The sequence below is a fragment of the Vibrio mangrovi genome (assembly GCF_024346955.1).
Lineage (GTDB): Bacteria > Pseudomonadota > Gammaproteobacteria > Enterobacterales > Vibrionaceae > Vibrio > Vibrio mangrovi.
In genome coordinates, this window is the sequence record NZ_AP024883.1 from 2,191,515 (window position 1) to 2,249,185 (window position 57,671).

46 protein-coding genes (2 of these 46 cut by a window edge) are annotated in these 57,671 nt (G+C 43.2%); 19 read left to right on the forward strand and 27 right to left on the reverse strand.

The annotated features are described in order from the left end of the window. Positions 1 to 515: the 5' portion of a fatty acid metabolism transcriptional regulator FadR gene (fadR, locus tag OCU74_RS09830; protein ID WP_087479559.1), read on the reverse strand. 331 nt of this gene lie to the left of the window's left edge; only the first 515 of its 846 coding nucleotides appear in the window; its start codon is at positions 513 to 515; the stop codon falls past the left edge of the window. 635 nt (positions 516 to 1,150) lie between these two features. On the opposite strand from fadR, the gene nhaB reads away from it, so the two are divergent. Further along, positions 1,151 to 2,731 carry a Na(+)/H(+) antiporter NhaB gene (gene nhaB / locus OCU74_RS09835; RefSeq protein ID WP_087479560.1) on the forward strand — a complete coding sequence of 527 codons (1,581 nt, stop codon included), beginning with the start codon at positions 1,151 to 1,153 and terminating at the stop codon, positions 2,729 to 2,731. Between the two features lie 76 nt (positions 2,732 to 2,807). Then, positions 2,808 to 3,341 carry a disulfide bond formation protein DsbB gene (gene dsbB, locus OCU74_RS09840; protein ID WP_087479561.1) on the forward strand — a complete coding sequence of 178 codons (534 nt, stop codon included), beginning with the start codon at positions 2,808 to 2,810 and terminating at the stop codon, positions 3,339 to 3,341. Between the two features lie 69 nt (positions 3,342 to 3,410). Here dsbB and OCU74_RS09845 read toward each other — a convergent pair whose 3' ends face one another. Beyond that, entirely contained in the window at positions 3,411 to 6,155 is a 2,745-nt protein-coding gene (locus tag OCU74_RS09845) for a DNA translocase FtsK (protein ID WP_087479562.1), read from the reverse strand. A 174-nt stretch (positions 6,156 to 6,329) separates the two neighbouring features. Further along, positions 6,330 to 6,824, reverse strand: coding sequence for a leucine-responsive transcriptional regulator Lrp (lrp, locus tag OCU74_RS09850; RefSeq protein ID WP_087480101.1), 495 nt, complete (start codon positions 6,822 to 6,824; stop codon positions 6,330 to 6,332). 152 nt (positions 6,825 to 6,976) lie between these two features. Between lrp and ald the strand changes: the two genes are divergently transcribed. Next, entirely contained in the window at positions 6,977 to 8,104 is a 1,128-nt protein-coding gene (gene ald / locus OCU74_RS09855) for an alanine dehydrogenase (protein ID WP_087479563.1), read from the forward strand. Between the two features lie 15 nt (positions 8,105 to 8,119). On the opposite strand, the gene cysB is transcribed toward ald, so the two are convergent. Beyond that, a complete protein-coding gene (gene cysB, locus OCU74_RS09860) occupies positions 8,120 to 9,094 on the reverse strand; it encodes an HTH-type transcriptional regulator CysB (RefSeq protein WP_087479564.1) in 975 nt (324 codons plus the stop codon). Positions 9,095 to 9,397: 303 nt separating this feature from the next. Here cysB and OCU74_RS09865 point away from each other — a divergent pair, with 303 nt between their 5' ends. Together OCU74_RS09865 and miaE are read left to right on the forward strand one after the other, a co-directional pair. After that, positions 9,398 to 10,153, forward strand: coding sequence for a DNA repair protein (locus OCU74_RS09865; RefSeq protein WP_087479565.1), 756 nt, complete (start codon positions 9,398 to 9,400; stop codon positions 10,151 to 10,153). 79 nt (positions 10,154 to 10,232) lie between these two features. Continuing rightward, positions 10,233 to 11,003: a tRNA isopentenyl-2-thiomethyl-A-37 hydroxylase MiaE gene (gene miaE / locus OCU74_RS09870; protein WP_087479566.1), complete on the forward strand. Its 771-nt coding sequence runs from the start codon at positions 10,233 to 10,235 to the stop codon at positions 11,001 to 11,003. Positions 11,004 to 11,125: 122 nt separating this feature from the next. On the opposite strand, the gene pyrF is transcribed toward miaE, so the two are convergent. The 6 genes from pyrF to cmk form a co-directional block, all read right to left on the reverse strand. Further along, on the reverse strand, positions 11,126 to 11,824 hold the full coding sequence (pyrF, locus tag OCU74_RS09875; protein ID WP_087479567.1) for an orotidine-5'-phosphate decarboxylase: 699 nt from the start codon (positions 11,822 to 11,824) through the stop codon (positions 11,126 to 11,128). A gap of 49 nt (positions 11,825 to 11,873) precedes the next feature. Continuing rightward, entirely contained in the window at positions 11,874 to 13,043 is a 1,170-nt protein-coding gene (gene lapB, locus OCU74_RS09880) for a lipopolysaccharide assembly protein LapB (RefSeq protein WP_087479568.1), read from the reverse strand. Positions 13,044 to 13,052: 9 nt separating this feature from the next. Further along, on the reverse strand, positions 13,053 to 13,337 hold the full coding sequence (locus OCU74_RS09885) for a LapA family protein (RefSeq protein ID WP_087479569.1): 285 nt from the start codon (positions 13,335 to 13,337) through the stop codon (positions 13,053 to 13,055). A 137-nt stretch (positions 13,338 to 13,474) separates the two neighbouring features. After that, on the reverse strand, positions 13,475 to 13,759 hold the full coding sequence (ihfB, locus tag OCU74_RS09890; RefSeq protein ID WP_038178528.1) for an integration host factor subunit beta: 285 nt from the start codon (positions 13,757 to 13,759) through the stop codon (positions 13,475 to 13,477). An 85-nt stretch (positions 13,760 to 13,844) separates the two neighbouring features. Then, the gene (gene rpsA / locus OCU74_RS09895; RefSeq protein WP_087479570.1) at positions 13,845 to 15,515 is read right to left on the reverse strand and encodes a 30S ribosomal protein S1; all 1,671 of its coding nucleotides are present in this window, start codon (positions 15,513 to 15,515) and stop codon (positions 13,845 to 13,847) included. 117 nt (positions 15,516 to 15,632) lie between these two features. Beyond that, on the reverse strand, positions 15,633 to 16,316 hold the full coding sequence (gene cmk / locus OCU74_RS09900; protein ID WP_087479571.1) for a (d)CMP kinase: 684 nt from the start codon (positions 16,314 to 16,316) through the stop codon (positions 15,633 to 15,635). Between the two features lie 569 nt (positions 16,317 to 16,885). Here cmk and OCU74_RS09905 point away from each other — a divergent pair. The 3 genes from OCU74_RS09905 (at position 16,886) to OCU74_RS09915 (ending at position 23,088) form a co-directional block, all read left to right on the forward strand. Then, positions 16,886 to 19,144 carry a hybrid sensor histidine kinase/response regulator gene (locus tag OCU74_RS09905; protein ID WP_159457379.1) on the forward strand — a complete coding sequence of 753 codons (2,259 nt, stop codon included), beginning with the start codon at positions 16,886 to 16,888 and terminating at the stop codon, positions 19,142 to 19,144. Between the two features lie 211 nt (positions 19,145 to 19,355). Further along, positions 19,356 to 20,534 carry an acyl-homoserine-lactone synthase gene (locus OCU74_RS09910; protein ID WP_087479573.1) on the forward strand — a complete coding sequence of 393 codons (1,179 nt, stop codon included), beginning with the start codon at positions 19,356 to 19,358 and terminating at the stop codon, positions 20,532 to 20,534. Beyond that, complete coding sequence (locus OCU74_RS09915) at positions 20,527 to 23,088, forward strand: ATP-binding response regulator (protein ID WP_143693105.1); 2,562 nt, start codon at positions 20,527 to 20,529, stop codon at positions 23,086 to 23,088. The genes OCU74_RS09910 and OCU74_RS09915 overlap by 8 nt, the downstream gene beginning before the upstream one ends. Positions 23,089 to 23,130: 42 nt before the next feature. On the opposite strand, the gene OCU74_RS09920 is transcribed toward OCU74_RS09915, so the two are convergent. From OCU74_RS09920 to tig, 7 genes are all read right to left on the reverse strand, one after another. Beyond that, entirely contained in the window at positions 23,131 to 23,427 is a 297-nt protein-coding gene (locus OCU74_RS09920; RefSeq protein ID WP_087479575.1) for a ComEA family DNA-binding protein, read from the reverse strand. Positions 23,428 to 23,561: 134 nt separating this feature from the next. Beyond that, positions 23,562 to 25,415 carry a peptidylprolyl isomerase gene (gene ppiD / locus OCU74_RS09925; protein WP_087479576.1) on the reverse strand — a complete coding sequence of 618 codons (1,854 nt, stop codon included), beginning with the start codon at positions 25,413 to 25,415 and terminating at the stop codon, positions 23,562 to 23,564. 245 nt (positions 25,416 to 25,660) lie between these two features. Then, positions 25,661 to 25,933, reverse strand: coding sequence for an HU family DNA-binding protein (locus tag OCU74_RS09930; protein ID WP_087479577.1), 273 nt, complete (start codon positions 25,931 to 25,933; stop codon positions 25,661 to 25,663). 192 nt (positions 25,934 to 26,125) lie between these two features. Continuing rightward, positions 26,126 to 28,477 (reverse strand): endopeptidase La, encoded by a 2,352-nt coding sequence (lon, locus tag OCU74_RS09935; RefSeq protein WP_087479578.1) that lies wholly within the window; start codon positions 28,475 to 28,477, stop codon positions 26,126 to 26,128. 116 nt (positions 28,478 to 28,593) lie between these two features. After that, complete coding sequence (clpX, locus tag OCU74_RS09940) at positions 28,594 to 29,868, reverse strand: ATP-dependent protease ATP-binding subunit ClpX (RefSeq protein WP_087479579.1); 1,275 nt, start codon at positions 29,866 to 29,868, stop codon at positions 28,594 to 28,596. Between the two features lie 89 nt (positions 29,869 to 29,957). Next, the gene (clpP, locus tag OCU74_RS09945; RefSeq protein WP_087479580.1) at positions 29,958 to 30,584 is read right to left on the reverse strand and encodes an ATP-dependent Clp endopeptidase proteolytic subunit ClpP; all 627 of its coding nucleotides are present in this window, start codon (positions 30,582 to 30,584) and stop codon (positions 29,958 to 29,960) included. A gap of 106 nt (positions 30,585 to 30,690) precedes the next feature. After that, positions 30,691 to 31,995: a trigger factor gene (tig, locus tag OCU74_RS09950; protein WP_087479581.1), complete on the reverse strand. Its 1,305-nt coding sequence runs from the start codon at positions 31,993 to 31,995 to the stop codon at positions 30,691 to 30,693. Positions 31,996 to 32,494: 499 nt separating this feature from the next. Here tig and OCU74_RS09955 point away from each other — a divergent pair, with 499 nt between their 5' ends. Both OCU74_RS09955 and OCU74_RS09960 read left to right on the forward strand, forming a co-directional pair. Then, positions 32,495 to 34,297 (forward strand): sensor histidine kinase, encoded by a 1,803-nt coding sequence (locus OCU74_RS09955; protein WP_087480102.1) that lies wholly within the window; start codon positions 32,495 to 32,497, stop codon positions 34,295 to 34,297. 9 nt (positions 34,298 to 34,306) lie between these two features. After that, positions 34,307 to 35,650 carry a sigma-54-dependent transcriptional regulator gene (locus OCU74_RS09960; protein ID WP_087479582.1) on the forward strand — a complete coding sequence of 448 codons (1,344 nt, stop codon included), beginning with the start codon at positions 34,307 to 34,309 and terminating at the stop codon, positions 35,648 to 35,650. 162 nt (positions 35,651 to 35,812) lie between these two features. On the opposite strand, the gene OCU74_RS09965 is transcribed toward OCU74_RS09960, so the two are convergent. From OCU74_RS09965 to OCU74_RS09995, 7 genes are all read right to left on the reverse strand, one after another. Further along, positions 35,813 to 36,418, reverse strand: coding sequence for an ATP-dependent Clp protease proteolytic subunit (locus OCU74_RS09965; RefSeq protein ID WP_087479583.1), 606 nt, complete (start codon positions 36,416 to 36,418; stop codon positions 35,813 to 35,815). 212 nt (positions 36,419 to 36,630) lie between these two features. Beyond that, on the reverse strand, positions 36,631 to 37,428 hold the full coding sequence (locus OCU74_RS09970) for a substrate-binding periplasmic protein (RefSeq protein ID WP_087479584.1): 798 nt from the start codon (positions 37,426 to 37,428) through the stop codon (positions 36,631 to 36,633). A 359-nt stretch (positions 37,429 to 37,787) separates the two neighbouring features. Next, positions 37,788 to 39,347: a carboxylesterase/lipase family protein gene (locus OCU74_RS09975; RefSeq protein WP_087479585.1), complete on the reverse strand. Its 1,560-nt coding sequence runs from the start codon at positions 39,345 to 39,347 to the stop codon at positions 37,788 to 37,790. 199 nt (positions 39,348 to 39,546) lie between these two features. After that, positions 39,547 to 40,908, reverse strand: coding sequence for a TRAP transporter large permease (locus OCU74_RS09980; RefSeq protein WP_087479586.1), 1,362 nt, complete (start codon positions 40,906 to 40,908; stop codon positions 39,547 to 39,549). 5 nt (positions 40,909 to 40,913) lie between these two features. Then, the gene (locus tag OCU74_RS09985) at positions 40,914 to 41,585 is read right to left on the reverse strand and encodes a TRAP transporter small permease (RefSeq protein WP_087479587.1); all 672 of its coding nucleotides are present in this window, start codon (positions 41,583 to 41,585) and stop codon (positions 40,914 to 40,916) included. A 98-nt stretch (positions 41,586 to 41,683) separates the two neighbouring features. Further along, complete coding sequence (locus tag OCU74_RS09990; protein ID WP_087479588.1) at positions 41,684 to 42,688, reverse strand: TRAP transporter substrate-binding protein; 1,005 nt, start codon at positions 42,686 to 42,688, stop codon at positions 41,684 to 41,686. A 267-nt stretch (positions 42,689 to 42,955) separates the two neighbouring features. Then, positions 42,956 to 44,455, reverse strand: a complete 1,500-nt coding sequence (locus OCU74_RS09995; RefSeq protein WP_087479589.1) for a protein adenylyltransferase SelO — start codon at positions 44,453 to 44,455, stop codon at positions 42,956 to 42,958. Positions 44,456 to 44,665: 210 nt separating this feature from the next. Here OCU74_RS09995 and OCU74_RS10000 point away from each other — a divergent pair, with 210 nt between their 5' ends. The 3 genes from OCU74_RS10000 to OCU74_RS10010 all read left to right on the forward strand — a co-directional run bounded on the left by OCU74_RS10000 (position 44,666) and on the right by OCU74_RS10010 (position 48,056). Beyond that, the gene (locus OCU74_RS10000; RefSeq protein ID WP_159457381.1) at positions 44,666 to 45,460 is read left to right on the forward strand and encodes a MerR family transcriptional regulator; all 795 of its coding nucleotides are present in this window, start codon (positions 44,666 to 44,668) and stop codon (positions 45,458 to 45,460) included. Positions 45,461 to 45,587: 127 nt separating this feature from the next. Next, positions 45,588 to 46,097, forward strand: a complete 510-nt coding sequence (locus OCU74_RS10005; RefSeq protein WP_234993527.1) for an oxidoreductase — start codon at positions 45,588 to 45,590, stop codon at positions 46,095 to 46,097. An 18-nt stretch (positions 46,098 to 46,115) separates the two neighbouring features. Beyond that, positions 46,116 to 48,056 carry a putative bifunctional diguanylate cyclase/phosphodiesterase gene (locus OCU74_RS10010; RefSeq protein ID WP_087479590.1) on the forward strand — a complete coding sequence of 647 codons (1,941 nt, stop codon included), beginning with the start codon at positions 46,116 to 46,118 and terminating at the stop codon, positions 48,054 to 48,056. Here OCU74_RS10010 and OCU74_RS10015 read toward each other — a convergent pair. Continuing rightward, positions 47,974 to 49,722 (reverse strand): carbamoyltransferase N-terminal domain-containing protein, encoded by a 1,749-nt coding sequence (locus tag OCU74_RS10015; protein ID WP_087479591.1) that lies wholly within the window; start codon positions 49,720 to 49,722, stop codon positions 47,974 to 47,976. The two genes, OCU74_RS10010 and OCU74_RS10015, sit on opposite strands and share 83 nt — an antisense overlap. 199 nt (positions 49,723 to 49,921) lie before the next feature. Continuing rightward, positions 49,922 to 51,412, reverse strand: a complete 1,491-nt coding sequence (gene nagE / locus OCU74_RS10020) for an N-acetylglucosamine-specific PTS transporter subunit IIBC (RefSeq protein ID WP_087479592.1) — start codon at positions 51,410 to 51,412, stop codon at positions 49,922 to 49,924. A gap of 271 nt (positions 51,413 to 51,683) precedes the next feature. Between nagE and nagB the strand changes: the two genes are divergently transcribed. The 6 genes from nagB to OCU74_RS22135 all read left to right on the forward strand — a co-directional run bounded on the left by nagB (position 51,684) and on the right by OCU74_RS22135 (position 57,314). Beyond that, positions 51,684 to 52,496 carry a glucosamine-6-phosphate deaminase gene (gene nagB, locus OCU74_RS10025; RefSeq protein WP_087479593.1) on the forward strand — a complete coding sequence of 271 codons (813 nt, stop codon included), beginning with the start codon at positions 51,684 to 51,686 and terminating at the stop codon, positions 52,494 to 52,496. Then, on the forward strand, positions 52,497 to 53,648 hold the full coding sequence (nagA, locus tag OCU74_RS10030; protein ID WP_087479594.1) for an N-acetylglucosamine-6-phosphate deacetylase: 1,152 nt from the start codon (positions 52,497 to 52,499) through the stop codon (positions 53,646 to 53,648). Next, positions 53,649 to 54,863 carry an ROK family protein gene (locus tag OCU74_RS10035; RefSeq protein ID WP_087479595.1) on the forward strand — a complete coding sequence of 405 codons (1,215 nt, stop codon included), beginning with the start codon at positions 53,649 to 53,651 and terminating at the stop codon, positions 54,861 to 54,863. Positions 54,864 to 54,964: 101 nt separating this feature from the next. Further along, positions 54,965 to 55,585, forward strand: coding sequence for a PGAP1-like alpha/beta domain-containing protein (locus tag OCU74_RS10040; RefSeq protein WP_087480105.1), 621 nt, complete (start codon positions 54,965 to 54,967; stop codon positions 55,583 to 55,585). Continuing rightward, entirely contained in the window at positions 55,560 to 56,144 is a 585-nt protein-coding gene (locus OCU74_RS10045) for an alpha-ketoglutarate-dependent dioxygenase AlkB family protein (RefSeq protein WP_159457382.1), read from the forward strand. The genes OCU74_RS10040 and OCU74_RS10045 overlap by 26 nt, the downstream gene beginning before the upstream one ends. A 102-nt stretch (positions 56,145 to 56,246) precedes the next feature. After that, positions 56,247 to 57,314, forward strand: coding sequence for a bifunctional transcriptional activator/DNA repair enzyme AdaA (locus tag OCU74_RS22135; protein ID WP_087479597.1), 1,068 nt, complete (start codon positions 56,247 to 56,249; stop codon positions 57,312 to 57,314). Positions 57,315 to 57,352: 38 nt separating this feature from the next. On the opposite strand, the gene OCU74_RS10055 is transcribed toward OCU74_RS22135, so the two are convergent. Further along, on the reverse strand, positions 57,353 to 57,671 hold the 3' end of the coding sequence (locus OCU74_RS10055; RefSeq protein ID WP_087479598.1) for a 6-phospho-beta-glucosidase. 995 nt of this gene lie beyond the right edge of the window; the window shows 319 of its 1,314 coding nt (coding positions 996-1,314); the start codon falls outside the window, past its right edge — the gene reads right to left on this strand; its stop codon occupies positions 57,353 to 57,355.

Consider the following 57,671-nt stretch of genomic DNA (forward strand, 5'->3'; position numbering starts at 1 on the left):
CGAGCTTCTTTATCCCCTTCTCCATCATCTTTCACACTCTGTAAAATTTTATCAGAGTAAGGAGAGTCAGCAATAAACTGTTCCCATGAGTCTGCATCCAGCAATGCTTCACATGAGCCGATCACCCGCTTAATCGTTTTCTCGGACTGAGTCTGATTTAATCGAAACGCATAACGCATGAAAATCGGGCTGATGTTGGTCCTTGCCGCAAGCAAATCTTCAACTATACTCGTTGCATTTTCAGCATCTAACGTCATCAAAGTATCGAGGATGTGTAGCCCGGAGGTTTCCATGAACTGATTGACTTTTGTCGGCTTACCATGCTGTATAGTCAGCCAGCCATCCCGAGCCAGACGTTGCAGTACTTCTCGCAGCGTCGTTCTGGTAACACCGATCAGTTCAGACAGTTCTCTTTCGGCAGGAAGAATTGATCCCGGAGCAAACCGCCCATTCCAGATACTTTCAATAATATACTTTTCTGCAAAGCCTGCTGGGCTTTTCGCCTTAATGACCATTCAATACTTTTCCAGTTTTGTTTATCTACAAAGTCAAGTGGCATTCATCATATCACCAGTTAGTACGGTGCGGAAATGCCGGATATTCAACTTGCCACACAGGCCAAATCGTCGTTTCAATGTACAATAAGTATCTTATGTGCTTTTTGATTTAGCTTAAGATTACCATTCTGAAACTTTAATAAAATATAAAGGAAATTTAATACGATGGACAGGTGGAAAACATAAAAAATTTCATAATAAACTTACAGATATGTCATATTATTTCACATCACTGGTATTGATAGGTTTGTTGGTAAAAATATGGTCTCCAACATAATTTCCAAAGATGTGAAGTCGCAATGGTTTTTTATACAAAATGGTTATATTTTGAGATATTTTTATGTAAAAAATTTAAAGGAACTCTCACTAAGAACTTATTGTATTTCATGAAATAATTAACCTAATGTAGAGTCTCAGCAAAACAACCATGTCTATGCATTAATCAGGGAGTAACATTCATTGTGCACGGCTAATGAGCAATGAACAGTTACTAGGATGTATGTAATTTTGAATGGATATCTTTCGTATATTGTTGCGAAAAAGAAATTGATGAACATCAATGTCTGTTCATAACAACTATAGAGTGATCTATCATGCCGATTTCGTTAGGAAACGCGTTTATTAAAAATTTCCTGGGTAAGTCGCCGGACTGGTACAAGCTGGCGATTATTTCTTTTCTTATTGTGAATCCAATCGTCTTTTTTACGATTAATCCCTTTGCTGCGGGTTGGTTACTCGTGGTCGAATTCATATTCACACTTGCGATGGCTCTGAAATGTTACCCTCTTCAACCTGGTGGATTATTAGCAATTGAAGCGATTGCCATAGGCATGACAAGCCCGGAGCAAGTCAAGCATGAATTAGTTGCCAATATAGAAGTATTGCTACTACTGATGTTCATGGTAGCCGGTATCTACTTCATGAAGCAGTTGCTTCTATTCATCTTTACCAAAATTCTTTTAGAAATACGCTCTAAAATCAAACTAGCTCTGGCATTTTGTATTGCAGCTGCATTCCTTTCAGCATTCCTCGACGCTCTGACGGTCATTGCCGTAATCATCAGTGTTGCCGTCGGATTTTATGCTATCTATCATAAAGTTGCTTCCGGACAGGGTGACCATACCCAAGACGAACATTTATCCGATCTGACCAGAGAAGATCTGGAAAACTACCGTGCCTTTCTCCGTTCTTTACTCATGCATGCCGGTGTAGGAACTGCACTTGGTGGAGTGATGACAATGGTCGGTGAGCCACAAAACCTGATTATTGCCGATCAGGCTGGATGGCATTTTGGGGAGTTTCTGATCCGTATGTCTCCGATAACCGTGCCTGTGTTCATCTGTGGCATACTCACCTGTATCATCGTCGAAAGACTGAAACTCTTTGGTTATGGTGTTCAGCTTCCGGAACATGTACGGCAAATTCTGCTTGATTACGATCAGACCCAGAGCCAAAGCAGGACAAACCTTGATGTTGCCAAACTATGGGTTCAGGGGTTGATTGCCGTATGGTTGATTGTCGGGTTGGCACTTCACCTTGCATCGGTGGGGCTTATCGGACTTTCCGTCATCATTCTGGCGACAACATTCAGTGGTATCACCGAAGAACACGCACTTGGAAAAGCATTTGAAGAAGCCCTTCCATTTACAGCCTTACTTGCTGTGTTCTTCTCTATTGTAGCGGTTATCATCGATCAGCAATTGTTTAAACCTGCCATTGATGCTGTCCTACATCTGGAAAATGCAGATCTGCAACTGGCGATGTTCTATGTTGCCAATGGATTACTTTCCATGGTTTCGGATAATGTGTTTGTCGGTACGGTCTACATCAACGAAGTTAAGACAGCACTGGCTGAAGGAATCATTTCACGTGATCAGTTTGATCTGTTAGCTGTTGCGATTAATACCGGTACCAACTTACCTTCAGTCGCAACGCCAAACGGACAAGCTGCATTTCTGTTCCTGCTTACATCCGCACTGGCGCCATTAATCCGCCTTTCCTACGGACGAATGGTATTAATGGCACTACCGTATACTGTTGTCTTAACACTGGTTGGCTTGTTTGGTATTATTTTCTTCCTTGACCCCGCGACTGCAAATTATTATGACCTGGGCTGGTTGTCACACCATATCCCGGAAGCATTAAAACATGCATCCACATCAATTGGTCACTAATAATCTATTGAGTCCAAAACAGTTTCGCGTTAAAAAGCTCTGTAGAACAGAGCTTTTTACTTTATAAGGATATCCCATTGTGATTTTTGCCAAACTTAATCAGTTCTCTCAATCCAGGACATCCTGGATCCTGCTGTTACTATCCATTCTGTTTTTTGAGATGTGCGCTCTCTTTTTCCAGCATGTCCTTATACTGGCACCCTGTGTTATGTGCATTTATGAAAGGGTCGCGATGATGGGTATCGGAGGCTCGGCAATTTTGGGACTCATTGCTCCCCGCGTCACTGCATTCCGCTGGCTGGGTCTGATTTCCTGGGGATATACGTCATACTCTGGGTTACTACTTGCCCGCCAGCATGTCGAATACCAGTTTCATCCATCACCTTTTGCAACCTGTGACGCCTTTGTGCAATTTCCACAATGGGCACCACTGAATCAATGGATGCCCTGGATGTTTGAAGCATATGGTGACTGTAGCAAGATCGTTTGGCAGTTTTTAACATTATCAATGCCACAATGGTTGGTGATTATCTTTGCGATAAACCTGGCTGCTGCTTTTATTTTCTGTATCTCCCAATTCTTCAAACCCAAAAAACGGAATTTATTTTAAGAAAATGATTCTGAAAAAAGTAAAGGGAGACTTAGTCTCCCTTTACTGTAAATTATCTCTCCAGACGCTCTACTCTCTGATTGGTGGTGGAGCCAGAACTTCCCTATTCCCATTATGACCGGGAGCGCTAACAATACCCTGAGCTTCCAACTGCTCTACAATTCTGGCAGCCCGGTTGTACCCAATCTTAAAGCGGCGCTGAACCCCGGAAACTGAGCCCCGCCGGGTTTCAACAATGTGTTCTACAACCTGATCAAACAAAGGGTCGATGTCCTCGTCATCTTCCATTTGTTCACCCGGAAGTAATGCCTCAGGTCCCTGATCCCCATTGGTAATCTCCGAGATATAGTTTGGTTTTCCTCTGGCCTTCCAGTTATTGACAACAGCATGCACATCATCATCAGAAGCAAACGCACCATGAACCCGAATTGTGTGGCTGGAGCCCGGAGGCAGATAAAGCATATCTCCCATACCTAACAGAGATTCTGCACCGCCCTGATCCAGAATCGTCCGTGAATCAGTTTTCGTTGAAACCGTAAATGCAACACGAGTCGGAATATTGGCTTTAATCAAACCGGTAATCACATCGACAGAAGGACGCTGAGTCGCCAGAATCAGATGAATCCCGGCAGCCCTTGCTTTCTGAGCTAAGCGAGCGATTAGCTCTTCCACCTTCTTCCCGACAACCATCATCAAATCGGCAAATTCATCCACAATGACCACAATGAATGGTAATTTTTCTAACAATGGCGGTGTCTCATCCATACTGTCGCCATCTTTCCAGAGTGGATCGTGAATAGGATGTCCGGCCTTTGCAGCCATATCCAGCTTTTCATTAAATCCTTTAATATTCCGGACCCCTAAAACAGACATCAGTTTGTACCGACGCTCCATTTCAGCCACACACCAACGCAGTGCATTGGAAGCATCCTTCATATCAGTCACAACCTCTGATAGTAGATGAGGAATACCTTCATATACTGAAAGCTCCAGCATCTTCGGGTCAATCATGATAAATCTGACCTCTTCCGGTGTCGCTTTATACAGCATACTTAAGATCATCACATTGACACCGACGGACTTCCCGGAACCTGTCGTACCGGCAACGAGTACGTGGGGCATTTTCGCTAAATCTGCAATCACCGCTTCACCAGCAATATCCTGACCCAGAACGACTGTCGTCGGAGATTTCGATCTTTTAAACCTCTCACTGCTGACAACATCTGACAGATAAACTGTCTGGCGACTGAGGTTCGGCAACTCCAGACCAACATAAGGCTTACCCGGAATCACCTCAACAACTCTGACTGCAGCCGCAGATAAGGAACGAGCCAAATCGGTAGATAATCCGGAAATCCGGCTGACTTTCACTCCGGGGGCCAAATCGAGTTCAAACCGAGTAATCACAGGGCCGGGATAAATTCCCACAACACTTGCCTGAATCTTATAGTCCGATAATTTTGCCTCAACCAGCCGAGCCACTTCAGCCAACATCTCCTGATCGATAAAATTTTCTCTTTTCTCGGGGTGATAAAGTAGCTCCAGAGTCGGTAATGGCTCTGTCGGTGTCGGGAGATCCACGCGATGTTGCACAAGAAAAGGATTCTGTTTTGCTACTTCGGTTTTCTTCGCCTCTGCGACCAAATTCTGAAAAGCAACAACATCCTGATCAGACTCATCTTCTATATCGGACTCGTCAGGTTCTTCATCCAACAGATTCAGATCAGAAATTGTTGGTTCACTGTCACTAATTTCAACATCAAAGGATTCAAATGAGTGACTATACGACTCAGCAACATCCGCGTCTTCCTGCATTGAACCATCATCAAGGTTCTCTTCGGCAAAATCATCAGCTTGTTGCGCAACCTTATCCAGCTCTTCTATTGTGGCAGAAAACTGTTTATTCCGTTCAGGTTGGAAACCCTCTTCTTCTGCTACAGAATTCTGGGAATAATCTTTTACCACCTCTTGATCATTCTGAGGCATGTGAATATTAAACCGACGGGATGGCTCATCAGGAGTGAAATCCTCAACTAGCTGAGATGTCCTACCCATTTCATCGTGTTCACTCGCCGGCTCCGAAGTTGGCAGACGTTTTTGTATTTCGTTTTCAAGTAAGGCTGCAGATGATTCAGTCTCCGGAGAGAGAACGACATCCTGGGCATCTTTACGAAACAGAGCCATCATCCTTTGGATTAACTTAATTGCACGATCACCGACCCACTCAACAATCGTCAGCCATGAAATACCCGTCAAAAGAGTAAAACCAGCTCCCCAGAGAAACAGGAAAATCAATGTACTTCCCAGTACATTAAATGTAGGCAGCGCCAGACTACTCAGGACATCACCAACGACACCACCAGAAGAGAAATACCACAGATCATCGAAATTAATATTGGCCAGGCCACAACTCGTCAATAACAGCATGACAAAACCAAGTAATCGCGTTCCCCAAAGCATAAAATCGAAAGGCTCGGCTTCATCGCGGCTCCGGAGAATTCCCCAAGCCATCAGGATAATAACAAGAGGTAATGGGTACGCCAGTGAACCAAAAATAAAGAAAAGTGTATCGGCAATCCAGGCACCGATATATCCTCCGGCGTTATGTAACTCTCCTCCCCAAGCCGTTTGAGACCAGGATGGATCAGCAGGGCTGAACGTAAATAGTGCGACGGAGAAGAAAACGGACAGGAGGACAGCCAAAATCAAAACACTTTCTTTCAGCCTCTGAACACCATTTAAACGAGAAGAAGGAGTTACTTCTGCTCTGGTTTTGATAATGGTTTCGACTTTACTTTTGTTCTCTTTGAACATAACCAACTTTTTGCCTAAACCTCACATCAAGCATCATACTCAACATGAATGAAAATAAAAACAGCCCGAGCGGCCTGGGCCGCTCGGTTTATTTTGTGATTTAACCATAACACCAGTCAAAACCCAATCAACTTAAGTCAGAATACGGAAAGATATTCGAGACTTTCCTTCCGGTTAACGTGTTTTGATAACCAACTGATTGGTTTGTTTCACTTCTTCCATTACAACATAGGTTCGGGTATCGTTCACTCCAGGTAAACGCAACAGCGTATCCCCCAGAAGCTTACGATAAGCCCCCATATCCGATACCCTTGTTTTCAGCAGATAATCGAAATCACCTGAAACAAGATGACACTCCTGGATATCATCCAGCTTCTGTACCGCCGTATTAAATTGCTCAAATACATCCGGAGCACCACGATTCAATGTAATCTCAACAAATACCAGTAACGATGCATCCAGATACTGCGGATTCAGCAGCGCAGTGTACCCGGTAATATAGTTCTGACGCTCAAGTCGTCTCACACGCTCCAGACAGGGCGTTGGAGACAATCCAACACGTTTGGATAATTCCACATTTGAAATCCGGCCATCTTTCTGCAACTCATTCAAAATGTTGCGATCGATCCGGTCTAAATCCTTGGACGGCTTTTTATAGTTGTCTGCCATGTTCATTCCACCTTGTTACTTCCTTGCAAAACATACAACAATTTTTTAACACAAAATATCTCAAGTTACAGGACTATCACTATACTAGTCATATATTCGATATATTATACAAACACCCAGTGAATACAACCAAATACAAACGAGGGTTCAGGATGATTATTGGTATCCCTAAAGAAATCAAAAACCATGAATACCGTGTAGGCATGATTCCATCTAGTGTGAGAGAAGCAATCTCTCAAGGCCACCAAGTCTATGTTGAAACCAACGCCGGTACAGGTATTGGTTTCTCTGACGATGATTACATCGCCGTAGGCGCATCCATTCTTCCTACTGCTGACGATATATTTGCGAAAGCAGAAATGATTGTAAAGGTCAAAGAACCTCTGAACGTCGAACGTAAAAAACTACGTAAAGGGCAAATATTATTTACTTATTTACACCTTGCACCAAATTTTCCACAAACTGACGAGCTAATCAAGAGTAAAGCTATCTGTATTGCCTATGAAACAGTAAAAGATTCTTTGGGTCATTTACCACTTCTGGCACCAATGTCTGAAATTGCAGGCCGAATGTCTATCCAGGCAGGCGCGCAATCCCTTGAAAAATCACATGGTGGACAAGGTATTCTCCTTAGTGGTGTCCCCGGTGTTGCCCCCGCAAAAGTTGTTATTCTCGGTGGCGGTGTTGTTGGAGCAAATGCAGCCAGAATGGCGGTTGGTCTCAGGGCCGATGTCACTGTCATGGATAAAAACATTGAAACACTCCGTTTACTGGATAGCGAATTCCGTGGAAGTATCAAACTTGTTTACGCAAATGACGCATCCATCGAGCAGTTTCTATCAGATGCCGATCTAATCATTGGTGCCGTTCTTGTCCCCGGAGCCACCACACCTAAACTCATCAACAAACAACATCTGGCAATAATGAAACCGGGCTCAGTCATTGTCGATGTCGCTATCGACCAAGGCGGATGCGTCGAAACATCCCGGCCAACAACACATGACGCCCCCACGTTTGTCATTGATGATATTGTCCACTATTGTGTGGCCAACATGCCGGGAGCGGTTGCAAAAACAGCGACGTACGCTCTCAACAATGCCACGCTACCTTATATTCTGAAAATTGCCAGTCTGGGCGTAAAAAAAGCACTCCTGAATGATAAAGGACTAAGAAACGGCCTGAATGTTATTCATGGTTATGTAACCTGCAAGGAAGTCGCAGACAGCCTGGACCTACTCTATACAGATCCGGTAGAGGCACTGCAACATCTGACACTCTAAAAATACTGAACCGGGTTAACGAACGGGTAGATGAATATCCTTAAACATCTCATCGATTTCCTGATTTGATTTTAGCGAAATCGCCTGTTCCACAACGGGCCGGGTCAGGTGTGGAGCAAAACGTTCCATAAAGTCAAACATATAAGAACGCAGGAATGTCCCCCGCCGGAAACCAATACTGGTTGTACTCGATCCAAAAATATGGCTGGCGTCAATTGCCACTAAGTCAGCATCACGAACTTGATCGACAGCCATACTGGCAATAACACCAACCCCCATTCCAATACGGACATAGGTTTTGATCACATCAGCATCAGTCGCTGTAAAGACGACCCTGGGGCTTAATCCTACCCGGTTGAATGCCATATCCAGTTCAGAACGGCCGGTAAAGCCAAAAACATAAGTCACCAGAGGATAAGTCGCCAGCTCTTCAATTGTCACTTTGTCCCGTTGGGCTAAAGGATGCCCTTTGGGAACTACAATGGAACGATTCCAGTGATAACACGGCAACATAATTGCATCCTGATACAGATGCAATGCCTCTGTCGCTATAGCAAAATTGGCAACACCCTTTGCAATAGCTTCAGACATCTGGCTGGGAGTTCCCTGATGCATATGCAGTGACACTTTAGGATATCTGGCTGTAAACCCTTTAATCACATCCGGCAGAGCATAACGTGCCTGTGTATGTGTCGTTGAAATGTTAAGCGTACCCATTTCCGGATGAGTATGTTCGCTGGCGACAGCTTTAATACTTTCAACCCGGGAAAGGATTTCTTGTGAGATTTTGACAATATCTTCTCCGGCAGAAGTCACCTGTGTCAGATGTTTTCCACTCCGTTCAAATATCTGAATCCCAAGCTCATCTTCAAGTAAACGTACCTGTTTACTGATTCCCGGTTGAGATGTGTACAAACTTTCGGCAGTAGCTGAAACATTCAGATTATGGTTCACTACCTCTACAATGTATTTTAACTGCTGTAGCTTCATGTCAACCCCGTTATCCCTGCAGCAAATTAGAAACTTAGTCATTTTATATAATCATTAGTTATAATGCTTAATGAGGGGAATTCATACCCTTTTCGGTTGCAAGTTGGAAAAATAATTTGAACTTTTCTGCGACCTGAGGCCTCATTCACTAAACAATTAAGCGATTTATTAGAGAATAGTGGGGTATTCATTGGTAGAACGTGATAAATTTTATTATGCTATATGAACTTACCGCCGGAGACTATTGAACGATTTAATCCTCCGGCTGGTTGAATTCACGATGTAAAGATAGATGCAGGAAATATGAGTATAGGATTGATCATTACCTTGGTTGGCGTATTGCTCCTTCTGATTTTGGGCTACAACATTATGTTGCAGTACAAAGTTAAAGTCGAAGCAGCAAAAAAACACGAGTCTACTCGTTACGTCGCAATTATTGATGCAACTGAGGATCTTATCGGTAACGCTCATCATATCCCTTTTAGCAAAGATTTGCTGCTGTGTCTGAATAACCGGATGTTAGATGCACTGCAAAACATGCATGAGCTGGACCCTAAAAATAAACAACTTGCGCATCGCATCGAAAACATGCAGAGACAGGTTAAACACCTTCGGGAAAACCACCCTAATCAGGACAGTACAACTTTTAAAACACCGACAAACGACAAGCAGGCAATTACGATGCTTAAGCTTGTCAAGCGCCTGAGAGATACAATCCGGAGTGAACATAACAAAGGCCGCTTCGATACACAGGCATTTGTTACAGAAAACGCACGTCTGGAAATGATCCAAATCCGCATTAACATCGAAAATGTCATCAAGCGGGCAAATGAATCCATCGTTCGGGGACAGCCGGGAACTGCCATACAATTGCTTAAAAAGGGAATTGATGTCCTCAGTACCAAAAATGATGCTTATTCAAATCAGGCCCGGGAAAAACTACAAACAATGTATGATGAGCTCGAGAATAAACGTCAACAGAAAAAATCTCCTTTGGAAGGAGATCGCGAGCGGGATGATGATATGGAAGCCCTGTTCGGTGAAAAGAAAAAATGGTAATCAGCATTACCCTGAACATTGTCTATATCTACTACAACACAACAGGTCGCTCAGGCGACCTTTTTAAATTTTAAATGCCATGACTAACGACCATCAGTATCAATTATTACTTCAACCGATCAATGAGTTCCTGCAATGTTCTACTCCTGATGAGTGGATTACTGCGGCCAGAAAACCGGAAAACCTGAAAGTCATTCTTATTGATCATCTTTTGTGTGAGCTGAAAGCCGGACAGTCAGCAATGTACCTTATCCGCAAATATGCAGTCGATCAGGCAAGTGCATCAGCATTATTGGATTGGTTCAAACCCTATGAAGATTTTGCCTATCGAAGAGTAGGATCTCTTGTTTCATTAAAGGGTAAGAGTCAGATATCTAAAATGATCATGGCAAAATCCGATTCACCATACAGTCAGGATCTAATTGACAAAATGGTCTTATTGATCAAAGAAGAACTCCACCACTTTTATCAGGTTCTGGAGATAATGGAGAAAAAAGGAATTGCTTATGAAAATATCCCCGCAGGCCGGTACGCAAAAGGGCTGTTATCTCAGGTTAAGACCTACGAACCGGACGCACTTATCGATAAGTTAATCATTGGCGCCTATATAGAAGCCCGCTCATGCGAACGTTTTGCCAAACTTGCTCCCCACATGGATGAAGAAATATCCAGGTTTTATATCTCATTGCTGCGCTCTGAAGCCCGACATTATCAGGACTACCTAACACTGGCCGAGCAAATTGCTCAAAAAGATATTTCTGAGCGAATCAAACAATTGGGAAAAGTCGAAGCCGAACTAATCCTCACCCCCGATCATAATTTCAAGTTCCACAGTGGTATTCCCTGCTAAAAGTCTCCGGAACAATTTCATCACCAATCACTATCCCATCACAAAGAAAACAGGGGCAGCAGCCCCTGATATGATAACGTTGTTGTCGTGAAATGTTGTCTCAGATAGAAGAATGGTCGAGTCTATATATGCAGTGATTGATTTATGCGCTCCAGAACCAACGCAGGCTCTTTTGACTGAGTAATAGGTCGACCTATGACTAAATAGTCAGAACCGGCTGAAATTGCCTGCTGAGGTGTCATAATCCGGTGTTGATCACCAACATCACTACCTTCCGGTCTGATTCCCGGAGTCACAAGTTGAAACGTCTGACCAAACCGTTCTTTCAGTAAGTGGGCTTCCTGAGCAGAGCAGACAACTCCGTCCAGACCTGATTTTTTTGTCAATTCAGCCAGGCGAAGCACCTGTTCCTGAGGTTCAATATCCAGACCAATACCTGCCAAATCATGCTGAGACATGCTGGTTAATACCGTGACCCCAATCAATAAAGGTCTTTCAGCGCCATAAGGCTCCAGTATTTCCCGGGCAGCAGTCATCATACGTTCCCCACCACTGGCATGCACATTCACCATCCATACACCCAACTCGGCTGCAGCTTTAACTGCTTTTGCGCAAGTATTCGGAATATCGTGAAATTTCAAGTCCAGAAAAACAGAGAAACCACGTTGATGTAATGCACGAACAAAATCAGGTCCGAATAATGTGAACATCTCCTTGCCGACTTTCAGGCGACAATGTTGAGGATTAATTTGATCAACAAAACGTAATGCTTCTGACTGATTATCATAATCCAGTGCCACAATGACTCTTGGCTCGCCCATTTTTTCTCCTCTGTTTTTTATAATTCAATGAATACGACTGGAGAAGTATCTACTCTCCGTCTAAACCCCGAATGGGTTTTACCTCACCCCAACTCTTACATGACGGACAATGCCAGTATAAAGAGTGAGAAGAGAACCCGCACTTCCGGCAACGGTAGTGGGGTTTTATTTTCATCTGCTCGCCCACCATGCTTTGGAGTGCCGACAAACTTTCTTTTGCCCGGCCTTCTTCTGCCTCTGCAAGATGATAGTCCATCAACCGGTAGAAACCTTTCATCGTCGGATTTTTTACCAGTTGCTTGGTCAAAAGATCCAGTGCTGCACCCACCCCTTCATGATGAGCAACCAACTGAGCCAGCATTAATTCCGCCGAAGCCCCAGCCTGCTGTGCGATACATTTCCTCAGAAAATCAATCAATCCCTGTTCATGACCCGAACGATGGTAACACTCGGCAAGCGTAGGTAAAACTTCTCCGACATAATCGACATCCTGTTCGAGCACCATTTCCATATAACGAATCGTATTGAGGAAATCTTCTTTTTCCAGATAAAGCTTTCCTAGTCCAATACTTGCTCTGACACATTTTGGATCTTCCGATAGCGCTTTTTTATATATTTGTATCGCTTTCGTGTCATCCCGCAAAGACTGTGCATCAGCAGCAAGTTCACACCAGAAGTATGCGATACTCTTGCGCATCTTCTTCCGGCCAAACTTAACTAAAGCATGAGAACATTCAATTGCTTTCAGCCACTCCCGTGTCTGCTGATAAATTGAAGTTAACTGCAGTAAAGCTGATTCCCGATGCTCGGGCTCATCAACAAGCTGCTCGAAAATCTTCTCAGCTCTATCCAGAAAACCGGCTGCCATATAGTCTTTTGCCAGTTGTTGAAGCGCAAGATTCTTTTGCTCAATTGTCAGTCCGGAGCGAGAAATCAGATTTTGGTGGATCCGAATGGCCCGATCGACTTCACCACGGGAGCGAAATAAATTACCAAGTGCTAAATGTGTATCGATTGTTTCGTCATCAACCTGTAGTAACTCGATAAAATGATCAACAGCTTTATCCGATTGATCAGATAAAAGCAGGTTGAGTCCCGTGACATATTGACGGGATATTTGGTGGGATTGCTTCTGCTTGTCCTGCTGAGCACTACGATGCCCCATGTACCAGCCATAGGCGGCAGCAATCGGCAATAACAAGAAGAGTATTTCTAACATCAAGCTTACTTATCCGATATTCAGTTTCTCTTTTACAACTTTTTCCTGAGGCTCATTCTTTTTCAACTGTTTATTCAAACGACGAATCTGTAGCTTGGCTCTGAGATGCAAACTACCAAAAATAAGCCACGCAATGGCAAATCCAGCAACAAAAACCACACCTAAAAGCCAGGATAGATGAAACTCACCTTTTGCCAACAAATAGTTAAATGTGACTACTTCTTGGTTTTGAGCGCCTAGTGCCAGGGCAATAAGGAAGAGAACGAAAAGAAAAAGAATTTTTAGAACTCTCATAACGGGAAAACCTGCATCAGTTATTGGCAGTCCTGATTATGCAAGAAAATTACCATTCATACCATGATAATCGATAATATCGGATTCAAAAAAACGGCATATCGAATGATATGCCGCACAGATTCGTTTGCAAAAAATCAGAGTGCACTATTAACTCGCTCTCTGAGTTCTTTACCAGGTTTAAAGTGAGGGACATACTTTCCATCCAATTCAACTTTTTCACCTGTCTTAGGGTTACGTCCGGTGCGTGGTTCACGATAATGCAAAGAGAAACTGCCAAAGCCACGAATCTCTATTCTGTCACCCTGTTCCAGCGAAGTAGCCATATGCTCGATGATATCTTTCACTGCATCTTCGATCTCTTTCGCGGACAGATGAGTTTGCTCTGCGCACAATCTTTCAATTAATTCAGACTTCGTCATAGTTTCCCTCTTCTTACTTGCAATATCAGCATCAAAATCCTAACCAAAAAAAAGGAGCCAGCCGGCTCCTTTTTTGCGAATTACGTTATTCGCCCTTAGCAGCCTTGAAAGCATCAGCCATAGCATTACCGAACGCGCCTTCATCTTGCTTGTTCAGTGAAGCCATTGCTTCTTGCTCTTCTGCTTCATCTTTCGCTTTGACAGACAGATTGATAACGCGGTTCTTACGGTCTACACCAGTAAATTTCGCTTCAATACTGTCACCAACGCTCAGGATGAGAGACGCGTCTTCAATACGGTCACGAGATACTTCAGAAGCACGGATGTAACCTTCAACGCCATCTTCTAGTTCAATTGTAGCACCTTTCGCATCAACTGCAGTAACAGTACCGTTAACTAGAGTACCTTTTTTGTTTTCAGATACATATGCGTTGAACGGGTCGTTTTCCATTTGCTTAACGCCAAGAGAAATACGCTCACGCTCTGCGTCAACAGCCAGAACAACAGCAGAGATTTCATCGCCTTTCTTATATTCACGAACTGCTTCTTCTCCAGGAACATTCCAAGAGATGTCAGACAGGTGAACCAGACCGTCGATGCCACCATCCAGACCAATGAAGATACCGAAGTCAGTGATAGACTTGATCTTACCAGTCACTTTGTCGCCTTTAGCCTGAGCTTCAGCGAACTGTTGCCATGGGTTAGCTTTACACTGTTTCAGACCCAGAGAAATACGACGACGTTCTTCATCGATATCCAGAACCATAACTTCAACTTCGTCACCGACGTTGACAACTTTAGATGGGTGGATATTTTTGTTCGTCCAATCCATTTCTGAAACGTGAACCAGACCTTCAACACCTTCTTCGATTTCAACGAAGCAGCCGTAATCAGTCAGATTAGTTACACGACCAGTCAGCTTGTGACCTTCTGGGTAACGTTTCGCGATTGCAACCCATGGATCTTCACCCAGTTGTTTCAGACCAAGTGATACACGTGTACGATCACGATCGAACTTAAGCACTTTAACCAGAATTTCGTCACCAACGTTAACGATTTCAGATGGATGCTTAACACGTTTCCAAGCCATGTCAGTGATGTGCAGAAGACCATCAACACCGCCAAGATCAACGAATGCACCGTAGTCAGTTAGGTTCTTAACGATACCTTTAACTTCTGTGCCTTCTTGCAGTGTTTCAAGCAGTTCATCACGCTCAACACTGTTTTCAGATTCGATAACAGCACGGCGAGAAACAACAACGTTGTTGCGTTTCTGATCCAGCTTAATAACTTTGAACTCCAGCTCTTTGTTTTCCAGGTGAGCAGTGTCACGAATTGGACGTACATCAACCAGAGAGCCAGGAAGGAAAGCACGGATACCGTTGAGTTCAACAGTGAAACCGCCTTTAACTTTACCGTTGATGATACCAACAACAGTTTCAGCTTCTTCGTATGCTTTCTCAAGAACGATCCAAGCTTCGTGGCGTTTCGCTTTCTCACGAGAAAGTTGAGTCTCACCGAAACCGTCTTCTACTGCATCCAGAGCAACATCGACTTCAGAGCCGACTTCCACTTCAAGTTCGCCAGCAGCGTTTTTGAACTGTTCAGCAGGGATTGCAGATTCAGACTTCAGACCAGCGTCAACAAGAACGAAACCGTTCTCGATAGCAACAACAGTACCTTTAACGATAGTACCAGTCTGGAATTCAGTCTCGTTTAGAAACTCTTCAAAGAGTTGAGCAAAAGATTCAGTCATTTATTTCATCTTCAAAATAATAAACTTCCACGGGTATCCTACCGCGTGGGGTTATGAACTTCGCCAATCATCATCCTTGCGATCGACGTTCCATACTGACTGTGACTTAGCACACGACTAACGAACAGCCAGTTTAGATTCTATATATTGTAGCGATTTTTCGAGAACCTGCTCAATCGTCATTGATGTTGAGTCAAGAACCAATGCATCATCAGCCGGACGCAATGGCGCGACGGGACGATTCCGATCTCTTTCGTCACGTTCACGAATTTCGCTTAAAAGGTCATCAAATTTAACATCTAGACCCTTAAGTTGCAACTGCTTATAGCGTCTTTTCGCCCTCTCCTCCGAGCTGGCGTCCAAAAATATTTTAACTTCCGCATCAGGAAAAACGATGGTTCCCATATCTCGTCCATCAGCAACCAATCCAGTTTCCTTAACAAATGCACGTTGGCGTCGTAGTAACGCTTCCCGGACTCTGGGAAAAGCAGCAACCTTAGATGCCGCCATACCGGTCTCTTCTTTACGGAGTTCTCCGGAAACGTCTTCCCCTTCAAGAATAACTCTGACCAAATCCCCTTCCGCAATAAACTCCACATCCAGATGAGTCGCCAGAGGCACTAAAGCATCTTCAGATTCGGTATCGACACCATGGTGAATTGCAGCCAGAGCTAGTACACGATATAACGCACCAGAATCAAGCAAATCAAACTCCAGTGCTTTTGCGATACACATACAAAGCGTACCTTTCCCGGCCCCACTTGGTCCATCAACGGTAATCACCGGTGTATAAGAAGACATGTCTTACTCCACTATTCAAATGATTGCGGTTAAAATCCGCATCCTGCCGGCGCCGCATTATAAAGTGTCAGCGGCTCAGGAGCTATAGGGGATTTTAGAAAGTCATAAATGTAGTAACTTTGCTCACTCAATAACAATATCGCATAAAACTAAAGTGAGACACATAAATAACAAATTTATCAATTTTGTTTTCCCACTATAATTTGAATAAAAATCTGATAAAATCATTTCAGTCACATATATCCATGTGTCTAGTTTCACCTCACAACCGTGAGTAAGAGTTTAAAATGATTATAATCTCTGCATATGAGGAATAATTTGATTTGGCTACTCAACTATTAAACTACATCGCGTATCCTAAAGCTTTATTACTTCTCTTCGCATCAATAGGTGGATTATGTTGGTTAATGTATTTCATTATTTATTCATTAACTAAAATATCAAATTCTGTAAAAAACCTTTACTACTCATATACTACATGCATTTTTTTTATTATTCTATGGGTTATAAGCAACGCATATTTTCACACTGAATTACTTGTTATATTTGGTGAAAGCAGTGCTATATATATGGCAAAATTAGCAAACATATTTTCTTATATGTCATTAACTTTTTCATTTATCTACTCATGCCACCTAACATCGGCCATAGAAGAAAGTAAAATTAAAAAATGGGAAATAACAATAATAGCCATAATGACTATTTATGCTTTTTATGTAAACTTTATATCAGGGTATACAATAAGAGGAGTCGATATTGAAGGACCGAGTCATTTCACTATTCATTTTGGTCAAGCTACACCTATTTTCTTTCTCTCTTTATTCATCTATGCATTTTTAACTTTATTTAAGCTAATCAAATCGATAAAATTTAGTCGCACAAAAATAAAACAGTTACAATCAATATATACAGTATCTGGAATGATCGTATATCTAATATCGACGACTGTAATTCATCTAGTTATAACTTTCATATACGATGATTTTTCATTGACATGGCTTCCTCCTTTTCTTGCTGTTATTTGCTTAAGTCTTGTTGGGTACGCATCTATACATCATCGATTCTATAGCTGGCGACATCTAACATACTCAGGGATTAGAACAGCTATTATTTTGATATCTTATATAATTCCTATTATTATTTTTACCTCAAAAAATAGTACATCATTAAATATATTATTCGTTATTTTATGGTGCTTAGTTTATATGTTTCACTGGAAAAAAATAGGGAAAATGTCTGCTAAAATATCTAGCTTTTTAGTATATAAGGAACTATACACCCCCACTGACAAGATTCAAACCATATCAAGATACTTTTATAACTCATCACAAGAATTAATAAGAGAAATTTCTCAAACCTTACAACTCGAAGGTGAATTATCAATTATATCTTTAGATAATGAGTCAAGTGATTTTTATAAAGAACATTTAAACCAGAGTAACTCAGCTCTAATTATGGATGAAATAGAATATCAATTGAGCAATAAAAATCATGAATATCTGAAAAAAGTACATCATAAAATGGTTGAACATAAAGCAGCAGCAATTCTTCCTATTTTTGATAACAAAAAATCAATATTTCAACTATTAGTCTTACCTCAAAAGTCAAATGGTTTTCTATATTCAAATGAAGAGGTTTATGCAATACAACATTTATTGAGAAAGGTTAGTTTTTACCTTTATTGTGAATATAAAATAAAACAATCTCAAAGAACAGCTATTTCTATAGCTTATGAAATGAAAAATCCTTTAAGGGATGTTCAAATATCTCTTTCAAGAATAGAACCTGAAATAAATAAATTAGACAATCTATCTTCTCTATTGAAAAAAATAACAGACATAAACAAAGCCATAAATTATGGATATCAAATAATTGACACATCACTCAATGATATAAATCATATATCAACTGACACTGATGATAAAGAATACATGCACATAAGCGAATTAATTCGAAACTCTATTAATGATTATGCTTATGAGAGACAAGAAGATAAGGATAGAATATTTTTAGACATTACAGATGACTTTATAATTTATACAAATAAAACAAAATTCACATTAATTTTATTTAATTTATTAAAAAATGCCATTTATTATTTCTACTCACATCCTCAAAGTACTATAGAGATAAAGGTAAAATCAGGTTTAACTTTTAACAAAATATATTTTAAAGACTACGGTCCTGGTATAGAAGAAAATATGATAGATAACATATTTAATGACTTCTTCACTTACGGTAAACATAACGGCACAGGACTTGGACTAAGCTATTGTAAAAGAGTAATGAAAACAATAAATGGTGATATTCATTGTCGTTCTATTTTTGGTGAATATACAGAGTTCTTGCTTACTTTCCCTAATACACAACGTTTAAGTAACATTATAGATTATGGGAGTGATATAAAAAAGAATAGACACAATATAATTGAGAAAAGCATTTTCGATAATAGTTCAAATTCAGTACGTAAGATCAGAGCATTGGTCACTGATGATAATCAAACTCATAGAGGTTTAGCAAAGTATCTTTTGACAAGTCTTGGAGTACTGGTTTATGAAGCTAAAGATGGTCAACAATCTATTGAAATGGCATCACATCATACTTTCGATATAATATTCATGGACATTCAAATGCCTGAAGTAAATGGATTTGAAGCATCCATTCAAATTAGAAAGTTCTCACCAACACCTCCCATTATCGCATTATCAGGAGAATCTGGAGATAAAGAAGTAGCAAAAATTTCTCAAATTATGGATGATAGAATGATAAAACCAGCAACACTTTCTCAGTTCAAACAGATACTTCAAAAGTGGGTTATTACAAACTGAGAATAAAATAGGAAATAACATTCAGGCATTCATCTAGTTAATAGATATTTTGATAAAGATCAAAGCAAGCCAGCAATAGTAGCTCCCATCACATTATTATCTAAAAATTCATAGTAAAAATAAGCTCTTATCAATTATTAACGTATTGAATAATTTACATTATGGTGATATAAGTGTCAATTATATTAAGCGGATACTAGGATTCAGCATTTTGGATGTTACATTATCAGCATATAGCCAGCAGACAAATCAATGGAGCTTTCAAAAGAAAATATTTTTTTTCCAAACTATACAACAGGTGCTACTTAAAGAGTTCCCTTCAACCAGTTTTGCTGACTTAGTGAATCTACGACGGAAGAAAATCATTTATTCTCATCCTAACTTAACTTCTGGAGATCTTGCTTCAATATTTGAATCACCTCAAGTCATCCAATATATTCTATCTACTCCTATGACAGAATGTGCTACGGACTGGCACTACATTGAAATTTCTGCTATTGAACTGTTCGGAAACATTCTTGCCGGATGGGCTGAATATGAGCGATTCCTGATTTTACAAAGGAACCAAGCCTTACATTCAGATGATTTTGATCTCGAAGTCCCGCCACTAAATGAAAATAAATATTATTCAGAATATGTTGACAACATAGAAAGAGACACAAGAAAGTTTCTTACGCTACATTGTAATACCCCCCTGACTCTTCCAGATGCTATCTCTTTAATTAATATTGAAATTTTTGTCATAGAACAACGATGGTATGAGATACTTTTTACACTCAATCTGTCTCAACGAGGTAGCCATGTTTTACTGTTTTACCGTGGTAGCACTTGTTCCCCAATATTAGTATCAACAGCATTGATTCAGCATTGGTACGAACGTGAAAACTGGCTTAGCTTTGATCCCTTTTTTACAAACTCTGGTTGGAAGAATTGTCTTATGGAGGATTCAGGTAAGTATCTTTATCAAACTGGGGTTTTCAATAAAAAATTTTTTGATACGAATGTATATAATGAGTATATTATTGAAAGTAATATATCAGATACACATGCCGTCTGTGAGATTCTAAGGCTAACCGTCAGTGGCCCAAGCAGACTTCGTTTTTTCTTAATTTTCTTATGCCAAAAACATCTAGCAAAGCAACTGATTGCAATAGGCAAAAAACTCTCATATACTATCATCGAATTGCCAATAATGCTTGATTTGTATGATTCTTTCGGTAAAAACTGTTATTTAAATAGCTCTTCTTGTGACATTAACAATAATGGTATAAAAACTTATAAAGGCTTCTGGCTCAATAAAGAAATAAATAATAAATTCCAAAATTGTAGCTATAAAAAATATAGACTACTTGTAAAACACCGGAAAGCTAGGGGAGGCTCCTTTGAATAGTATAATTATGACAGTAGAAGAGTTCTTCTATGCTAAGTCTCTTCTACTGTTATTTATTGCCGGCCTTGTATTAGCTTGGTTAATCTACTTTTTATTAACGTTAAAAAAACAGGGAGCTTCTCCGTTTAAAACAATTTATTCCTCATATATTGTTTATTCCATATTCATAATGCTATGGATTCTTTCGAATTCATATTTTCACTCTGGATTGCTGACAATATATAGCTCCCAGCATGCCATTATGATAGCAAAAGCCGCAAATATTTTCTCATACATGGCATTTGCTTCTGCATTCCACTTTTCTTGTCGTATTACATCCAAAAGTTCAAATAACAGTTTGACTCACTGGCAATACTTGATACTTATCATATTCACTACATTTGCCCTATATACAAATATAGCTCCTAACTATACCATTGCTAGTATAGATATATATGCACCTAGTAAATTCACTATCCATTTTGGTAGCTTAACATCCCTTTTCTTCCTATCAGTCATCATATTGACATGTATAACCCTTCTTAACTTAACTCAATTAATTAGAGGGAATGATAAGTTGAAGAAGTTGAAGTCCATTTATATGATAATCGGTATCATTACATTTATGCTATCGACAGCTATTATACATACTTTTGTTACATATGTATTTAACGATTTCTCACTGACTTGGCTTCCTCCAGCATTATCTGTCACCGAACTATTATTTATGGGTTATGCAGTACTTTGCCATCGCTTCTATAGTTGGCGCTACTTAATGTACACCTCGATTTGCATGATTCTAACTGCAATTGTCTATATTACACCTATCATTGTCCTTCAATCCTGGTTAGCGGAAGATAAAAATCATATTGTTATCATATCATTCTGGTGTCTTCTATGTGGTTTAACTTGGAAAAATATATGGCAACTCTTTTCTCAATACGTAGGTTTATGGATCTACGGAGATAGAAAACCTCCTGTAGAAAGAATATTATCTTTAGTCGATGATTTTCAAATTTCAACTCAGCAAGCTATCCAAAAACTTGAACGTTTGCTTAATTTGGAACAAGCTATTTTAGTTTCTGATATTAATTCAAATAGTATTTATGTCAGTTACTTTCAGAACAATTATTCTGTTCTACTTATTGAAGAAATTGAACAATACATTAACAATAGTCATAATAAAAGATTTCGCCAAATTCGAGACTTGATGTCAAAGAATGAAAGTGCGATGATACTCCCTATATATGATCATCATAATATTTTATCACAATTACTTATTTCTCCTAAAAAAAATGATGGTTCCTTGTATTCAAATGAGGAAATTAATGCAATACAACAGCTTCTAAAAAAAGCACAAATTTATATTCACTATGAAGCAAAAATACATCAATCTCAGGCAATGGCAAAATCTATTGCGCATGAAATGCGTAATCCACTATCCCAAATACAATTTCACTTAGAGAAATTAGATAACCTTATACTTAGTAGCCAGTTACCTCAAAACTTACGAGATGAGATTCAACGAGGTAAAAATGCAGTCCAGCATGGAAGCCAATTAATTGATATTATTTTACATGAAGTCAATCAGTCTATAATAAGTCAAGATAGAATGACTACATTATCTATAAGAAAACAAATCACACTAATTATTAATAGGTTTGCTTATAACTCTAGTTTATTTAAAAATAGAATTACACTAAAAGCATCTATCGACTTTGACATATATGTAAATGACACTTTGTTTGATTTCATCATTTTTAACTTATTAAGAAATGCCGTTTATTATTTTGATACATTCTCTGACAGTAAAATTGAACTAGTTCTTGAAACTAGTAATGAATACAACAGGCTTATTTTCACCGACTACGGCCCGGGTATCGAACCGCAAATTTTACACAGAATCTTTGATGAATTCTTCACCTACCAGAAACAAGGAGGAAGTGGTTTAGGCTTAAGTTACTGTAAACGAGCAATGAAACTCTTCGGTGGCGACATCCAGTGCCAATCGGTTTATGGTGAATATACAAGGTTTATTCTAACCTTCCCTCATGTCAAACAATCGGAGCAAGAAGAGCAACACCCACGACCAAATATTCGTTCAGCTGAAGTTCCTATACCTGAATTACTGGTACCAGATTATAGCGTTGCAGGTAATGACATAAAAAAAGTTGCTCTGGTCACTGATGACAACCCGACACAAAGAGCACTGACAAAGCTCTATTTGGAATCTCTTCATTTCACTGTTTACGAAGCTGAAAATGGGGAAGAAGCTGTTGATATGGTTCACCATAAAACCATTGATATCGTCTTTATGGATGTTCAGATGCCAGTTATGAATGGTTTAAAGGCATGTTCACTTATAAAAGAAACTCACCCGACTCTGCCGGTTATCGCCCTGTCCGGAGAATCAGGTGAAGATGAAATATCTCAGATAAAAAGAACGATGGATGACTGGCTGGTTAAGCCGACCACCAAGCAGTTATTACAAAAGACTGTACTCAAATGGCTGGAAGAGGATGCGACTCAGATTGTAGTCCCTGAACCTCAAATCGATGCCGTGAGTACCATATAACATAAGTTATAAATTGTAAAAATTGCAGTTTGATAGTTTCTATCACTGAAGAACCATTCGGCTACGGTTCTTCTCAACGAGTGATAACCCAATTCCTTTTACTGCTGTGATGTCATCTACTTGAGTGAATGGTCCATGCTCATTCCTGTAGGTAATGATTGCCTGTGCTTTCTTTAATCCAATCCCGCTAAGCATTGTGGCAATTTCTTCAGCAGATGCGTTGTTGATATTTACTGAATGTTGCTCAGTGATTGGTACTGGCTCTTCTGAAGCCGCATAAACCGTTTGTAGTGGCAGGCACAGCACTGAGAATAGAGAAAGAAGTAGTACTTTTAGCATAAGATTTATCTCCAAATAAAAAATTCAAAATAATCCTATCGAGTCCTGCTAAAAATACGATTCTTTCAGATACAAATTAAAACGGGCTACAAAAGTAGCCCGCCTCAATAGACATATCAATTACATTCGACTTATCACTGCGTCGCAAGATAATACTCAATATCTGTTTGTTCTCTCAGAATATTCAAGAGCCCGGCCAAGTCTTGCTGGCGGTTCAGACGTTGCATCTGAACACCCAGTTGCTCAGCCAACTGATCATCTGTCGTTGATTCAATCTTAGCCAATTCAACCAGGACAACATTTCCCTGAGAGTCTTTTGTCTGTCCGTAAACAGCCTGACTATCCTGTGGTTTCTTCATGGCAAAGACCGCCTGAGCCAACGGAGAACGTCGATCAATTAGGGTTAGCTTCCCAAATTTCAGCTGATGTTTCTCCAGCACAGATTGATCACCCTGCTCCAGAGCTGTAAGAGCTTCACTGGCGATTTCTTGGGTCTGCTGTTCCGCTTTCACTTTAGATAACGTTCCGACAACCTGATCTTTGACAGTATCGAAAGGAAGTAAAGATTCCGGGCGGCTCTCTTCAATACGAACAACCACAACGTCTTCAGGAGCGACTTCAATAACAGAAGAGTTCAGACCTTCGTTTTTGACTTCCGGGTTGCCCAGTGCTTTCTGAACAGGAGCTGAGCGCAGAACTTCCGGGACATCATTCAATGACACGAAATCGGTCGTATTGATTTTAGCCTGAATTGTTTTTGCTGCTTCATCCAGTGAATCCGGACTTTCAAAAGCAACTTTCTCAAGCTCACTTTGTAATTGATAGAAATGATCAAGCGCACGCTCATCACGGATTGAAGCAATCACATCATCTTTTACTTCAGAGAAAGGTTTGACCGTTGCAGACTTCACTGCATCCAGCTTAATGATATGGTAGCCAAAGTTCGATTTTACGACACCAGAAAGATCACCGACATTTTTCAGTGCAAATGCTGCTTCTTCAAATGCAGGATCCATTACACCTTTTTCAAACCAGTCCAAAGAACCGCCATCACTGGCACTTCCCGGATCCTGAGAGTTTTCTTTTGCCAGCTTGGCAAAATCAGCACCACTTTTGAGCTGCTGGAGCAATGTATCAGCCTGCTTCTCATCATTTACCAGAATATGGCTGACTTTACGCTGAGCCTTACTTGAGTACTGATCAGCATGATCCTGATAGTATTTTTCTGCTTCATCGTCAGTCACTTCAACAGACTGTTTCAGCTGATCAGCCGAAAGTTCGATGTAGGAGATTTTAAACTGCTCCGGGCGCATAAAATCTTCTTCATGAGATTTATAATATGCATTCAAATCATCATCACTTAACTGAACTTTCTTCGCGTAATCATCCGTAGCCAGAGTAATACTCCGGATTTCCCGTTTCTGAGAGAACAACGCCGCTTGAGCATTGACTTCTCCATCCAGAGTAAAATCACTCGACTGTACTGCTGTCAGCAGTTGATTACGCAATAAATCACTTCTCAGGAATCCAGCAAAAGAGTCCGGTGTAAAACCGGCACGACGCAGAGCTGACTGATAAATTTCCTGGTCAAATTTACCATCCGACTGGAACTGAGGCATATCCACGATAGCCTGACGAACTTGTTCATCGCTGATTCTTAAGCCTAGAGATTCAGCATGCTGTTCAAGCAAAACATCATTGACCATTTTGTCCAGAACAGAGCGGCGGAAAGAAGCAACATAACTTGGATCAGCAAGGAGATTTGAAAAATAATCACCTAACTGTGATTGCATTCGATTTCGCTCATTCTGATAAGCTTGTTCAAATTCCGTCCGACTTATTTTGGTACTGCCAACCTCTGCCACAGCATTGTTACTACCACTAACAAGATACCTACCGACTCCCGCAAATACAAAAGACAAGACTATCAATCCCAGGATAATCTTAATCGCGATGCTATTCGCACCCTCGCGCAACCGATCCATCATAATTTAATCATTCTCCGGCTTAATGGCCACTTACTCAGTAAAAATATTCTGCTTTTCAAAACTACCTGTTTCCAAAAGCCAATATATTTCAGGCTTCATAACCTTATAGTTTTCAAAAACCAACTGTATTCAAAACGAATGACGCGATAATATCAGAAAAAAGAAATGCGCATCACTACGATGCGCATATTTTCAAAACGTTTGACTTAATTTTGCCTCAATTAGCAAAATTCTGTGCGACCAAATTAGTTACACGCGTCTTTCAGTGCTTTACCAGCTTTGAAAGCCGGTACTTTTGCTTCAGGGATTTGAATCTCATCGCCTGTTTTCGGATTACGACCTGTACGGGCAGCACGAGTACGAACACTGAATGTGCCAAAACCAACCAGAGCAACTTGGTCGCCTGATTCCAGAGTAGTACCCACTGCTTCAATAAATGCATCAAGAGCACGGCCTGCAGACGCTTTAGAAATATCGGCATCTGACGCAATTTTTTCTACTAATTGTGTTTTATTCACTGTGATTCCCCTTTCTTCACCTGTCGTTATATTTAAAGGTGATTCTTTGTTCCATTAAGTCCAAAAACTGGCTTAAAGCCTTGTTACAGCAGGGCTTAAGCCATAGTGAGTAACGTTAGCCTCCAAAAAAAACGCTGACAAGCCTTTTTATGCAAATCAGCGTAAACTTTTAGTTATTTTTGCTGTATATCACTATTTTTGAGACTCAAACTCAACCCCGAGCGGACCACGCTCCAGCGCGACGGTCAGAACATCATCAATCCATTGCACAGGGATGACTTTCAGATCAGCAATGATATTTTCCGGTATTTCTTCCAGATCCCGCTCATTATCTTTCGGAATCAGAACCGTCTTAATTCCACCCCGGTGAGCTGCAAGTAATTTTTCTTTGAGACCACCGATAGGCAAAACTTCACCCCGTAATGTAATCTCTCCGGTCATTGCAACATCAGCTTTTACAGGGTTACCTGTCAGACAAGAAACCAATGCGGTACACATTGCCGTCCCGGCACTCGGACCATCTTTCGGTGTTGCGCCTTCAGGAACATGCACGTGAATATCACGCTTCTCATGAAAATCACTGTTAATTCCCAGTTTCTCGGCACGAGAGCGAACTACCGTCATCGCGGCCTGAATCGACTCTTGCATCACATCACCTAAAGAACCGGTTTGCGTCAGCTTCCCTTTACCAACCATAGACTGTGCTTCGATGGTCAGTAGATCACCCCCAACTTCAGTCCAGGCCAATCCTGTAACCTGACCAATCCGGTTACTTTCTTCAGCTTTCCCGAAATCAAAACGCTGTACCCCTAAAAATTCTTTGAGGTTATCTTGCGTAACAGTCACAAGTTTGATGTCTTTATTCAGCAGAATCTTCTTCACTGCTTTACGGCAGATTTTCGAGATCTCACGTTCCAGATTACGAACACCGGCTTCTCTTGTGTAATAACGGATAATGCCGATAATCGCCGAGTCATCAATCTCGATTTCTGATTGTTTCAGACCATTACGTTCAACTTGCTTAGAAACCAGATGCCGTTTGGCAATATTCAGTTTTTCATCTTCGGTATATCCCGACAAACGGATCACTTCCATCCGGTCTAAAAGCGGACCAGGAATGTTCATCGAGTTCGATGTCGCCACAAACATCACATCAGACAGATCATAATCCACTTCCAGATAGTGATCGTTAAATGCATTGTTTTGTTCCGGATCAAGAACTTCTAACAGAGCAGAGGAAGGATCGCCTCGCATATCCGAAGACATCTTATCAATCTCATCCAACAGAAACAGAGGATTCTTAACTCCGACTTTAGACATTTTCTGAATAAGCTTACCCGGCAGTGAACCGATATAAGTCCGGCGATGCCCACGGATTTCAGCTTCATCCCGAACGCCACCCAGTGCCATCCGGGTATATTTTCGCCCGGTAGCCGCTGCAATAGAACGGCCCAGAGATGTCTTACCGACCCCAGGAGGACCAACCAGACAAAGAATCGGACCTTTCAGTTTCTGAATACGATTCTGAACAGCAAGATATTCTAAAATACGCTCTTTAACACGCTCCAGACCGTAATGGTCTTCATTCAGAATCACTTCGGCTTTCGCCAGATCTTTTTTCACCTTAGAGCGCTTAGACCAGGGAACATTTACCATCCAGTCAATATAGCTGCGCACCACGGTTGCTTCAGCCGACATCGGAGACATCATTTTCAATTTTTGCAGCTCTTGCTCCGTTTTCTCACGGGCTTCCTGAGGCATTTTGGCGTCTTCGATTTTCTTTTTCAGCGTCTCAAATTCATCAGGTGCATCATCCATTTCTCCCAGCTCTTTCTGAATCGCTTTCATCTGCTCATTCAGATAGTACTCACGCTGGGATTTTTCCATCTGCTTCTTCACCCGGTTGCGAATACGCTTCTCAACCTGTAGTAAATCGATCTCAGACTCCATCTGCCCCATCAGAAACTCCAGACGTTCAACTACATCCAGAATCTCAAGAACCTGCTGCTTATCGACTAACTTCAAAGGCATATGTGCAGCAATAGTGTCAGCCAGGCGAGCGGCTTCATCAATTCCGTTTAAAGCAGTTAAAACTTCCGGCGGAATCTTCTTATTCAGCTTAATAAATCCCTCAAACTGATTAATTGCGCTGCGTACAATCACTTCCTGTTCTTTCTCATCAAGTTCAGGCGTGATTAAATATCGGGCTTGCGCAGAGAAGAAATCACCTTCAACAAACGATTCAACCTGAGCTCTTTGCTGGCCTTCAACTAGTACTTTTACTGTACCATCAGGTAATTTCAGGAGCTGTAAAATAGTAGCGACCGTACCGACATCAAACAAATCGTCGATTGTTGGTTCATCTGTCTCAGCTTTCTTTTGAGCGACCAAAAGAACCTGCTTGTCATTATCCATCGCAGCTTCAAGACATTGGATTGATTTTTCACGACCAACAAATAAAGGAATAACCATATGTGGGTAAACCACAACGTCTCGTAGTGGCAATACGGGGATCTCTATACGCTCGGAACGTTCCAAGTTCATATTCTTCTCTCTTCCGCTTCTGTCTATATGGCAGTATATGGGGTCTAAACAATGGGATTCAATCGTAGAATAAAAAAAAGGAGGTAATCCTACCTCCTTCGTTATCTTTTGCTGAATTATTCGGCACCTGCGGCCTGATTCTCATTATTGGAATAGAGCAATAATGGTGCAGACTCACCATTAATCACTGCTTCATCAATGACAACTTTGCTGACATCACTTACCGATGGCAGTTCATACATTGTTTCCAACAATACACCTTCAAGAATTGAACGTAATCCACGAGCACCTGTCTTACGTGCCATTGCTTTTTTAGCAATTGCGCGTAATGCGTCTTCTCTGAATTCAAGCTCTACATCTTCAAGTTCAAACAGAGCACCATACTGCTTGGTCAATGCATTTTTCGGTTCACAGAGAATCTGTATCAATGCTGCTTCATCCAACTCTGTCAGCGTTGCTGTCACAGGCAAGCGTCCGATGAATTCAGGAATTAAACCATACTTCACCAAGTCTTCCGGCTCCACCTGAGTAAACAGCTCCCCGATAGTCTTGTTTTCATCTTTAGAACGCACTTCAGCCCCGAAACCGATACCAGTGCCTGTTGCAACACGTTGCTCGATTACTTTATCAAGCCCGGCAAATGCACCACCACAGATAAACAAAATCTTTGAGGTATCAACCTGCAGGAATTCTTGTTGTGGATGTTTTCTGCCACCTTGAGGCGGAACAGAAGCAACGGTACCTTCAATTAATTTCAGCAGCGCCTGTTGAACACCTTCACCAGAAACGTCACGCGTGATGGACGGGTTTTCGGATTTCCGTGAAATCTTATCGATTTCATCAATATAGACGATTCCCCGTTCTGCTTTAGCGACATCGTAATCACATTTTTGCAGCAGTTTCTGAATGATGTTCTCAACATCTTCACCGACATAACCGGCTTCAGTAAGTGTTGTCGCATCGGCCATTGTAAAAGGCACGTCCAGAAAACGAGCCAGTGTTTCAGCCAATAATGTCTTACCACTACCGGTCGGCCCGATCAGCAAGATATTACTTTTTCCCAGTTCAACACCATCACTGGTTTTATCACCATTGCGCAGACGCTTGTAGTGGTTATAAACCGCGACTGCTAGCACTTTTTTCGCGTGCTCCTGACCAATCACATAGTCATTAAGATGGTCCCGAATCTCTCTCGGCGTTGGTAATGCCGTCGATTCCTTTTTCGGAAGCGCATCTTTAATCTCTTCCCGAATAATGTCGTTACATAAATCGACACATTCGTCACAAATGTAAACAGAAGGACCTGCGATCAGTTTGCGAACTTCGTGCTGGCTTTTGCCACAGAAAGAGCAGTACAACAGTTTGCCACTCTCTTTGCTTTTATCTGTCATTCGCTAACCTCTTAGCCTTTACCCATATGCTGAGTTTATATCAATTTGTATCAAATTGCGCTATTCAAATGAAGAGCTCTGTCAGCTTACTATTCACCGCGATGAGTTAATACCGCATCTACCAAGCCATAATCAACGGCTTGCTGAGCAGACATAAAGTTATCTCTGTCTGTATCCCGCTCAATCACATCAAGCGGCTGCCCGGTATGTTTGGCAAGAAGGTCATTGAGCTTCTGCTTAATACTCAAAATTTCCTGCGTGTGAATCTGAATATCGGACGCCTGTCCACCAAAGCCACCTAAAGGCTGATGAATCATCGCCCGGGCGTTAGGTAACATGAAACGTTTCCCCGCAGTACCACCCGCAAGCAGAAACGCTCCCATAGAACATGCCTGCCCCATACAAACCGTACTGACATCAGGCTTAATGAACTCCATGGTATCATAAATCGACAATCCGGCATCAACGCTTCCCCCCGGAGAATTGATATACAGGAATATATCTTTATCCGGGTTTTCTGATTCCAGGAAAAGGAGCTGAGCCACGATAAGATTTGCCATCTGATCTTCAACCTGACCGGTCAAAAAGATAATGCGTTCTTTCAGCAGACGGGAATAAATATCGTAAGAGCGCTCGCCGCGGGAAGTTTGTTCAACCACCATGGGCACTAAGGCGTTCAGGATTGACGACATTTCATTTTTTTCTTGGTAGCTCATATTCTTATGTCCCTAAAATAAATGGTCCGGATGACGGATATCATACGGACCATTGTTATCAGAATAGTTAACCTGAAGTCAACCTTCTATGATACATATTGCTTAATTAAGCAGCATCCTGAGAATTCATCAGCTCATTGAAGCCTACTTCTTTCTCAGAAACTTTTGCTTTCGCAAGGATCGCGTCGATAGCCTGCTCTTCAAGCGCAACATTCCGCATGTTGTTCATGAGTTCTTCGTTCTTCTCATAGTATGAAACAACTTCTTGTGGATCTTCGTAAGCAGTTGCCATTTCTTCGATCAGTGCTTTCACTTTTTCGTCATCGGCTTTCAGCTCTTCAGACTTGATCACTTCACCCAGAAGTAAACCAACAACCACACGACGTTTTGCCTGTTCTTCAAACAGTTCACGTGGCAGTTGTGCTGCAGCTTCAGGATTACCACCAAAGCGCTGTGCAGCTTGCTGACGTAGTACATTGATTTCCTGATCAATCAGTGCACTTGGCACGTCGATTTCATTTTCTTTGACCAGACCGTCAATCGCCTGTTGCTTAATACGCTGTTTCACTGCCTGCTTCAGCTCACGTTCCATATTCTTACGAACTTCAGCTTTAAGTGCATCAACACCACCTTCAGTTACACCAAACTTGGCAACGAATTCATCGTTGACTTCAGGTAACTCACGTTCTTCAACTTTGTTGATCTTGATAGCGAATTTCGCAGCTTTACCTTTCAGGTTTTCAGCATGATAATCTTCAGGGAAAGTCACATCGATATCGAATTCCATACCAACTGTTTTGCCAACAATACCGTCTTCAAAACCAGGAATCATACGGCCTGCGCCCATTTCCAGCGGGAAGTTTTCTGCTTTACCGCCTTCAAAGGCTTCACCGTCTACAGTACCCAGGAAGTCAAGTGTAACGCGTTTGCCGTCTTCAGCCGCCGCATCAACTTCTTTCCAGGTCGCCTGCTGCTTGCGCAGTGTTTCAAGCATTTCAGCAACATCTTCATCTTTTACGGCAACATTTGGTTTTTCGACTTCAATGTTTTCCAGGCCTTTCAGCTCAACTTCAGGATAAACTTCAAATGTTGCATTAAAAACCAGATCTTTATCCTGTTCATTTTCAACAGGTGTAAATGTCGGCGCGCCAGCAGGGTTCACTTTTTCCTGGATAATCGCTTCGATAAAGTGGCGTTGCATCACTTCACCCAGCACATCCTGACGTACTGCTTTGCCATACATCTTAGCAACCATTTTAATTGGCACTTTTCCTTTACGGAAACCATCGAAACGACGGTTTTTTGCGATGTTGCGCAGTTCTGCTGTGACAGCATCTTCGATGTTGGCAGCAGGAACAGTAATATTCAGACGGCGTTGTAGACCTTCTAGCGTTTCAACAGTAACTTGCATTCTATATAAACCTCAAAACTGGCTCAGTTTCTCTGAGCATCATGAGCCTGGATCGAACGACCTGATCTCGGCTGCATCCATGTTCCGTACTCTGTCGGAGTACATCAATAACCAAATAAAATAGTGAGCAGTGATGTGTTGTATTCATCAACTCTACGACAGGACATATCCCAGATACGTCCCCGTCAGACTCAAGACAAATTTTTCAGACGCGACATTCTAACGACCAGAACTACAACTGTCGAGTCTAACTCAGCACAGGAATGCCCGGCGCTCAGAATTTACTCTCCTGCCTGACAAAAATTTCATCAGTATCAATCTCTATGCTTGTCAGGTGGGGGCAAAATCGTCCTTTTCAAGGAAAAAGCAGCTTTTTTTCAGCGAAATATTGAAAAAGAGATCCTGATCTTACTTTTTTCCTCTTCCCGGAACCGTTTATCCTGTTCCTTTCGCAAACCCGTTAAAATGATTCACCGGTTTATAGCGCACAAGTATGACGATGTTACCCAATTTCCGTTTCAATCTTATTTTCTTCATCGTTTTTATGATTACAACAGCATACGGTGCGCATTTTGTGTGGCAGCATAGTTATCAGGCTCTCCTCAGCGAACATCAGGCCCAGTTGGAACGCTTTGCCAGCCACGTCACAACCAAACTGGATAAGTTCGCCCATATTCCCCGTTTACTTTCCAAAGATAAAAAACTGGTTGACGCATTGACCATGGCTGACAACTCAGCCCAGATCGATATTACCAATCACTATCTGGAGCAGGTCAACGATGCCATCAAAGCATCTGATACCTATCTTTTGGATATTCATGGCAATACGATCGCTGCCAGTAACTGGAACCTGCAACGTTCATTCATCGGCAGAAACTTCAACTGGCGTCCCTACTTTCAGATTGCAGTCCGGGGAAATGAAAGCCAGTACTATGCGCTGGGCTCAACCTCCGGAGAGCGCGGATACTATTATTCGTATCCGGTAACTTATGCCGCCAGCATTCTCGGTGTAGTCGTCGTAAAAATGGACTTATCTGCCATTGAGGAAAACTGGAAAAGTAACAACAGTTACTTTGTGGCAACCGATCCCCATAATATTGTGTTTATGTCGAGTCAGCCGAACTGGTTGTTTAAAAGTATTACTTTCATCAGCCCTGAAATACGCGAACAAATTTTTCACTCGCGGCAATACCTTGACCAGACAATACAATCCCTTGGTTTACTCGGAAATATGGATTCACCGGCAACCGAATGGATCGACCCGAAACAGGGCTGGATTAAAGGGGACTTTATTGTCACCAGCCGCCTGTTGAAAAATATCCCGCTGAATATTCGGGTATTGTCACCAAAGACTTTAGTTTTCTGGGACAGCTTTGGCTTTGTCATCGTCTCGTGTATGTTGTTTGCCATCATCTATCTTGCCATATTGCTCTTTCATCATCGTAAAAATAAGCAGCGTCAGATTGAGCAGCTTCAGTCTGAAGCGAAACAGAAGCTTGAATTTCTGGTCATGGAAAGAACTGCTAAATTACACAGCGAAATCGAAGAACGGACTAAAACCGAGCAACGTCTGAGGCAAACTCAAGATGAATTGATTCAGGCTGCCAAGCTGGCTGTACTCGGACAAATGTCGGCCAGTATCAGCCATGAACTTAATAATCCGCTGGCAGCAATCCGTAGTTTCGCCGATAACGGCCGGCGTTTTCTTGCCAGTGGAAAAACCGACAGAACGGATGAAAATCTGGAGCGGATTTCAGGTCTGACCGAAAGGATGGCAAAAATCAGTACCCAGCTCCGTTCTTTTGCCCGCAAATCAGATCATGATGAACGAGCCGTCGTGCAGCTTTATCCGCTGGTTCTGTCGACCAGAGAACTGATTCAGTCCCAGATAAAATCTCAACTGATCAATTTCGAGATACAGGCACCGGAACATCCAGTCTGGCTGAATATCAATCCGATCCATCTGGAACAGGTTCTGATTAATCTCCTGACAAATGCCATCCAGGCACTGGAAAACCGATCTGAAAAGCAGATACTTCTCAGCTTTACCGAATTGAATCACCAGATATCACTCCATATTGATGACAATGGTGAAGGACTGGGAGATAAAATGTTATCTCAGTTATTTGATCCCTTTTACACAACGAAAAAGAATGGACTTGGGCTGGGTTTGTCAATCTCTCAGCAAATCATTCAGAGTATGGGCGGCCAGTTGAATGCTACGTCATCACCGCTTGGTGGTGCCCGGTTCAGTATTCAGTTACCAGCCGTTGAACCACCCCAATCCGAAACTGCTTCATAAGGATGTGCCATGTGCGATGTATTTTTTATCGATGATGAACCGGACATTCGTATTGCTATCGAACAAAGCTTTGAACTGGCGGATATAAAAGCCAGATTTTTTGATTGTACCGAAGATGCACTACTGGCTATTAAGCAAGATGGTCTTCCGCTGGCTATTGTTACGGACATCTGCTTACCCGGACTCAGCGGACAAAACCTGCTTCATTCGGTCCATCATCAGGATCAGGACTTACCGATCATATTGATTACCGGCCACGGGGACATCTCTATGGCAGTTCAGGCGATGCATGATGGTGCTTATGATTTTATCGAAAAGCCCTTTGCTCCCGAGCATCTGATGGAAACGGTACACCGGGCTATCGAAAAACGCAGACTAACACTGGAAAATCAAAAATTAAAAAGAAGTCTGAAAGCCAGTCAGACACTTGGTCCCCGAATCATTGGCGAAACATCCAGCATTCAGTCGTTAAAAGAAACGATCAGTCAGATTGCTGATACCAATGCTGATATTCTACTTTTCGGTGAAACCGGAACGGGAAAAGAACTTATTGCCCGTTCTCTGCACGAGTTAAGCTCTCGGAGAGAACGGAACTTTGTGGCGGTCAACTGCGGTGCCGTACCCGAAAATCTGATTGAAAGTGAGTTATATGGCCATGAGAAGGGTGCTTTTACCGGTGCAGAAAGTCAACGTATCGGTAAATTCGAGCATGCTCAGGGAGGAACTCTCTTTCTTGATGAAATTGAGTCTATGCCAATGCCGGCTCAGATCCGATTGTTGCGGGTTTTACAGGAACGGGTCATTGAGCGGGTCGGCTCCAATGAATTAATTCCGCTGGACATTCGGGTCATCGCCGCAACCAAAGTTGACCTGAAACAGGCAGCTCAGCAAGGCACATTCCGGGAAGATCTGTATTACCGGCTGAACATTGTCACACTCGATATTCCACCGCTCAGAGAGCGCAAAGAAGATATCCCGGCCCTGTTTCATCACTTTCTGCTGGTCGCTGCCGCCCGTTACGGAAAAGCAGCTAATTCAATCTCAAAACAGGATTTACAATCTCTGATGAGCCACAACTGGCCGGGAAATGTCCGTGAGCTGAGAAATGCCGCAGAACGGTATGTACTACTTGGTAAACTGATTCAGCTTGGTCAGGAAACTGCTCTTGTCTCAGGGCCGGCGATCAGTCTTGCCGATCAGGTTGCCGAATTTGAAAAATCGGCCATTGAACAGGCATTAATCGAATGTGGCGGTAGTATTAAAGATACGATGGTCAGCCTGAACCTGCCACGTAAGACACTGTACGATAAGATGCAGAAATACCAGTTGGATAAAGAGAGTTATAAGAACTAAGTGATTATCTTTAAGGGGCAACTAAAGTCACGCATATAAAAACATGGAATGACAGTTGCCTCTCATTCCATGCCTCATTATTCATTTTAAACAGCGATTTTGGGAAAACTATAGTAATTCTGGAGAACCATAGTAATTCTGGAAAACGATAGCAGGAACAGACTAGTCCTGTAACTCTCTGATATTACTCACAACCCGGCTAACCAAACCATAGTCAATAGCCTGCTCCGGACTCATCCAGAAGTTGTAATCTGTATCTTTTTCAACCTGCTCGTACGGTTTTCCGGTTGCGTCACTGATCAATTTATTGACCCGACTGCGAGTGCGCAAAATTTCATCGGCTTCAATTTTAATGTCTGAAACTTTACCTCTGACCTGACCCAACGGTTGGTGAATCATAAATCGGGTATTCGGCAAACAGACACGATTCTCTTTTTTCGCAGCAATGTAGATTGTCACCCCGGCACTGGCAACCCACCCGGTTCCAATGACAATCACTTCAGGTTTGATGAACTTGATCATGTCATGGATAGTATCGCCGGCTTCTACATGCCCACCCTGACTATTAATATACAGGTAAATCGGCTCATCGCTGATCTCTTGTAATACGAGTAACTGAGTAGCGACTTTCTGAGCCAGTTTCTGGTTAATCTCACCAGAAATGAAGATAGAACGAGACGCTATGAGTTTTTCCTCTACCACTGAACCAGAGCTTCGTTCTTCATCATTGGTTTTTTCATTCTCATCATTTTTTAATACAAAATTCATAGACATTCTTCTCTAATTAACCCTAAGATTCATTGTAACGAATTACGATTAACTAGCAAGGCATATCTCCTTCTCTTCTAAGAAACAGATCTCATAATTTATATCTACTCAGGTTGCCTCAGAATTCGGGATTCAGGGTCGCTTCAGGCGTTATTCCAACACCGGGAACATCATATGTCAGGACGCTCTGACGAGAGTTGTGGACTTACAGCTCATTGCACAGAAGAATGCTCTCCTTTCAGCAGGTCTTCCTGAGCAAAGATTTCCTGAATTTTTCCTTCGGCTGCCAGCTCCTGATACGCTTTTCTGACACGTTTCACCAGCTCCGGAGAGGTTTGCTGGCTAAATGCCAGATAATCTTCTGCATGAAATGCAAACAGTGCTTTCTTATATTTATCAGGAGATATTTTCAGGCTATTCGCAATAATAGACATGGTTGACTCTTCCAGAAGAAAAAAATCAAAACGGTGCCCATTTAACATTAATAGTACCTGCTCAGTGCTACTGACTGCATAAATACTTTTCGAAGGAAAATGATTCCGAGTTAAAAAGTCTTCATAATAGGAACCTCTCAGAACCCCAATCGTATACTTTTTCATTTCTTCCAGTGAATTGATTTTAACCGGATTTGAAGCTAACCCATAAAAATTAATATCCAGCTTATTATTGACTGCACCAACCCACTGGAAGTGCCCTTCCCGTTCAGGAGTTTTACCTAAACAAGCCACTAAGAAATTTTCTTTATGTAAACCATAATGATATATCCTGGCCCATGGCAGAATACGGTACTGAAAAGGGACATTTGCACGTTCAAAAACAGCTTTTACCACCTCATAAGATATTCCATGTATAGCATTATTATGCATATATGCATACGTTCGCTCACTACATGAGGCTACGACTGGTTCTTGTAATACCGGTTCTTGTAACTGATGTTCTGCCCGGACAGGGGATAAATATAAAAAAATCCCAATAAAAAAAATAACTTTCAACATTTTTAATATATACATACGGCGGACTTCATTAATATATATTCAAATAATTGCATTAATTAATGCACAAATAAACTTCAGGCTATTTAAGTGTAGGGTACTAAATTCGGAAACGCGATAAAGTTAGCTTCGCAGTTAAAAAGATAAACCTTACAAAATATATGTGAATTCCATTCAAATTTTATATTTTTACCTAAGTCTCCATCAACTTACATACACGATAATCCCTCCTCATACACCGAAGAGTGGAATAAAAATTTACAATCTGTTGCAATTAAATGCCGTTGAAACGGGAATACCATTCCTGCCGACATTTTCCTTGAATGACGCCGGTTGAAGACATTCTGAATCCCGTATCCTGAAGTTAGCTGGATATATTACAAACCGAATTGTCTGATTGCGGCTTCCTGCCCGGCACTGAATCCGGGAGCAAACATATGTGCATTCGAATTCACGGCATAAATCCACTTGGGATCATCACTAACCGATGTCCAGAGATGCCCGGTATATGTTGGATCACCCGTTTTTACAAACTGAATGAGATGGCGGGAAAAAAGCGTAGAAACAGCTCTTTGTTCATCAGTAACCGGTCCCGTGACCTTCCCCAGATTCCTCAATAGGAAAGGAACTTCTGATGTATGGAAAGTGCCATAATCCTGCTGTGCTTCCCAGGCAACCGGCTGGTTAAAGTAATAACTAAAAACATCATTACCGGTAAACCGACCCAATAACTTTGATAAAGCCTGAGTCGCCAGCATGTTTTCCTGACGATTCAAGCTCTGAATCGGTTTATCCGGATAAAGCTTCATAATTACCTGAGCATTGGAGGGATAACTGTAAGCAACGTACTTATCGAATGCCTTCTGTCCGCCAATCCGGTAATCAGGGTAAAAACCACTCATATCGTCCTGCGTAAACCCAAGCATAACCGCCCCGGAATAACGATGAGTGGTGGTCAGAACATCATAAATCGCTCGATCCAGAACATAACCATCCACGGCAGGAACCAGCAGAACTTTATTCCGGTCAATCACTTTGAGTACCGCTTCCGGAGACATCGCTTTTAACTGTTTGACGGTTAAACCTTTTTCCTGCAAAAATTTATCTGTCGCAGCGATTTTCTGTTCTAACAAAGTCGCTGTAAATAAAGTCCTGAGTACATTCTCTTCGGTAAGACCACGATTATGGTAAAAAGCCGGCGTCGGGGATTCAATCACTGACTGATGAAATAGCCCGGCAGTAAGTGGAGAGGTCTGCAAAAACAAGATCGAATTTGCCCCGGCAGATTGCCCGACAAGAGTTACATTCCTCGGATCGCCACCAAAAGCACCTATATTCTCTTTGATCCATTTCAACGCAGCGATTTGATCCTGAAGACCATAATTACCGGTGGTGCCCAGACTATCTTTCAGCGCAGAGGCTGCCAGAAAGCCAAACTCCCCCAAACGATAGTTGATCGTAACAAAGACCACTCCGGCCCTAGCCAGATTTTCACCGTCGTAAATGGGCACACTGCCCGAACCTTCAATAAACCCTCCGCCATGAATAAACACAATCACCGGTTTTCGCGTTGCACTTTTACTGTTTGGTGCCCAGATATTTAAATATAAACAGTCCTCACTCATCAATGTTGTATGTAAGAATTCCTTTGTCCACGGCAGAACTTCACCATGCTGGATCTGATAACAGCCAGCCTGATACTGCATTGTATGTTTCAGACCAAGCCAGGGCTGCAACATTTTCGGAGCTTGCCAGCGCAATGAACCAACCGGCGCCTGTGCATAAGGAATTCCCTTGTATATAGAAACCTGATGGTCTTTCGACATTAAACCTTGCAACGCACCATATTCCGTCTCCACAACATCCGTCAGCTCAGCTGCACTCACTGAGAGACAAGTCAGTAACAGTGAAATCATCAATATCAGTTTCTTTTTCATAAGTGATGAGTCCGGTGGTCAGTATCATGTCAATCGTGATAATAAGGATAGTCCGATAATAAGGATGAAAATACCTGCTCAACCCGATATTCAACATTTTTCATTTTCCGTTGCCTGACACATAAAAAAATCCCTCAATAAAAGGATTGAGGGATTTATAGATAGAAACTGTATAGCTATTTCATTTTATGATGTCACATCACTTGGTAATAATCTCTGGTCCCATCAGTGAGGTCGGCAGCCAGGTTGAAACCCAAGGCACATAAGTGACGATCAACAGGAACAGGAACATAACGGCAACCCATGGTAAAGCGGCTTTGACGACATTAATCATCGACATCCGTGCCACACCTGCCGTCACAAACAGGTTCAATCCTACCGGTGGTGTAATCATCCCGATTTCCATGTTCACCACCATGATAATTCCCAGATGAATCGGATCGATTCCCAGTTGAATGGCAATCGGGAACACCAGTGGCGCCACAATGATCAACAGACCTGACGGCTCCATGAACTGACCACCAATTAACAGCAGCAGGTTGACAACTATCAGGAAGGCAATTGGCCCCAGACCAGCAGAAAGCATTGAATTAGCTATCATCTGCGGCACCTGTTCTTCGGTCAGAACATGCTTAAGAATCAAAGCATTGGCAATGATAAATAGTAGCATGATGGTCAGCTTGCCGGCTTCACACAAGGTTTTCTTGGTATCAGGATGCACAAAAGCCTGAAAGATTTTAATGACACCCGGCAACTGATTATTCTTATCCGCAAACGGGCCCATATCTTTATAGACAAAGTTGGCAATCAGGAAAGAATAAACCGCCGCAACAGCCGCAGCTTCAGTCGGGGTGAAAATCCCCCCATAAATACCACCAAGAATAATCACGACCAGAAACAGTCCCCAAATCGCATCCCGGCCTGCTGTGATTAATTCTCCCCAGCCGACAAATGACTGCTTCGGTAAGTTTTTCACCCGGGCAGCAATATAAATCGCAACCATCAGCATAACACCGGCTAATAGTCCGGGGATCACACCGCCGAGGAACATCCGGCCGACAGAAACATCTGTTGCTGCCGCATAAACAACCATGACAATCGATGGCGGGATCAGAATCCCCAGCGTTCCGGCGTTACAAATCACTCCGGCTGCAAACTCTTTGGAATAACCGTTCTTCACCATTCCGGCAATAACGATACTCCCGATGGCAACGACAGTCGCCGGAGAAGAACCAGACAATGCAGCAAACATCATACAAGCCATGACTGAAGCCATCGCCAGACCACCACGGAACCAGCCGACAACCGCAATAGCAAAACGAATGATCCGTTTTGCCACGCCGCCGGTCGACATGAAACTGGAAGCCAGAATGAAAAATGGAATCGCCAGCAACGTGTAGTGACCGGCAAATGCATTAAATAACGTTTGTGCAACCGATGCCAGAGAGGCATCTGAGTGCAGCATGAGAAAAACAATACTGGACAAACCCAGTGAAACAGCGATCGGCACACCAATGAGCATCAGGCCAATCACCATTAAAAAGAGAAACAGAACTGCCATGATGACTACTCCTTCCGATCCGATGACGACTGCTGATGTGATGAACTGATTTCATTATCCTGTTGAAGCTCAGCTTTCAGTGCTTCCAGATCCTCTTCACCTTCATGAGCGGCAATCAGGCGATCCAGCTTTCCGGTCAGAATCTGATAAGTTGCTTGTGCGAAACGGAACGTCAGCAAAGCCATTCCAACCGGCAAGGCCATGTAAGGAATAAATCGTGGCAGCTTTTCATAAGCCTCACCTTCATTCAGCCAGTCAGCTAAGAATTGCAGGAAATCTGGCATCGGAATATCGTCGGTTTCGTACCAGGCCCGTTCGGTAACAAAGGGATACCAGTAATGCCATGAACCAATCAGTAACAGGACGGCAAACAACAGACAGGCAAATGCTGAAGCCACCGCAAAAGTTTTCTTTAACCCTGCCGGAGCCATATTGATGATGACATCAACACCGATGTGGAAGTGTTTTTTAACCCCATAGGAAGCCCCGACCAGAACCATCCAGGCAAACATAAATACGGTCAGTTCAAGAGCCCACAATATGTTGTCATTAAATACATAGCGACAAATTACATTTACAAACGTCAGCAGTGTCATCGTTCCCAAAAAGAATGCAATCAGAAACTCTTCCACCGAATCAGTAAAACGACCGACTTTAGAAAAAAAAGAATGTTCCATAACTATCTTCGCTCTCATTGTTATCATTCAGGTGCCCCACATCGTGGTTTTCCATATAACGACGGTGGGGCACAATGTTTATAGCGTGACTACGACAGTTACTTCTGGTTTGCAGCAAGTGCATCATTAATCAGATCACTACCGATATCTTTCTCGAATTTCTTCCAGACCGGTTGCAGTGCTTCTACCCATTTTTCACGCTGAGCCGGCGTCAGTGTACGAACAACACCACCTGCATCGATAATATTCTGGCGATTGGCAAGATTCACTTTGGTTGATTCTGCGTTACGGGTTTCGGTCACTTCCTTGAGAATCTGTGCAAACTGGCTGCGCACATCATCAGGCAGGTTATCCCAGAACTTGGTTGAGGTGACAACAAGGTAGTCAAGGATGCCGTGGTTTGTTTCAGTCACACCATCCTGAACTTCGAAGAACTTCTTACCGTAAATATTTGACCAAGTATTTTCCTGACCATCGATAACACCAGTCTGTAATCCACCATAGACTTCTTTAAAAGACATTTTCTGTGGATTTGCACCCAGTTGTTCAAACTGTGCGACCAGAACATCCGATGCCTGAACCCGGAATTTCAGTCCTTTAGCATCCTTTGGTTCAATCAGTGGCTTGTTGGCAGAAAGTTGCTTCATACCGTTATGCCAGAATGCCAGACCCAGAAGTCCACGGCGTTTCATCGCTGTTTTCAGTTTCTCACCAGCAGCAGAGTTCTGGAAACGGTCAACCGCTGCAACATCTTCAAACAGGAATGGCAGGTCGAATATACGGTATTTCTTAGTGAATTTTTCAAACTTGGAAAGAGAAGGGGCTGCGAGCTGAACGTCACCGTTTAAAAGAGCTTCCAAGACTTTGTTATCATCATAAAGTGTCGAATTCGGGAAAACTTCCATACAGGCTTTTCCGTCCATCTCTTTGTTGACCCGCTCGGCAAGCAGAGAAGCAGCAATCCCTTTCGGGTGTTTATCCGTGTTTGTCACGTGGCTGAATTTAATCACCGTTTCACCCGGATCACAGCCTTCGGAAGCGGCAGCGTTAAAACTTGTAGCAGCGAGTACAGATACAGTCAGTAGTGTTAAAGGCTTGAACATCTTTTTCTCCTTGTTATAGAAACAGAACACCTTCTTGGTATTCACGTTATTGATAACAAGGCAATTAGCGCGCCAACATTTAGAAACAAACTCAACAATTCAGCAACAACAGCAACTTACAGGCAACGTTGACGAAAGTTCAGTCATGCCTATACAGCTACATCTGATACAAATGGGGGGAAATCCACCCATAAAAATTGTCGTAATGTGTCATTTCTGACTCATCGGCGCTAACAATAACAAGTCTCAGGTAACGGCATGATCACATCACGATGAACAACTGATTTCCAGACACTTGCCCCACGCCGGAGGTAATTCGGCATACTGTTCAAACATGGGCTGCTCATCGTAAGGATGTTGTAAAACCTGAATCAACTGTTCCAATGGCAGAAAATCTCCCTGTTCAGCTGCATCAATGACCTGTTGGGCAAGATAGTTACGCAGAACGAACTTTGGATTCACCTGACGCATCACCTGACAACGCTGTTTAGCCGAATAGCGATGGCCGGCTGAATCTATCTCCCGTTCACAGCGAAGCCGGTACTGTTGCAGCCATTGCATGGCCGCAGGCTGATCATGAAACAACTCAGCAACAAATTCAGGCGGCTGCGCATCCAGAGAAGAAAGACGACGGAAAAACAGCGTATAATCGACCCGATTCTTCGCCATCAGTTTAAGCATATCCGAGCAAAGTTCACTATCGCCGTCCTGATGCTGCTGTAATCCCAGTTTACACCGCATCAGACGACTGTATTCCTGATTCAGCAATACCGTATATGTTCCCAGTTCGGTTTCAAGCTCATTCTTACCCACCAGCGGCGTAAATGCCTGCGCCAGCGCCGTTAAGTTCCACTGCCCGATTCCCGGCTGCATATCAAAGGCATAGCGCCCCTGATAATCTGAATGATTACAGATAAAATGAGGGTCATAATCATCCAGAAACGCAAATGGCCCGTAGTCGAAAGTCTGTCCCAGAACTGACATATTGTCGGTATTCATCACACCATGAGCAAACCCATACGCCTGCCAGAAAGCAATCATTTTTGCTGTCCGTTGTACTATTTCCTGAAACAGACCGAGATATGGCGGTACTTTCTGCTGATAAGGTTGTTGCTGATGAGATTGAAGAAGAAGCTGGGGAAAATGCCATTCAATCACTTTATCAGCCAGCAAACGCAGGTCATCATGCTGCCCGGTATAAAAGAAATGTTCAAAATGCCCGAAACGAATATGAGTCTCTCCCAGACGAATCAGCAAAGCTCCCTGTTCAACCCGCTCACGATAGACCGGAGTATCACTGACCATCATTCCCAAAGCCCGGGTTGTTTCACTGCCTAACGCTGCCATCGCTTCGCTGCACAGATATTCACGAATGGTTGAACGCAAGACTGCCCGGCCATCTCCCATCCGGGAATACGGTGTCTGACCGACACCTTTCAGATGCACGTCAAACCAACGCCCCTGTCGGTCACGTATTTCTCCGAACAGCAACCCCCGCCCATCACCCAGCGCCGGATTGTAGACACCAAACTGGTGGCCTGCATACTTCATTGCCAACGGTTGGAAATAATCCGGCACCGGTTCGCCGGAAAATATCTGTAACCAGATCTCATCCGGTACACCGGTCAAACCAAAATGTTCTGCCAGCGGTGCATTCCAGGTCACCCAGCGGGGGTTTTCCAGCGGTGTCGGTATCACCCGGATATAAAAAGTTTCCGGGAGTTCAGCATAACGGTGGTATACGGGTAAATGCTGCCAGAGGGACATAAATCAGTTCCGTTTCATTCTGTATCCGTCAACCATATCAAGTACCCGACTATTTTGCTAGGTTATATCTTGAATCTGAATAGCAAAAACATTCAGCCATTCTTTTGTTCTCAGATTGACTGTTCCCCAAAGCAGGTCCATTGTAAAGATTCGGATGATGTCGATGCCATCATCCCAACTGACTCATGTCATCCCATCAGAGGCAATGCCATGAAAAATTACACTGTACAACAGCTTGAAAAAACGACCGGAATTTCGACACATACACTCCGATACTTCGATAAAATCGGCCTGCTCTGCCCACAGCGGCAAAAAAATGGCTATCGGATTTATACCTCGGAACAACTCCCCATTGCAGAGATGATTGTTTCGCTGCAAAAAGCCATGTTTACCAACCGGGAAATCAAACAGCTACTGGACGATTATCCGGGAGACGCAACGCTCAACCGGCTGAAAGAAAATAAAAAGAAACTACGGCGGGAAATCGCCCATCTGAAACGGGTGTATCAGACTCTGGGAAACCATATTCAACATTTACAGGCGCTTAAATCAATCCGCCATGACCTGTTCCGGCCATTTATCGAAGAGCAGGAAGACGTTCTGGTCGGACTGATTCACAGTGATTCGAATAATATTGTTGATCTTTTCACCACCGGAAACCGGATTATCGGTCATCCAGCGTGGCCGCATCACCATCATCATGGCTTACTTATTCCAACTGACACGATTCTTTCCGAAGGTTATCCGGTTCAAACCATGTATGCCGAAGAGCCTACATTGATTCGCCATGCACCGTATACGCGCAAAAGCGGCCGTTATCTCTGTATGTATGCCAACGGCAATATGGAAAATAATGCCCAGCTCTATCCTTTCATTCAACATGCCTTACAGTTCGTACCTTCTCTACCTCAAGAGACATTTATCCAGCAAATCAGCGCTCCGGTGATGAAAAAATATAAGCAGGATTTTCTCGTCAAACTGATGATAAGAATCGATTTATCCTAAAACGATTTCCGGGCTCTTCTTGAATATTCGGACATTGTCTACATACAATAAAAGAAAACAAATAAATAGATCAACTGAATCGGGATATGTCAGTTTCACAGGAAATAACGTAAATCAAGGTAACCCTATGAAAAAAAGTATCCGGAAGATCGTCCGACTCAGCACGCTGCCACTTCTGTATATAATGACTCTTTTTTGTTCTGCCAGTGTCTGGTCTGGCACACAAGAGTCGCCTGTTCTCACCATCACCTATCAGAATAAAACACTAAGCTATTCACTCAACCAGCTTGAACAGATGAGTGACAGCAAGATCACAACAGACACACCATGGACCAGGCCACACACAATATTTGAAGGCATTTCCCTGAAAAAAATAGCCGAACTCGTCAACATGCCCGCAGACTGGCAATTTAAAGTTTCAGCATTAAACAATTACTGGTCATTAATCCCTTATGCCGACATAGAACGTTATCAGCCTATTCTGGCTATCAAAAAGGATGGCGAATATATGTCAGTCAGAGAGCAGGGTCCATCCTGGGTTATCTATCCCCTATCCTCACATAATGAGCTGGATAATGACGTTCTTCACAGCAGAATGGTATGGCAGGTTTCCAAGATTGAAATCATTCCTGAATAAGATATTTATGCAGGTATAATGATGATAAATAAAAAGATTTTTGGGCTCATTGCGCTGATTGGACTGGCACTGTTTTTTAGTGTCTGGACAGTAATTAAACTGGAAGACTCCTATAACCTATTAACCCGGTACACACAGATCTCTGCCTGGGTACTGACAAAAACCGAACTGGAAACCCTTGATTTCATGCAACAGCTGGAAAGACGGGTCACCGGTACGGATACCTCCAGTCATGCGTTAAACCTGAAATATGACATTTTATGGAGTCGCTATCAGATGTTTCTGATGAGCGACGAAACACAAGTGTCAAAACAGAAACTCAATGCCGGAGAAATTGTTGAACATGCGTTTAACACCTTAAAAAAATACGAATCAGCAGTCATCCATGACGATATTAACCAGTTGAAAACCATGCTGGTCGAGTTCGGTCCCATCTCGGTTGATATCCGGGATCTGGTCGTGGAAAGTCTGACCGGCTGGCACACAGCCCAGAAAAGTGTTGAAATCGTAAAAAACAAAGATGAAAGTATGTATTTTATCGCTGTGATTTTCATCTTTTTACTTTATCTTGCATATCAGGTTTACAAAGATAGTAAAGCCCAGCAGTTTCTCGCCTGGAATGACCCGTTAACCGGGCTACACAACCGAAACTATCTGCTCAATGAAATCAAACGCCGTGACACTCATCCGTCCATCACATTGATTTTACTTGATATTCATGGTTTTAAAGAACTCAATGACCGTATCAGCTATGAATATGGGGATGGTTTGCTTAAAGAATTTGCAATCCAACTGAATCGTTATTGCCAGCCTTACGGATTAACCTGTGCAAGACTGGGAGCCGATGAATTTGCCGTACTAATCCCGCGGGAGGATTTTGACATCAAATCATTTGCCGAAAAACTTTGGGTGAAGCTGGATAGCAGTATCAAAAAAATGGACCCGGCCAAACGCATGAGTCTGTCCATGGGAATTGCCTCCAGTCAGGACATCCCGTCCGCGTCAACAAACAGTAAGCAAGAAAAACTGGTCCTGAATAATGCGGATCTGGCATTAAATATCGCGCAGAAAAGGCAGAATTCCGCAGCCATTGTATTTTTCGATCCGGCTTTTGACGCCGAACATCAGAAACGCAGAAAACTCACCGACGATCTCAACGATTTGCTGACCCAAAAACAGCAGACACAGCTCAGCCTGGTTTTCCAGCCCATCGTGATGAACAGCACATCAGACTACCTGGGCGGAGAAGCACTCATCCGCTGGACACATCCGGACTATGGTGAAATCTATCCTGAATATCTGATCTCTATTGCTGAAAAATCAGGTTTAGGCAAGCAGTTGGGAATGTGGGTCATGCATCAGGTTCAGACCCTGCTCAATCAGGAACTGGCTTTTTGCCGTCAGCATATAGAAATCTCCATCAATCTGTCTGACTCTTTGTTTGATTATGGACTGCCACTCATGGTACAGGAGATTTTTGGCTATAACCGTGATGACTTAAGATCAATTATTTTTGAAATTACCGAAACGATGACCCTTGATAATATTGATCGGAGTCATGCGATTATCCGTAATCTGAAAGAAATCGGGATTCGTTGTGCGCTGGATGATTTCGGCACAGGCTGGTCATCAATGTACAATCTGAAACACCTTCATTTTGATAAAGTCAAAATCGACCGGACTTTTGTGACCGATATTCACCGGGTTAAAAATCAGTATTACTTCACCTCAGCCATTGTCACCCTGTCACATCAGTTAGGGATTAAGGTGACAGCAGAAGGAATCGAAGACGAAAAAGAGTATCTGACCCTGTGTAATATGGATGTCGATGAATTCCAGGGATATCATTTCTCAAAACCGTTAAATCGTGCTGACTTTATTGATTACTGTACGAATTATTTTGCAAAGCAGCAGCAACATGCTGATCATCCGACCGCCATACCACAAGATCATGATTAAACACTAAGAGATCAATCACTTGTTCCTCCAGATACGACAGTGCCTGACAGAACTCATTGACAATGGGTTCTTCACCCGTATTCAGGGAAGTATTGATAAGACCGGGTTCTCCTGAAACACCTTCCCATGCAACGAGTAACTGATGCATAAACGGGTCAGAATCTTTGGTAATGATCTGTGGTCTGGCAGTACCATCAATATCAGTAACGGCCGGGCAGCGGTGCTTAAAATATGTTGTACAGTCGTAAGTCATCGTTATAAATTGTGCTGCAATCTGATCCGGCTGCCAGCCAACATAACAATCAGTCGCAAAAATATCTGCTGTCATTGGAGCAAACGGCATAAACTCCGTACGCTTCATTCTCTGATTCAGCCAAATATTGACCGAAGAATCCTGAGCCCGACATATAACACTACGGTTACCGAGTGCTCTTGCTCCAAACTCCATCCTTCCTTTTACAATTCCTGAAATCAAATCAGAATGTAATGCAGCTAACAGTATTGCTATTATTGTCTGGTCTTCTGAGAGATGCAGGTAAGAGAACTCCGCCTTATCATCCAGATAGCGGATAATTCCATCACTCTCTGCGACTGCCGGGCCAAGCTTCATCGTCGGCATGCTTACACGTGTACCATTCAGCCGGTGAACGGCACAAACAGCAGCCCCCAAAGGTAACCCATCATCCCCCATACACGGCAGAATATAGACATTTTCAACTCCATCGATACTGCGTAATTTCTGATTCAGTTTCACATTACCGAATACACCACCGGCCAGGCACAGATTATTCGGATGCTCACGATCAACATATTGCCGGATCAGTTTCATCAGAATATTTTCTAAATGCCGCTGTGCCGCAGCAGCAACATCTTCCGGCTTTTCACCGGAAATTGCCCGCTCAAGAATTTCATAATTATGATGATATGACGGCAAGTAACCTTCGCCGAAATGGGCCCGGATTCGCCCTTCTTCATCAATATTGATCAGTGTTTCCATCAGAGAAAGTAACCTCTCCGGATCACCGTAAGATGCCAGACCAGTCACTTTATCTTCATGGCAGTTGGGTTTAAATCCCAGTAATTGGGTAATACGTCCGTAAAAATAACCTAAACTGTCAAACATCGATTCTCGCTGTAAAACTTCGAAATGATCGCCTTCACATTGGGTCACAGTCAAAGACTGAAAATCTCCCCGTCCGTCACAGGAAATAGCGATTGCCCGGGAAAAAGGAGAACAGAGATAGGCAGCATGGGCATGAGATTCATGATGCTCGATATAAAGGACTTTACCGTCTAAATGATTTTCCCGGATAAAGGATTCAAATTCTGCCCGTTTAGGCCGGTCATGATTGACTTCATCCGTTAAGCGTTTATGGAGATAGGGTAAATATTCAGACTCATCTTGTGTAACTTCAGCAATCCGGTCGAAATACAGTTCAGAATACCTTTCCGGATCAAAACCGGCATTCCAGCCATAAGCAATGTAATCAACATTATCCAGACCGATCTCATTCTCAGCCAGCACATAATTCATTGCATGATATGGAAAAACATTATGTGCTTTCACCCGGGTAAAGCGCTCTTCATGAGCGGCTGCTGTTACCAGGCCGTCTTTAATTATACAGGCGCCAGCATAATCGTTATTGGATAATCCTAATATAATCATCTTGCTATATCCCTATAGAATGAGACTCCTTCATCTGGAAACAAGAGAATAGCATATCCAACCAGACACCTAGTTGGTAAGCACAACAACCATTGATATTTATCAATTAACGTCCGACAGTCTGTCATTTCAGAGAATGAAAAAAGAGCGTGATAAAATCAACGCTCTTTATTCGATATCAAGTCAGACTGAAAAATGCTTATTCCCGCATTGCATTGGCAATAAACTCAGCCTGAGCACCTAAAACGACCTGTAAATCAGTCCGGTTCAGCTTCACGATGCCACTGGCTCCCAGAGCTTTAATCCGCACTTCATCAATCTGTCCCATATTTTTTACCGACAGACGTAGCCGGGTAATACATGAGTCAATCTGAGTCAGGTTTTCCCGTCCACCCAAAGCCTGCATGTATTCATTCGCCAGTGCCTGAATATCCTTGGAGGCAGCAGAACGACCGACAGAAGCGACTTCCTCCTGCTCACGTCCGGGAGTCTGAATATCAAACCAGCGAATCGCAAAATAGAAGACACAGAAGTAAATCACACTGAAGCACAGACCTACCACAATCAATAATGCAGGTTTAGTTGCCAGCCCCCAGTTAATTACAAAGTCAAACAGACCGGCAGAGAAGCCAAAGCCGTCCAGAATGCCCAGATAGTTGGTAATGACCAGTGAAAGGCCGGTAAGTATTGCATGAATTACATACAGTACCGGAGCCAGGAACATGAACAGGAATTCAATCGGCTCGGTAACCCCGGTCAGAAAGGCAGTCAACGCCACTGAAAGCAGAATCCCGCCCACTTGTGGACGACGGGCTTTCGGAGCCGCCAGATACATCGCAAGCGCAGCACCGGGCAATCCAAACATCATGATCGGAAAATAGCCGGTCATGAAAACCCCGGCAGACGGATCACCGGCAAAGAAACGATTCAGATCGCCCCGGGTTGTCTGAGCCGCAATTTCCTGAATCATACTACCGTCAATGGAAGGAATCGCACCGCCGACACTGAGTGTTCTGGCAATATCAGGTGCAACACACAAATTGTGCAGTCCACCAGCCAGTTCATAAGTGACTTTGGTACATTCTCCCAGCCCGAACCAGAAAATGGAATTGAGTACATGATGCAACCCAACCGGAATTAAAGCACGGTTCAACGTCCCGTAGACAAACTCTCCCCAGGCACCGGAATGCGAAACAGTATGACCAAATGTGTCGATACCATGCTGAATCGCCGGCCAGACAACGCCACTGACACCTGCCAGAATCAGAGTAATTAAACCGGTCATTATCGGTACTAAACGCTTTCCGCCAAAAAACGCAAGGTAAGCCGGTAAACTGGTCTGATAAAAACGGTTATAAACATGACCGGCAACAACCCCGGCAACAATACCACCAAAAAATGACATATTAATATCAGCATTAATGGTTTTTGCTGCTTCTGTAAGCACCAGATACCCAACGGCACCGGCCAGACCGGCAGCCCCTGCATCACCCTGAGAAAGACCGATTGCTATCCCAATCGCAAACAGCAAAGGCAGCTGGCCGAAAATCGCCCCACCCGCCTGAGCCATAAAAGCAATATTCAGCATATCCGGTTGTCCGAGTCTCAATAAGATCGCGGCGACCGGCAGAATGGCAATCGGCAACATAATTGCCTTGCCAAGTTTTTGTAAATACCCCAGTACGTTCATTGCATCCTCCGTCACATGATTCGTACACTACACTGACATCTTAATTCATCCTTTAAACTAAGCTCTAGTATATATGTCACAAAAATGATAACCATGCAAAATTTTTGTGCATTTTATTTGCACAAATTACCCTGTTTATTCAAAATATAAAATAAGTCCGTTGTATACTCTGAACCACTCATGCTGTGATCAGCCATCGATCAACGTCAATGCTCTTGCAATGACAACAGTAGACAGAACAGAGATAAGAGATGTTGTATGGAGAACTAAAATGCGTTTATTACCTTTGAAAAATAAACAACAGGTCGGAAGCTGGACCGCACACTATATTGCGGAAAAAATCCGGGCATTCCAACCGACCGCTGAACGTCCTTTTGTATTAGGTCTGCCCACAGGAAGTACCCCACTTTCAACCTACCAGTCGCTGATTCAGCTATATCAGGCAGGAGAAATCAGCTTTAAACATGTGGTTACTTTTAACATGGATGAATACGTAGGACTTCCGGCAGAACACCCCCAAAGCTATCATCACTTCATGTTTGAGAATTTTTTCAGTCATATTGATATCCAAAAACAAAATATCCATATTTTAAATGGCATGGCGACTGATTTAGAGGCAGAATGTCGGGCCTATGAAGCAGCTATCGAACAACTGGGTGGTATTCATCTATTCTTTGGCGGCGTCGGTAGCGACGGACATATCGCATTTAATGAACCCGCCTCGTCTTTATCATCCAGAACCCGAATCAAAACGCTGACTCAGGAAACCATACTCGATAACGCCCGCTTTTTCGAAAACGATATCAGTCAGGTGCCGAAAATGGCATTAACTGTCGGCGTCGGAACACTGCTGGATGCCAGAGAAGTTTTAATTCTGGCAACTGGCCCGAATAAAGCTCTGGCTGTACAGGCAGGCGTTGAAGGCGGCGTCAATCATTTATGGACATTATCCGCATTGCAGTTGCACTCACGGAGTATTCTGATCTGTGATGAACCGGCAACCATGGAACTGAAAGTCAAAACTTTACGCTACTTCCAACAACTGGAGGCGGCTGAAATTGATAAATTTAGAGGAACGGAATAGATGTTCGCACTATGTCACAGTGAAATTTTGACAGGCGATGAAAAACTGGTCGGGACTGCGGTCGTGATCAGCGAAAACAAAATTCACGCTTTAGTGCCCCAGTCAGAACTCCCTGAGGACATTCCTCAGATCGATCTGCACGGACATATTCTGTCTCCCGGTTTCATCGATCTACAACTCAACGGCTGTGGTGGTGTAATGTTCAATAGCACACCAACGGTAGAAACGCTGGAACACATGCATCTCACCAATTTGCAAACCGGCACAACGAGTTTTCTGCCGACACTGATCAGTGATAGTGACCATGTTATTCATCAGGCTATAGAAGCCACCAAAGATTATATGTCACAACATCAGCATCAGGTGCTGGGTATGCATCTTGAAGGTCCTTACACCAATCCGCTACGCAAAGGAATTCATCCACTTGAACAACTCCGCCAACCGGACAACGACATGATCAACTGGTTGGCTGAACAGGCTCCGTGGCTGAAAAAAATCACCCTGGCTCCGGAAGTGAATCAGACAGAACATCTGCGGCAGCTTCATAAAGCGGGCATCATCGTCAGTGTCGGCCATACTGCTGCCACTTATGAGCAGGCATCCCGGGCATTTGCCCAGGGCGCCACGTTTGCCACACACCTTTATAATGCGATGACATCCATTGAAAACGGTCGCTCTCCCGGAGTAGTCGGTGCGGTATTTGATCACGATAATGTTCATGCAGGAATCATTGCCGATGGTTACCATGTCCACTGGGCCAATGTCCGGACCGCAAAGAAAATCATGGGCAACCGACTCTGTCTGGTCACTGACGCCACAGCAGCTGCGACACCACCATCAGACATGACCGAGTTTGATTTCTGCGGTACACAGGTGTTTATCCGTGACGGGCAATGTGTTGATGAGCATGGTACTTTAGGTGGTTCAGCACTTACCATGAATGAAGGTATTCGTTTGCTGATCGAACAGGCAGAAATCCCACAGGAAGAAGCTTTCCGGATGGCAACGCTTTATCCGGCACAGGCCATCGGCATGGATCACCAGCTCGGTGCAATCCGTCCCGGACTGATTGCGAATCTGACCATACTTGACCCGGCCTATCAGGTGATCAACACACTGGTCAATGGTGTGTGGACAAAGGATATGTACTAGATGGTCAAACGTAGCGGGCGAGTTACCAATCATGAACAGCTTAAGCAGGTCAATGCGGCGCTGGTCTATCAGTTAATTGATCTGGAAGGCCCGATCTCCCGGGTCAGTATTGCCCAGCAGAGTGCACTTGCCCCGGCCAGCGTTACCAATATTACCCGTCAGCTTCTTGCCCATAACCTAATCACCGAAGTTGAACAACAGGCCTCAACCGGTGGCCGGCCAGCAATCTCTCTGACCACAAATCAACAGGATTTCTATTTTGTTTCCTGTCGCCTGGGGCGGGATGTGATTCAATGTAGCCTGATGGATCTGGCCGGGACAACCCATCACCTGCAACAGGTTCCGATCGAGCAACATGATACACAGGGTATTGTCGATACCTTACGGCATGAAATCTGTCAGCTTTTGACACAATATGCCACCCACCGCCTGATTGCGATTGCCATCACCATGGCGGGTCTGGTCGATCCGACATCAGGAATGATCCATTATTCCCCCAATCATAAGATTGCCGGTCTGAAATTATCAGCCGCCCTCGAAGATCTGGCGTTACCGGTTTATATCGGTAATGACATCCGTGCCAGAGCACTCTCCGAATACTACCTGGGAGAAGCCCGCCAGTGCGATGACTTTATCCTGATTAGCATCCATAGTGGTGTCGGAGCCGGTATTATTACCGACGGACAGCTATTGCTGGGCAGACACCGCCCAATCGGTGAAATCGGACACGTTCAGATCGACCCTTTCGGCCAGCGGTGTCACTGCGGTAGTTTTGGCTGTCTCGAAACTGTCGTATCCAATCAGGCACTGCTTGAACAAGCCGCAGCTCTTTTGCAACGCGGTCACCAGAGCTCACTTTCAGCAGAGAATCTCACCATCGATCAGATTTGTGCCGCCGCTGTTCAGGGCGATTCTGTTGCCAATCATCTGATTCAGCAGGCAGCCAAACATCTCGGTCAGGTTCTGGGGATGCTGGTCAATGTATTTAACCCAGAGAAAATCCTGTTCGCCGGAGAAATCATTCAGAGCGCTCCGGTCCTGTTTCCTCTGCTTCTGGAACAGATCCAGCGTCAGGCGCTGCCCAGCTTCGCCGGAGATTTACGTCTCGAGCAGGCCCGCTTTCAGCGTCAGGACACCATGGGCGGATATGCCTTAATCAAACGCGCCCTGCACGAGAGTGATTTGCTGCGGCAAATTATGAATGATGATCACTAACCCGAACATTCGCAGCCTTTGTCGACCAACAATGTTGCACATTTATCCATCTCTCCATACTATGCTTATCAATATCCTGATTCACGGGCATGAAAGATCATATGAAAATCATCCTTCTCCACGGCCTGTACATGCATGGCATCGCGCTGCAACCACTGCGTCAGCGCCTGAATCAGCTCGGCTATACAACAGAGGTCATCAGCTACAACACCGTTGCGATTGATGACGAGAAACTCTTCTGTGCGATTGATGCAGCACTGGATCAGGACTGTATAAACATTTTGGTTGGTCACAGTCTGGGCGGGCTGATGATTAAAAACTATCTTGCCGCCCGTAAGCCATCCAACACTCAGATTTCTCATGTCATCACGATTGGTTCTCCGCTTCAGGGTGCTTCAATTATTGGCAAGATTCAGGAGATAGGGCTGGGAACGATACTGGGAAATTCACCCGATTACGGGTTACAGCAGCATGAAGATGAATGGCGTTTTCCCCAGAAGCTCGGCAGTATCGCCGGAACCTTTGCTTTTGGTATTCGCTCAGTTTTATTAGGTAATGAGCATCCTTCGGATGGAACAGTCACCGTTGAAGAGACCAAAATCACCGGGATGACCGATCATCTTGAAATTCACTATGCTCACACCAGCATGCTTTATAGCGCCAGACTTGCTATTCAAATCGATAATTTCATTCGCCATGATCATTTCCAGCCCGAATCCTGAAGTTTTCGAATTGCCGGATGGCAGACTCCGCTACATTGAACATCTGATCACAGACAGTGATACATTACTCTCACGCTTGAAAACATCGCTGAACTGGTATCAGGGCGATGTCTGCTTATTTGGCCGGAACTATAAAACTCCCAGGCTGCAATGCTGGTACGGTGATAAAGCATACACTTATTCAAAAGTCAGGCTGGAGCCGACACCATGGCCGCCGTTATTACAGCAGCTAAAAAACGTCGTCGAGGAAATTTCGGGATATTCATTTAATTCCGTGCTGGGCAACTGGTATCAAAGCGGGCAGCACAATATGGGAATGCATGCGGATAACGAGCCGGAGCTGGGGCAAAATCCCGTGGTTGCAATGTTAACGTTCGGTACCCCAAGGCCACTACAGTTCAGGCACCGCAACGGTCAGGATCGCTTTACTATCACTCCGGCCGATGGTTCACTGCTGCTCATGGAAGGTCCGATCCAGCACCACTGGCGGCATGGCATCAATAAGAGCAAGAAAATAACCGGAGAACGCATCAGCCTGACGTTTCGCTTTATCTTCTGACAGGATGCCCACCAGAAAAATTAGTTGTCAATTTATCGGTTGTCATATTTTCCTGTCTCCATGTACCGTAGCTATATCCAACACAGCAAAAGATAATGATTTATGCCGGGAAACGAACAGAGAATAGAAAACCCCGAACAGATTGAAAATTACTATCAGGCTTTACTGGCTAAAGATCCTCGCTATGTCGGCACATTTTATGTCGGAGTGAAAACGACCTCGATATTCTGTATTGCCACCTGCCGGGCACGCAAGCCGAAAAAAGAAAACGTTGAGTTCTATACCACATTTAAAGCTGCGCTCGATGCCGGATATCGTCCCTGTAAGATTTGCAAACCAACAGAGAATGCCAGTGAAGCGCCACCAGTTGTTGTTCAGGCGATTGAACTGGTACGCCAGCATCCCAAAGAAAAAATCTCCGACGCCCGGCTGAAAGAAAATCAGATACGTCCGGAAGTTATCCGGCGCTGGTTTAAAAAACACTACGGCATGACTTTCCACACCTTCCAGCGTATGTATCGCATCAACTGTGCACTGGAAGAATTGAAAGAAGGAAAAAAACTCATGGACACAGCCTACGAGATGGGATACGAATCCCTGAGTGGATTTGGTTATACATTTAAGAAGGTTATGGGAAAATCACCAAAGCAAAGCGCAAACAGCCAGGTCATTCTGATTGACCGTTTTACAACACCATTAGGGCCGATGTTCGTCTGTGCAACCGACGAAGGTATTTGTCTGCTGGAGTTTGTCGAACGACGAATGCTGGAAACCGAATTCCGGGATTTACAACGGCTCCTTTCTGCCACCATTATCAGTGGCGAAAATGATCATATCCGTCAGGCAAAACAGGAGATTACTGAGTATTTCGCCGGGACGAGAAAGCATTTCGATGTAAGGATTCACTCACCGGGAACACCCTTCCAGAAACAAGTCTGGCAGGCATTACAGCAAATTGAATACGGCGCAACCGCTTCTTATCAACAGCAGGCGGAGAGAATTGGCAAACCAACAGCGGTCCGTGCAGTGGCTTCAGCCAACGGACATAACCGGATTGCCATTATCATTCCGTGTCATCGGGTGATCGGCAAAGACGGAAAACTGGTCGGCTACGCCGGTGGTCTGGAGCGAAAACGCTGGTTACTTGAACATGAGAAATCCCACGGCTAGCCGTGGGACTCAGAATCAATGTGATACAACCGGTCTGTTTACCGAAACTGTGGCATATAATCCAGATTCGCCTGAATCGTTTCGTCCAGAGCAGCTTCCAGAATAGTACCGGTATTTACGATCGGATTCAGTATCAGTGCCCGATGGGCTGCATTGCGATCTCCGGTGACTGCCGCTTCAACAGTAAGAGATTCATAACTTTTCATCAGCTGGATCAGGCGCAACGTATCTTCAGGAAATGGTGCAACATTCAGTGGCAGCGGACCACTTCGGGTAATCACGGAACTGACTTCAACCGCGCAGTCATCCGGTAATCCAGCGATCGTGCCATTATTACGGGTATTTACATGCATAATG

Bases quoted from the DNA above. Each gene is read 5' to 3' on its own strand.
- OCU74_RS09955 (WP_087480102.1), top strand. From the start codon at position 32,495: ATGTTACCCAATTTCCGTTTCAATCTTATTTTCTTCATCGTTTTTATG.
- cmk (WP_087479571.1), bottom strand. From the start codon at position 16,316: ATGTCTTCTTATACACCGGTGATTACCGTTGATGGACCAAGTGGGGCC.
- tig (WP_087479581.1), bottom strand. From the start codon at position 31,995: ATGCAAGTTACTGTTGAAACGCTAGAAGGTCTACAACGCCGTCTGAAT.
- OCU74_RS09960 (WP_087479582.1), top strand. From the start codon at position 34,307: ATGTGCGATGTATTTTTTATCGATGATGAACCGGACATTCGTATTGCT.
- miaE (WP_087479566.1), top strand. From the start codon at position 10,233: ATGACTAACGACCATCAGTATCAATTATTACTTCAACCGATCAATGAG.
- OCU74_RS10000 (WP_159457381.1), top strand. From the start codon at position 44,666: ATGAAAAATTACACTGTACAACAGCTTGAAAAAACGACCGGAATTTCG.
- OCU74_RS22135 (WP_087479597.1), top strand. From the start codon at position 56,247: ATGCCGGGAAACGAACAGAGAATAGAAAACCCCGAACAGATTGAAAAT.
- OCU74_RS09865 (WP_087479565.1), top strand. From the start codon at position 9,398: ATGAGTATAGGATTGATCATTACCTTGGTTGGCGTATTGCTCCTTCTG.
- OCU74_RS09965 (WP_087479583.1), bottom strand. From the start codon at position 36,418: ATGAATTTTGTATTAAAAAATGATGAGAATGAAAAAACCAATGATGAA.
- OCU74_RS09845 (WP_087479562.1), bottom strand. From the start codon at position 6,155: ATGTTCAAAGAGAACAAAAGTAAAGTCGAAACCATTATCAAAACCAGA.
- OCU74_RS10040 (WP_087480105.1), top strand. From the start codon at position 54,965: ATGAAAATCATCCTTCTCCACGGCCTGTACATGCATGGCATCGCGCTG.
- OCU74_RS09920 (WP_087479575.1), bottom strand. From the start codon at position 23,427: ATGCTAAAAGTACTACTTCTTTCTCTATTCTCAGTGCTGTGCCTGCCA.
- lon (WP_087479578.1), bottom strand. From the start codon at position 28,477: ATGAACTTGGAACGTTCCGAGCGTATAGAGATCCCCGTATTGCCACTA.
- cysB (WP_087479564.1), bottom strand. From the start codon at position 9,094: ATGAAGCTACAGCAGTTAAAATACATTGTAGAGGTAGTGAACCATAAT.
- OCU74_RS09970 (WP_087479584.1), bottom strand. From the start codon at position 37,428: ATGTATATATTAAAAATGTTGAAAGTTATTTTTTTTATTGGGATTTTT.
- OCU74_RS10015 (WP_087479591.1), bottom strand. From the start codon at position 49,722: ATGATTATATTAGGATTATCCAATAACGATTATGCTGGCGCCTGTATA.
- clpP (WP_087479580.1), bottom strand. From the start codon at position 30,584: ATGAGCTACCAAGAAAAAAATGAAATGTCGTCAATCCTGAACGCCTTA.
- OCU74_RS09995 (WP_087479589.1), bottom strand. From the start codon at position 44,455: ATGTCCCTCTGGCAGCATTTACCCGTATACCACCGTTATGCTGAACTC.
- OCU74_RS10005 (WP_234993527.1), top strand. From the start codon at position 45,588: ATGAAAAAAAGTATCCGGAAGATCGTCCGACTCAGCACGCTGCCACTT.
- nagE (WP_087479592.1), bottom strand. From the start codon at position 51,412: ATGAACGTACTGGGGTATTTACAAAAACTTGGCAAGGCAATTATGTTG.
- OCU74_RS10035 (WP_087479595.1), top strand. From the start codon at position 53,649: ATGGTCAAACGTAGCGGGCGAGTTACCAATCATGAACAGCTTAAGCAG.
- ihfB (WP_038178528.1), bottom strand. From the start codon at position 13,759: ATGACGAAGTCTGAATTAATTGAAAGATTGTGCGCAGAGCAAACTCAT.
- clpX (WP_087479579.1), bottom strand. From the start codon at position 29,868: ATGACAGATAAAAGCAAAGAGAGTGGCAAACTGTTGTACTGCTCTTTC.
- OCU74_RS09885 (WP_087479569.1), bottom strand. From the start codon at position 13,337: ATGAGAGTTCTAAAAATTCTTTTTCTTTTCGTTCTCTTCCTTATTGCC.
- OCU74_RS09980 (WP_087479586.1), bottom strand. From the start codon at position 40,908: ATGGCAGTTCTGTTTCTCTTTTTAATGGTGATTGGCCTGATGCTCATT.
- nhaB (WP_087479560.1), top strand. From the start codon at position 1,151: ATGCCGATTTCGTTAGGAAACGCGTTTATTAAAAATTTCCTGGGTAAG.
- ppiD (WP_087479576.1), bottom strand. From the start codon at position 25,415: ATGATGGATCGGTTGCGCGAGGGTGCGAATAGCATCGCGATTAAGATT.
- OCU74_RS09990 (WP_087479588.1), bottom strand. From the start codon at position 42,688: ATGTTCAAGCCTTTAACACTACTGACTGTATCTGTACTCGCTGCTACA.
- pyrF (WP_087479567.1), bottom strand. From the start codon at position 11,824: ATGGGCGAGCCAAGAGTCATTGTGGCACTGGATTATGATAATCAGTCA.
- ald (WP_087479563.1), top strand. From the start codon at position 6,977: ATGATTATTGGTATCCCTAAAGAAATCAAAAACCATGAATACCGTGTA.
- OCU74_RS10010 (WP_087479590.1), top strand. From the start codon at position 46,116: ATGATGATAAATAAAAAGATTTTTGGGCTCATTGCGCTGATTGGACTG.
- OCU74_RS09975 (WP_087479585.1), bottom strand. From the start codon at position 39,347: ATGAAAAAGAAACTGATATTGATGATTTCACTGTTACTGACTTGTCTC.
- nagB (WP_087479593.1), top strand. From the start codon at position 51,684: ATGCGTTTATTACCTTTGAAAAATAAACAACAGGTCGGAAGCTGGACC.
- lrp (WP_087480101.1), bottom strand. From the start codon at position 6,824: ATGGCAGACAACTATAAAAAGCCGTCCAAGGATTTAGACCGGATCGAT.
- OCU74_RS10045 (WP_159457382.1), top strand. From the start codon at position 55,560: ATGATCATTTCCAGCCCGAATCCTGAAGTTTTCGAATTGCCGGATGGC.
- nagA (WP_087479594.1), top strand. From the start codon at position 52,497: ATGTTCGCACTATGTCACAGTGAAATTTTGACAGGCGATGAAAAACTG.
- OCU74_RS09985 (WP_087479587.1), bottom strand. From the start codon at position 41,585: ATGGAACATTCTTTTTTTTCTAAAGTCGGTCGTTTTACTGATTCGGTG.
- lapB (WP_087479568.1), bottom strand. From the start codon at position 13,043: ATGTTAGAAATACTCTTCTTGTTATTGCCGATTGCTGCCGCCTATGGC.
- rpsA (WP_087479570.1), bottom strand. From the start codon at position 15,515: ATGACTGAATCTTTTGCTCAACTCTTTGAAGAGTTTCTAAACGAGACT.
- OCU74_RS09905 (WP_159457379.1), top strand. From the start codon at position 16,886: ATGGCAAAATTAGCAAACATATTTTCTTATATGTCATTAACTTTTTCA.